Below are 54,379 nucleotides of genomic sequence, written 5' to 3' on the forward strand. Positions count from 1 at the left end.
ACATCTGGGGTAAAGACTCCCTAGCGAAACCGGCGACGTTGAGCACCATGGTGGTGGTGCGCTCACTGGCACCCAGGACCACTGCCGCATCACGGACCGCAGCTTTGCGTGCCTCAGCACGACCGATCGCTGTCTCACCAACACACTCCGCTGAGCGCCGGTCAAGGTAATCCACCAGGTGCCGGATCTTCACAGCCTCAGCACGCCGAGCCGCCACTTGGGCCTCCCACGCAGACACCAACTCAGGCACCTGCACCAAGTGCCGCAACGACACCGGAACCGGCGCTGAAACCGGTGCCTGAAAGTGAGCATCCAACTGACCTTCCATACCCACAATTTTATCCGCCACCACAGACACGACCCCGACCCGTCGAGACCCTGTGAGCGGCCACCGGTGTTGGCTCAAGCCGTGATCATTGAGCAGCCCCACGTTCGGAGATACAGTGAGGTTCATCGCAGAGTGATTTCACAAGCACCGGATGGCGGGGGATGGGTATGGCCTTCACCAGTAAGGGGCAGCCCCGCCGCAGACGGCACTTGTCTCGTTTCGCTCATGCGGTCCGTCCAGGGGTCTTTGTCATCGCCCTCATCCTGGTGATCGCCCTTCCAGCCGTTGCTGTGTCATTTACACCGTTCGCTCCGGCCGTGACGTTCGTTGTGGCTGGTGCTGTGCCGGGGTTCATCGCATCGATGTACGGAATCCGTCTCGGTCTGTACACGGTGGCAGCGACTGGCATGTTTATTGCTCTGTCCGAGCTGGCTGGCCCTTGGCCTTGGGCCAGTTCACTGTTGATGGCTGCCGCAGGTCTGGTACTCGGATGGTGTGCGATGAAAGGGTGGACAGCGATCGCAGTTCAGGCATGTATCTGGTGCTCGCTGACTCTCATAGCACCGCCTTTGGTATTGACTGGCGTCGATTGGGCTTCTGGCCAGCTTGGCCAAGTGGCGATCCCGGTCTCCATGGTGCTCGTGGGCGGCCTGTGGGCGGTGGCCATTGGGGCGTTACTGAAGTCGCATCTGCCCACTCTTTCGGCGAAACCGCTGGGCAGAAACGTGGCAATGCACTACGGGCTGGCGCTTTCCGTTCTGCTGGGTGTGGCGGCATTTGTGGCCTCAACCTGGTTCGCCGAAGCCACGGGCGGGTGGCTACTGCTCACGATCCTGGTGATCGTACGCCCTGGACTATCTGACACGCGAAGCCGGGTGGTGAGTCGCTCCGTAGGTACTGTGACCGGTGGTGCCATCGCGGCAGTGGTGGGGACCGCCATCGCGTCTCAGCAGATACTTATAACAGCTGTCGCAGTCGCCGCGCTTGTGATCGCACTCGTGCTCCTGGTCCGAAAGGCGAACTACGCGGTCTACGCTTTCGCGCTCACAATTGCTGTGGTGCTCTTTAATGTGGATGGCTCCGATGTGTTGACTGCCGATATCCAGCGAGTTGGCTTCACGCTGGCCGGCGCGCTGCTTGTCGCTGTTCTGGCAGCCCTCCACGAGCTAGTCGTACGATCAGGATTGAAGAAGCCACTCAGTTCATGACGGCAATGTAGAGGTTCAGTGTGGAGGCGTAGAGCGTCCACGCCAAATAGGGCAGCAGGAGCGCCCCAGCTATCGGCGAGATGGGCCAGAATCGCCAAATGGTCACAGAGATGGCCACGATGAGCACAATGATCAGCACCATGGCCGCCCACAATGCGGCAGTGCCGATGAGCGGATAGCCACCGAAGAACAGCGGTGACCAAATGCTGTTGAGCACCAACTGAACCACGAAGACTGTGAGCGCTGGCCTGGCGTTGACAGTGTGGCGTTTGCGCCAGACCAACCAGGCAGCGATACCCATGCTGATGTAGAGAACCGTCCAGACTGGTCCGAAAACGGAATCCGGGGGTGTCCATGCGGCCTTGTCTGCCTCTGCGTACCACCCGTCAGTCTCTTCGGCAGTCAGCAGACTCCCGATGAATCCGGCGGCTTGGGGAATTCCGACGAAGAGCACAAGCGCCACAACCTGCTTGAACGTGGAGTCCTGTTTAGTTGCTATTCGATCCTGCTGCGTCAAGGTAGTTTTCCTTTCAGTACCCAACTGGTGGTCCCGACCCTACACTGGGGCTATGAGCTCAACAGCCTCCGAACAGCGCAAAGCCCTGGCCAGCGCCCTGCGCGCAGTGGCACCCGATGCACCTACCCTGTGTGAAGGGTGGGCAGCTGAAGATCTCGCCGTACATATTGTGATTCGGGATTCACGCCCGGACCTGCTGGTGGGGCAGGGGCTCCCGGTTGTGGGCGCCAAAGCGAGGAACGCCATCGCGAGTCTGAAAGCCGAGGGGTACGAATACCTTGTTGATCGGGTGTCGATTGGCCCGCCCTCGTACTTCCCGCAGACCATTGAGCCAGTCAATGACGCTATGAACAGCGCCGAGTTCTACATCCACACTGAGGATGTCCTTCGCGCCCAGCATGATTTCGATCCCCATCAACGCCGCGACGTGTCGGAAGAACTGCGCAAGCGACTGTGGAAGCAGTCATCGATGAGCTTCTTTCCCATGGCCGCGCGCAAACAAAACCGCCGAATCTCCTTCTTCAGCCCTGGATACGGTGCGACGACGCGGGGACCAGCAACTGCCCCACTCGTGATGGTTCACGGGGCACCTGAAGAACTCACACTTTGGGCAGCTGGCCGAGCAGACAAGGCCGAGGTAGATATCACCGAGGCGTGAGCGAGTCCTCGGCTTCGATCCCTGAAGAAGCGTCCCGACATGGTGAAAGTCAATCGCCCGTTAGACACTGCCCCAAGAAGCTTTGATTGCATAACTAGGACCTGATTTTTGTCACCCGAGGCGCTATCATCCGGGCAGGAAGTTTAAATTGAATATTTAAACCCGGATATATGCACCATTGTGCATGTTTCGTGGTAGGGAGCGACCTGATTCAAAGATGACAAGTGAAACTAACGTGACCACGACTGCGCAGAGTTGACGGCGAACCAAAAGACATATTTCGAGCCCGTCTGGATCCCACGTGATCTTCAGCCACACCGTTAGCTCTGGTGGTGCACAGACTCAGTTATCTCTCGCAGCTGCTGTCACTGACACTTCGGCAACAGGTTTGGCGTGAGGTTGACTCGGCTTTCATAAAGAGTCCTGGTGGGTCTGTACGTCAGAATAAAATCCTAATCCGTACTGTTAATAAATATTAATTTCTACGGTTCAACGTAAGAATAAGTATGTGGTGTTTTAGTAGATATGAGTTCAGTAATTAAAATAAGTAAAGATCGAGCTGATGAGGTGTCGTTTCGGTTGGCGCTTCCCAGCCCCAAGGTGCTTGCACAAGGCCATAACATGTGGCTCGGAGGCTCGGCACGGTTCTCTGATGTCCTGCCGAAGGATTCCCCGCTTCCAAGCGAGTGCATCACTATTTCCTTAGAGCATCTTGCACCTGAGTCCAGGACAAACTCCCGTAAATCGGACCAAGTGCTCATCACGATTTCTGCGGCACGCCCTCTTTCAAGGAGTCACATCAAGGCCCTTGCTTTAGCGGTTATTGAACTTGCTTTGATCTGCGGATCACCGCCTGCACGGATCCAAGAAACAAGCATTTCATGCACCGCCGTTCAGGGAGAAAACTCCAGCATCAACTCCTGGGAACAAGCGGCGTTGCCCGGGCTGGGCGAAGCGAGTGTGTGGCATGGGTATGAGGGTGCTCCCGCAATTTCCAGTCAGTTTCATGAACTTCTTCAACCATGGTTCGGCTTCCGGCGGCAATTTCCGTCAGCTCGCCGCCTGATCGGCGACACGGCCTTCAGCGGGCATATGAGCGCGGAGGGACGCGCTCTGATCCTGCTCAGAGCGATCGAGGTGATGTTCAACGTTACGCACGGTGTTTCTGCTCCTGATCGGAAAGGTGCCACGCTGCGGCGCAAACTGTCCGTGATGGCGCAGCGTGCCCAGCATTTTTCAGTCAACCAGAGTGATGTTGGTGTGGTTCCGCGCGTGGCAGACCTTGCAGAAGGACCTGCGATCGACCGGATACTAGACCTTCACGACGAGCTGGTGTCGAGCAGCGGGTCGATGCGACTAAAGCGAGGCAAACTTGAAATGATCTCCCTGCACCTGTGTGAAATCCTCCGACACTGTGCATTTGGTGAACTCTTCGTGCTCCAAACGCAGCGAAGTTCAGAAGAAATCTGAGGTGCTTAGGCTCGCTGGACCTTGCCCGCGGTAGCTATTCAGAGCGCTAGAGGAGCTTTCGCCACGTGGGGTGACGGAGCCGATGGTCTCGGGTCAGGCCTGCGTGCTTCACTTCAGCGCGGAGTTTCGGCGTCACCCAGGTGGCGTCGGAGGCATCTTTAGTGGGAACGTCGTCGATCGGCGGAGTTTTGCGGGTTACTTTCTCGAGCTTGCCACGCAGCTCGGAGAGGTCGGCATCGCTGAAACCAGTACCGACGCGGCCGGCGTAGATGAGGTGACCGTCCTCGTTCTCCACTGCCAGAAGCAGTGAGCCGAAGGTCCGTGCCCGACCACCCTTTCCCTGGCGCCAGCCTATGATGACGACGTCGGCGTGGTTGTCGTGTTTGAGCTTAATCCAGTCATCAGAGCGCTTGCCCGGCTTGTACGTGCTGTGAGCACGCTTGGCGAGAACGCCTTCTAGCTTGAGTTCCTCGCTCACCTCCATGGCATTGTTGAGCTTCACGCCGAGATTATCGGGAACTTGGACCTGCTTTCCAGACTTCACGAACTTACGGAGAATTTCGCGACGCTCGGTGTAGGGGAGGTCAGTGAGGTCACCGTGTTCCGCGGTGTGAAGGATGTCGAAGACCATGTAATGTACTGGGATCCGAGCAGCGGCCCGTTCGATCTCGCGGTTCTTGGTCAGCCTCCCTCGTCGCTGGAGCAGTCCAAAGTCGGGTCTGTGTGAAGAGTTCAGAGCCACGACCTCTCCGTCGAGGACTGTGCCATCGGGAACCAGATCGGCCAGTTCGGACAGTTCCGGGAAGACAGTCGTGTAGTCCTTGCCATTGCGACTGCGAAGCCCCACCGCACTGCTCTGCTCACCCGCGTTGTGCACTGCCGAGAGGATTCGGTAACCATCCCATTTGGCTTCGAAGACCCAGTCATCGCCATGTAGGTCCTTCGGCTCTCCCACAGTGGCCAACATGGGGGAGGGCAACGGGTCAGGCATCGGTGAAGGCTCGGCCTGCTGCTTTGCGGACTGCTTCGGCTGGTCCTTCATCAGTCGGATCAGCCAGTCCTTGCCCTTCTTGTCCGTCTGCACCAGCGCGTAGCGGCGGGGCTTTCCGCCGAGGCCGCCGTCAGGCTGACCGTGGAGGACGAAGACCACTTTCTTCTTCTCCCATTTTTCGATCTCCACGGTGCCCGAATCCCAGATGGAGACTTCGCCGCCGCCGTACTCGTTTTTCGGGATAGTGCCTTCGAACTCCGCGTACTCCAACGGGTGGTCCTCGGTCATGACCGCCAGGCGCTGATCCCCCTGAGACAGCGGCGGCCCCTTCGGCACCGCCCAGGAGACGAGCACGCCGTCGCGCTCCAGCCGGGTGTCGTAGTGCAGCGCGGTGGCGTGATGCTCCTGAATCACGAAGATCGGATCGTCGTCGCGGGCGGCAGGGGAGGCCTCAGGCACCGGCTCAGGGGTCTTGGTGGCGTCGCGCATGGACCGGTACTTGGTCAGCGCGTCCTCAATGTCTTTGGTCTTCTCCTGAGCCTTCTTCGACTCAGGCTTCGCCACTGCGGGGCAGTCGGCGTCGTCGTGCTCGGTATAGCGTGCGAAGTCCGCCAGTGGGTCGATGCCATCGGCCAGGCGCTCCATCACCTCGCGGAAGGTCAGCTGGCCGAGCTCGGGGTCGTCCAGCTCCTCCCAGGTGCGCGGGGCCGCCACCCAGGGCTGGGGCCTGCCGCGCAGCGAATAGGGCGCGACCGTGGTCTTGTTGGCACTGTTCTGCGACCAGTCGATGAACACCTTGCCGCGCCGGGCGGTCTTCTTCATCTGGCTGACCACTTCCTTGGGGTGATCGGCCTCCAGTGAGCGCGCCAGTTCCTTGGCCACCTCCGAGACCTGATCCGAGGTGTAGCTTCCGTCCAGCGCCGCATAGAGGTGGATGCCCTTGGATCCGGAGGTCACCGGCACACTGGGCAGGCCCGTATCGTCGAGGATCTCACGGCACCAGTGGGCCACCTGCGCGCAGTCGGTCACATCGGTGCCCGGGCCGGGGTCCAGATCCAGCACCAGCCGGTCGGGGTTGCGGCGCTCAGCCACCGGCGGCTCGCCGTCCTGATCCTGGGGGATGAACGGGGCGACGTCGGCGTCGAAGCGCCACTGCGGCACGTGCAGTTCCAAGGCGGCGACTTGGCCGAACCAGGCGAGCACCGCTTCATCTTCGGCCAGCGGGTAGACGTTGACGTGGTCGGAATGCTGCATTCCCAGTCGCGGCACCCACGCAGGAGCGGAGTCTTCCAAGTTCTTCCGGAAGAAGGCGTCCTTCGGCTTGTCGGCGGTTCCGGGGCCGTCCGGCCAGCGCTTGCGGGTCACTGCGCGTCGGCGCACATGCGGCAGCATCGCGGTGGCCACGGTCTGGAAGTACTCGATGACCTCCGCTTTGGTGGTCCCGGATTCCGGGTAGAGGACCTTGTCGAGGTTGGTGAGCTTCAGCTTCCGGCCCGCCACGGTCACGGTCTGCTGCTTCGGTGCCATGGTCCCATTGTTGGGGGATGTGTCTGAGAGTTTGCTGGACTCGGCGGTAGCTGACGCCTGCGGGCACGATTCACCGGAGAATGGTCTTATGATCGGTATTCTCCGCAACCCCACCTACGCGAAGCTCTTCAGCGCGCAGGTCATCGCTCTGCTCGGCACTGGGATTCTCACCGTGGCGCTGGGCCTGCTCGCCTTCGACATCGCCGGCGGCGACGCCGGGATCGTCCTGGGTGTCGCCATGAGCATCAAAATGATCGCCTATGTCGCGGTCGCTCCGGTGGCCGCGGCGCTGCTGGTCAGGATTCCGCGCAAACCGGTGCTCATCGGCGCCGATCTGGTCCGCGCAGGAGTGGCGCTCTCCCTGCCGTTCGTCACTGAGGCGTGGCAGATCTACATTCTGATCTTCCTGCTGCAGTCTGCCTCGGCGACCTTCACGCCGACGTTCCAGGCGGTCATCCCCTCGGTCCTTCCTGATGAGGACGACTACACCCGGGCGCTCTCGCTGTCCCGCCTGGCCTACGACCTGGAATCCCTGCTCAGCCCCATGATCGCGGCCGCCCTGCTGACTGTGATCAGCTACCAGAACCTGTTCGTGGGCACCGTGGTCGGCTTCCTCGTCTCAGCGGTGCTGGTGAGCGTCTCTCGCTTCCCCGGGGTCGAGGTATCGCCGCCAACCCCGTTCTTGGAGCGGCTGACCCGGGGCGTACGAGTCTTTTGGTCCAGCGCTGAGCTGCGGGGTCTGATGGGACTGAACCTGGTGGTGGCGGCCACCACCGCGATGGTGATCGTGAACACCGTGGTCCTGGTTCAGGGTGACCTCGGCCGGCCAGAAACGGATGTGGCGCTGATGCTCGGTGCCTACGGGGGTGGGTCCATGTTGGTGGCCCTGCTCACCCCGATGCTTCTGAAGTCGTTGCCGGACCGGCTGGTCATGCTCACCGGCGGTGTGGCGCTGCCGGTTCTGCTGCTGGCGGCCCCAGGGCTCATGACCTGGGACCAGGGCACCCTACAGTGGGCCGCGCTGCTGGCCATCTGGGTGCTGTTGGGAGCGGCGACCTCAGCTGTGCTGACCCCCTCGGCACGGCTGCTGCGCCGGGGCAGCACCGAGCAGAACCGACCAGCGGTGTTCGCAGCTCAGTTCTCCCTCTCCCACGCGTGCTTCCTGATCACCTATCCTCTCGCCGGAATCCTTGGTGCGGCTATTGGGATGCCAGCAGTCTCGCTGGTGCTGGTGGTCGTCGCGGCCCTCGGTGTGGTCGTCACCGTCGTCTGCTGGAGGCGCCCGTTGGCTGCCGGCCGATACAGTGAGGTGACGTGAGGGGAGGCAAGGCGCGTGACAATCGTCAGGACTGAAGAGTTCACCCACGCCCTGGAGGTGCTCCATGGCGGGAAGAACCTCTTCCTCACCGGTAAGGCCGGCACCGGCAAGTCCACGCTGATCCGCCAGTTCATGTCCGAGACGCAGCGCAGCGTCGTCGTCACCGCTCCCACCGGCATTGCGGCACTCAATGTGGACGGGTACACCATCCACCGGCTGTTCAGCCTGCACCCGAATACGACCATTAGCGACATCCGCGGGGGACGCTACTACCCGGGTCGCTTCGCGGAGACGCTACGGAACCTGCAGACGCTCATCATTGATGAGGCATCCATGGTGCGGGCGGACCTGTTCGATCAGATTGTCGCGGCGCTGGAGAGGTTCGGACCACGTCCGGGGCGGGCCTACGGGGGAGTGCAGCTTGTGCTGGTGGGGGACCTGCTGCAGCTGCCGCCGGTGGTGCCCGAATACGACCAGCAGATCTTCGAAACCACCTATGACACCCCCTACTTCTTCTCCGCGGCGCAGTATCTGGAGGAGGACTTTCCGACTGTCGCGCTGACTCAGGTGTTCCGGCAGCAGGGTGACCAGCGGCTCACCTCCATCCTCAACGCCTCCCGTGAAGGTGTGCTGTTGAACTCTGCCCGGGAGGAGCTCAACACCCGTGTGGACCCAGACTTTGAGCCTGCCGAGGGTGAGTTCTGGCTGACCCTGGCCACCACCAATAGGATCGCCAATGCCCGCAATCGCCAGCGGTTGGAGAGGCTCGACGCCGCCGAACACCGCAGTTACGCGCAGCTCACCGGTGACACCGAGGGTTTCGAACCACCTACGGCCAGCGAGCTGGTGTTCAAAGTGGGAGCGCAGATCATGCTGCTCACCAACGACCCGCTGGACCGGTGGGTCAACGGCACCCTGGGCAAGGTGGCCGCCGTCGGCCGGACTGACAGCGGTGAGATGAGCGTGCAGGTGGAGGTCCGCGACGGCGGCATGGTGACGGTGACGCCGGCCCGGTGGGAGGTCACCCAGCCCGTGGCTGACGCCGGAGGGATGACTCATCGGGTGGTGGGGTCCTTCACCCAGCTGCCGTTCAAGCTTGCCTGGGCCATCACCATCCACAAATCTCAGGGCCAAACCCTGGACCGGCTCATTGTGGACCTCCGGGGTGGGACGTTCGCACCGGGACAGCTCTACGTGGCGCTCAGCCGGGCCACCTCATGGGAGGGCCTGGTCCTCACCCGCCCGGTGCTGCCCAAGGACATGAAGACCGACCGGCGGATCCTGAGGTTCCTGCGCCGGACCACTGCGGAGGGCACCGCGCACCGGTTCTGTGCTGTGGCGGCGCTGACAGTCGGGCACGAGGGGATGCGCGACCGGCCCCGGCCAGTGGAGATCGCGGTCGCGTTCGAGGACGGCACGGCGATCAGCACCCTGGTGAACCCGCAGCGTGACCTGGCCGATGCGCGAACTGCCTATGGAGTCTCCGCGGCGGACGTTCTCCTGGCGCCGACGCTGGCCGAGGCGTGGGGACTGATCGGTCACGCAGTAGCGGGGTGCACACCGGTGGGGCCGGGTATCGACCGTACGCTTGGGCTGCTGGACTTCGAGCTGAAGCGTTTGGGGCATGTGGTCCCGTTGGCTTTCGGGATCGAGGTCGGTGGTGCGTCACCCCGGGATTTTGCTTCAGCGCTCGACGCCGCCCGTGCCGCCCTGGACAGTTTTGATTCAGGCCGTGCGGACGTGCTGTCCGCAACGGCGTTCGACGAGCCTGATGCTGAGCAGGGGGGCGAGGGTTATCTGCTGACTCGGGATGCTGCGACGCCGAGTCCGACCTTTGAACATCTGCCCGGTCTGGCGGCGCTGCTGGACCTCTCCCGCGCCGTCGGCGCCGTTCTGGTGGGACCGGAGTCTGCGGCCGCTCCTCAGGTGGGAGATGATGAATGGCACGAGGCTGCACGCCCTCTGCTGGCAGATCAGCTGCGCACCGCGGTTGAGAGAGTCCGTGTGCCGGCGGTATTTGGGGCGCGGCTCCGGGGCGTTGAACAGGTGCTGGGTGAGCAGATCCTGCCGGAGCAGGACGACGCACATGTGCCAGTCGGGGAGGTCTTTCGTGCAGGAACACGAGTGTGCTTCACCGGCACCACCATGGGGCCCGATGGCCGGGAGTGGTCCCGGGAGGCAATGCATGCTCTGGCTGAGCAGCGGGGACTCCTGCCGGCGAACAACGTGACCAAGACTAAGTGCGATGTATTGGTGGTGGCGGAGCTTGGCACGCAGTCGCGTAAGGCTCAGAACGCCCACAACTGGGGAAAGCCCGTCATCGAGGCCCATGAATTTTTCCGCTGGGCCGAGGTTTCTTGAAGCAAACGGACTCGTGACAGAGGCATCCGGCGAATCTAGTGTCCGTACCTGGAGCTAGAGTGATACACGACACATACCTCTACGGAAGGATGAGACGTGAACTCACAACAGCACCAAGCGGTTCTCGCTGCATTGGACGAAATTGACGAGTCGGACTTCCAGGACGGCCGCGTGGGCTGGCCGGGTGAAATCTCCACAGCACTGGTGGATGCCGTCTTCTCAATACGGGCTCGGTACGAGTCACCGACGCCTGGTAAAGGCGTCCTGGGCCGGGTCGAGTCCTTCAGAAGAACACATGAGGATCGGCGTGACGACTTGAAGGCACTCGTGGAGTTGGGTGAGTCCGAAATTACCGGCATCATGGGGGCCACACAGACGGGCGGAAGAGCGAAAAGTGTGGCAGTGATTGAAGCCGCTCAGGCGCTGTCGAACATCGGGTTGAATCAGGCTGCCCATGTGACCGACAGCAACGTGGACGACGCAAAGCGCGCGTACACAGATGTCCATGGACTCGGCTGGATAACGTTCGAGTACTTCCTCATGCTCTTGGGCAAGCCAGGTATCAAGGCTGACACTATGGTCCGGCGTTTCGTCAACGACGCTCTGGGCGCCGAAAACTTAGACAAGGTCGACGCCAGAACGGCCCATGGTCTGCTCACTGAGATATTCAAGAAGTACAACAAAGACCACTGGAAGGGTCTCTCGACGCTGGATCACGCTATCTGGCGCTATCAGCGTCGTCGCTGATCCGTAGACTGCATACGCCTGTTCTCACTTCTCAGGGGTTGCGGGCCTCGGCTCCGGTGAGGAACCCGCGGAGCACATTGGTGAAGACCTCGGCCTTTTCGGCGTGGACCCAGTGACCGGCGTTATTGATGGTGGTCAGGGTGGCGCGCGGAAACAGTTCCCGCATGGTGGAGCCGTACTCATCTTTGATGTAGTCGGACTTTTCGCCGGCAATCCAGAGGACCGGGCCCTCGTACGTCGTGTCTTCGAAGTCGGGGAACCCGGCGATGGTCGGAAGGGACTCGCGCAGCAGCTTCAGGTTGACCTTCCACCGGAATCCATCACTGGTGCGGGCAAGACTCTGGAGCAGGAAGCCGCGCACCATGTTCTCTGGGATCGGGTCCAGCAGCTGCTTATCGGCCTCACCTCGGGAATTGAGCTCCTCAAGGTCCAGCGCAGCGAGGCTGTCCAGAAGGTGTTCGAACTCTTCCATGGATTCACGCTTCACCGGGGAAATGTCCACCACGACGAGCCGGCTGACCAGCTCGGGGTGGCGCAGGGCCAGCACCATGGCCACCTTTCCTCCCATGGAGTGGCCCACCAAGTTGATCGGGCCGTCACTGGCCACCGTGCTGCGCAGGTGCTCAGCCACCACGTCGGCCTGGCTCACATAGTCGAAGTCCTCCGTCCAGTCCGAAGCACCGTGATTCGGCAGGTCCACCAGGAGTGATTGGAATTCGGACTGCAGGCCTTTGGCGATCTGCGTAAAGTTCCGGCCCTGGCCGAACAGTCCAGGCAGGAATGCGACGATCTCCCCAGAGTCTCCGACAGTCTGAGTGTTGATCGAAAGTGAGTCCTCGGCCATAAAAAGTCTCCTGTTCGGCGTCGAGCAACGGCACCTGTCAGGATACGCACCCCGAGGGCTTCCCGCGGAACCGCGGTCGAAACATCTCGACAGTGCGGTATACCTCAGGCTTCACCAAGGCCCTGATGATTAGATGTCCACCTGAGGTGTACCGACCGAACTCGTGAGGACAGGTGATCAACCCCATGCGCGCCATTTGGACTGGAGAAGTGAGCTTCGGGCTGGTGTCCGTGCCGGTGAAGCTCTACTCGGCGACCAAGAGTCATGATGTGAGCCTGCACCAGGTGCATGACGCCGACGGCGGCCGCATCCGCTACCAGCGCCGGTGTGAAGTCTGCGATAAGGCCGTTGACTACAAGAACATCGACCGGGCCTTCGAGGACGGCGAGAAGTCGGTGGTCATCACCAAAGATGAGCTCGACGACCTGCCGGCCGATGAGTCCAAAGAGATCGCAGTGGAGCAGTTCGTCCCCGCCGATCAGATCGACTCCATGGTGATGGACAAGTCCTACTATCTGGAACCGGCCGGCAAGAACGCCAAAGCCTATGTGCTCCTGCGGCGCACCCTGGACGCTGCGGACCGTTCAGCAGTAGTGACCTTCACTCTGCGGTCCAAGACGCGTCTCGGTGTGCTGCGAGTCCGCGGTGACGTGATCGTGCTCCAGGGCCTTCGCTGGGCCGATGAGCTGCGCGAACCGGAGTTCGACATTCCCGCCTCGAAAGTGTCCAAGAAGGAGCAGGACATGGCCTCCTCACTCGTGGAGTCCTACAGCGAGGACTTCGAACCTGAGCGATTCACCGATGAGTATCAGGAGCAGCTGCAGACGCTGATCGACGAGAAGCTCGAATCCGGAGAGGAGATTGACACGGATGCGACCTTCGGGGAGACGGAGGATGACGACGACGGAGACGGCAATGTGGTGGATCTTATGGAAGCTCTGAAGAAGTCCGTCGACGATCGCCGAAAGACCTCTGGCAAGAAGTCAGGCGGCACAAAGAAGTCCGCGTGAGCGGCGTCGCGCCCACAGTCCGCTAGGCCGGAGAGAGGCCTCGCGGGTGGTGATCCCAGCAGGCTTCAGCGTCACGGAGCCGCCCGGAACCGCTGCGGACCGCATACAGGGCCAGGATCCCGATGATCGCCGATGGATTGTGCAGGTGTCCGCTAAGTGCCGCCTCCACCGCGTCGGCAAGATCGACCCACGCGAACTCCATCTCAGCCTCTTCAGCCTCGCGGACGTGACGTTCAGCGTGCGGCAGTTCGGTGAGCCCTTCAGCCAGATACACACGAATGGCTTCATTCTGCGCGCCAGGGGTGGTGTAGAAGTCCACCAGCGTGTGCCAACTGGCCGCGGTGAGATCAGTCTCTTCCGCCAGTTCCCGCTGGGCCGCCGTGAGCATCGGCTCACCTTCGACGTCTAGAAGCCCGGCTGGGATCTCCCACAGGTCCATGCGCACCGGGTGACGGTACTGTTTGATCAGCAGGACGCGATCCTCGGCGTCTACTGCCACCACGGCGACCGCCCCCGGGTGGGTGATGAATACCCGAGTGAGCTCCTCGCCCGACTCACCGAAGCGGAACCGCTCCTCGGCCACATTGAAGACCGGAGTGCTCAGCAGAACTCCCGATAAGGTGACCGGATGTTCCGCAGGCGAATCGCTCAGGTTCATGCGCTCAGCTTACGGGCTTTCGCAGGTCGACGCCGCGTGCGCACCGTGTGGCATTCAGCGTGTTTTCAGCGCAAGCCCTGTGACTGGGCAGAGTCCTTGCCTACGTTGTGGGCCTGACCGATGTGCGCCCGTGCACGACCGACTGACGGAGATGAACCGCAATGTCTGGACCAAGCACTACGACGTCGGTGTTGCCCCTGGTGAGCACTGCTGCGCTGGTGGCTTTCCTGGCCGCCTGCACTTCTGATGATGAGCCGCAGATCGAGACCATTGACCCCAACGATCTCGAGACTGAGGCGCCCGAGCAGGAGGAGACGCTGGTCGGCGACCCAGAAGCCGAAGGAGACGGCGTGTGTGCTCTGCTGAGTCCGGACGACATCGAAGCGGTGACGGGGGAGCCGGTGAGCGCCGGTGCGTCCGCCGGAGAGAGCAGCGAGATCGAATCATGCATGTGGTCCCACCCGGAGGCTGACCACCGGGGAGCCCATGTTCTGAGCATCAGCAGCGGCGAACTTCCCGGCGAGGAACTGTTCGAAAGTATCACCAGCGGTGAGCCCACCGATGTGACGAACACCGATGAGGCTGCGTTCGATCCAGAGAGTCAGAGCCTGTGGCTGCGCTCCGGCGAGACCGTTCTCCAGCTGTACCTCAACGGCGTGGAATCCAGTGAAGAGGAGTTCGTCGAGCTGGCGGAGATCATGGTGGACAACCTCTGACACCTCTGCGGACCGCACGAGGCACCCCGGCACGGTGCTGGACCATGGAATAGGCTGTGGGCAGACCCATCAACACCGCCTAGGGAGTATGAATGATCCGCATTGTGCTGGTCCGGCACGGAGAGACCGACTGGAACAAGACCCACCGGCTGCAGGGCCGTTCGGACATTCCGCTGGCCGAATCAGGGGTTCAGCAGGCGCGGATCACCGGCGGTTTTGTCAGGGCTCAGCACCCTCAGCAGGCGTATGTGTCCTCCCTCGTCCGCACTCATCAGACCTTCGCGCAGTTCGGACTGGATCTGGAGCCCGCGGTCAGGTCCGATCTTGCTGAGCAGAACCTCGGCGAATGGGAAGGTGGTTACGCCGCTGAGATCAGAGACCAGTTCCCGGATCAGTTCGAAGGTTGGCGTGCAGGACGCTTCACCCCGGCTGATGGTGAGTCGTACCACGAGCTGGTCACCCGCATGCGCGGCGCCTTCTTCGACATTGTGCGGACAACAGCTGCCGTCCAGCCCACTCCCTCGACGGATCTGAGCTTCGATGTGCGCACCGCCGTGGCTGTGTCCCATGGGGCAGCCCTGCGGGTGCTCTTCGAGGGTCTGAAGCTCATCGACCGCCACCAGTTCATTCCGCTGACCCCCGCAGCGGTCAGTGTGATCGACATTCCCCTGCACCGTGGCCCCGTCTCATCCTCACTGCCCAAGGGGGGACTGGGGGATGAGAGGGACGACGACGCCGAAGCGGCCCTGATCAGCAGCCTCACCGATGAGCAGATCACAGACCTGTGCCGTCTGCGGCTGATCAACCTCTCACCCGAGCTGCTCAACCCTGCGGCCACCGAATCCGTAGCGATCGGCTGAGTGCCCGTGTCGCCTGACGTTCCACCCCAGGGTCTTCGGGGGCGCATTCTTGGAGGCGGCACCGAGCCGGATCCGCGCTTCACCTTGGCCAATGAGCGCACGTTCCTGTCCTGGATCCGCACCTCACTGGCGCTGCTCGCCGGAGGGGTGGCGGTCGAGGCGCTGACCCAGCAGGTCTTTGAACCCCAGGTGCGCACGGCGTTGGCAGCGGTGCTCCTGGTGTTGGGCGCCCTGTTAGCTGCAGGAGCGTTTACCAGGTGGCTGAGGATCGAACGCAGCCTGAGACATAAGCGCCCGCTGCCGCTGCCGCTGATTGCCCCGCTGCTTGGAGTGGGTGCGGCCATGATCTCCGTGGTGCTGATCATCGCTCTTGTGCAGGGCTAACTGATGGCCGCCGCAGCTCTAACCCACCAGGACCCCGGGGTGCAGCCAGAACGGACGCTGCTGTCCTGGACAAGGACCGCGCTGCTGCTGCTGGTCGTCGCGGGCTTTATGCTGCGTTGGGCGCCCTATCACGGTGTTGCGGTGCTCGGGCTTTTCTGCGGTGCGGGGCTCGTTGCTGCCGGTATCTCCCTGAGTCAGCGGCGTCGGCTCGGGGCCGCAGTGAAGGGAATCAACCAGGAACACTATCCGCCTGCGCTGGCCACGGTGGCAGCGCTGGCGATGGCCGTCATCGGGCTTGGATTGGCTGCTCTGGTGATGCTCGCAGTGACCTGAGTAAGGGCGCCCGAAGAGGCCGCGGCGTCGTCGTGATCGCTTTTATGCCCCTCGGCGCGGTAAGTTAGACCACCGTGGCACTGACTATTGGCATCGTGGGACTCCCCAATGTGGGCAAGTCGACCCTTTTTAACGCACTGACCCGGCAGACAATCCTGGCGGCGAACTATCCGTTCGCGACCATTGAACCCAATGTGGGTGTGGTGAACCTACCGGATGAGCGGCTGGATAAGCTGGCCGAGATCTTCGGCTCAGCCAAGATCCTGCCGGCGACGGTGTCTTTCGTGGACATCGCAGGCATCGTCAAGGGGGCGTCTGAAGGCGAAGGATTGGGCAACCAGTTCCTGGCCAATATTCGTGAAGCCCACGCGATCGCCCAGGTGGTGCGTGTGTTCGAGGACGAGAATGTGGTCCATGTTGACGGCAAGGTAGATCCCACCAGTGACATGGAGACCATCAACACTGAACTGATTCTGGCGGATATGCAGACCCTGGAGAACGCGATCCCCAAGCTGGAGAAGCAGGTCTCCGGGAAGAAGGCTGAGAAAGCCACCCTGGATGCCTATTTGGAAGCGCAGAAGGTGCTTGAGGACGGCCGGACGGTGTTCTCTGAGGCGAAGTCTTTGGATATGGACCAGCTGCGCGGACTGAATCTGCTCACCGCAAAGCCGCAAATCTTTGTGTTCAATGCCGACGACGGTGTGCTGGGCTCTGCGGAGAAGCAGGCGGAACTGGCAGAGCTGGTGGCGCCGGCTGATGCGGTGTTCCTGGATGCCAAGCTCGAGGCCGACCTTGTGGAGCTGTCCGCAGAGGAAGCCCGCGAGATGCTGGAGATGAACGGCCAGGATGAGTCAGGTTTGGACCAGCTGGCCAGGGTCGGTTTCCGCACCCTGGGGCTGCAGACGTATCTGACTGCCGGGCCAAAAGAGTCACGGGCGTGGACCATCAATAAGGGTGATACCGCGCCTGAGGCAGCCGGGGTGATCCATACTGACTTTCAGCGGGGATTCATCAAGGCGGAGATCGTCAGCTTCGAGGACCTGGTGGCCGCAGGTTCCATGAATGATGCTAAGTCCGCGGGTAAGGTCCGCCTCGAGGGCAAGGAATACATCATGAAGGACGGCGACGTCGTGGACTTCAAGTTCAACGTGTAGCATCAGCCCCTGAGCACAGCACGACCAGTGTCTCACTTCCAGCCTCAGGCGAGAGACGTGATTTCATAGGTATGACCTGCCTCGCGCAGCCGCTCAACGAGAAGGTTACCGAGGGCGGTCGCCGGGGTCAGCGATCCTGTGGCGGGCGGCAGACGGTCGCCGTCCAGGGCAAGTGAGAGGGCTGTCTCCCCGGCCATCACGGCGGTCGCGGCGTAACCCGGATCGCCGGGTCCGGCTGCGATGGCCCGATAGCGCTGGCCGCTCTCCGTGGAAGCAGTCACCTGGGAATGGAACCAGCCTGAGCGCCGCGCGGCCTCGCTCGGGCCTGCACCGGGCGACGGAAGGACACGGCCCAGTAATTTCCTCGTTAAGGGTAGAGCCAGTGCGGCTCCGAACAGCCGCAGGCCAAGCGCCGTCGCCCCGGCGGTGACGGCACCGACCGGCCCTCGCCCCATACCCATCACTTCGCCGTACCGCAGAGACCTACCGTAGGCCCAACCCTGCAGGGCATTGCTGCGACGTACGATCCGCGTATTCACAGACGCCATGATGAAGGGCGCGGCCCACGGGCCGTCATCCGAACGGCCGACCCAACCCAGATCTGGAGGCTGCTGGGTCGCGGGCTCCGCCGTCCGATCTGGACTGAGGGAGTAGGGATCGCCCGCAAGCGATCGCAGCACAGGGTCCGTCCGGATACCGTCGAGCTGCCCACGCATGGACTCGATGGTGCCGCCGCTGAAACCGCCCTTCGCCCTGGCCACGAGCTGCACTTCGGTCAGTCCGCCCGCGCCATCAGCCTGCGCGGCCTGGTGCAGAAGAAGCACCGCGAGGTCCGAGGGGACGGAATCGTATCCGCACGCATGGACGATCCGTGCACCTGTAGTCCTCGCAAGGGCATCCCAACGGTCTATCGCTTCACGGACAAAGGACACCTCTCCCGTCAGGTCCCCGTAGTGGGTGCCGGCGCGGGCACACGCCTCGACAACCGGCAGCCCATATTTCGCGTAGGGGCCCACCGTGGTGAAGAGAACTCTGGTGCCCGTGGCCATGGCTGCGAGCGAGTCAGGGCGCTGCGTATCGGCCTCAATGATGGCCCAGTCATGAGCGGCGACGGGCAGTCTGGACCGTACGGCTTCGAGCTTGACCCTCGACCTCCCCGCGAGTCCCACTCGCAGGTCCGGTGGAGCGTGGTGCGCAAGGTATCCGGCAATGAGCTCCCCGACAAAGCCGGTCGCACCAAAGAGGACGAGGTCGTGGTCGCGCGTTGGGGACTCCATGCCGGCAGTCTTCCACAGCAGGGGCCGGACCGGCACCGGGTAGTGCGTGCACATGGTCGACTTCAAGTTCAACGTCTAGCTCAACCAGTTTCGAGACGACCCCTGCTCAACGAACCGACTCGTTCTGCTTTAACTGCCGGACGTGATCTACGCTTTACCTATGACGAATCTTCAGGGTGCGGTTGTTCTGGTAGTCGGCGCTTCTGGCGGACTCGGCTCGCGAATCGCCGATCAGTTGGAGAGTAAGGGTGCAATTGTTGCCCGGTCCTCGAGGTCGGCCGGGCACGACCTACGTGAACCCTCTGTGATTCGCCAGGTGCTAGAAGCCACGAATTCGGAGCACGGACGTCTCGACGGCCTTGTGGTTGCGTCCGGGGTCGTCGCCTTCGGACCTGCTTCCGAGCTTGAAGCAGCGACGGTCGATGAACTGTTCGCCGTGAACACGACCAGCGCGATTCAGCTCATCAGTCAGAGCCAGCCCTACCTCGCGACCTCGGCAGAGGACGGCCGTGAGCCCTTCGTGGTGACGCTGAGCGGCGTCGTCGCTGAGACACCTGTCGCTGGAGTGGCAGCATATTCGGCGTCGAAAGCCGGGCTCGCTGCCTTCGTTGTCGCAGCGGCGCGCGAATACCGTCGCGCAGGCATCCGACTCGTGGACGCCCGTCCTGGCCACACCGGCACATCACTGTCGGAGCACCCGATCGCTGGTTCAGCGCCGCGTTTCGGAGAGCCGCTGGATCCGGATCACGTTGCGGCACGGATCGTCACTGCGATCGTCGATGGAGAGAAGGACCTCCCCAGCACGGCCTTCTGAATACCCGTGGCAGTGACCATCTCAGAAGAGTGGCCAGGGAACAGCTGACGTATCAGGGGCGGGAGTAGGAAAGCGCTCTGCCAAGCGCAACGTAGTGCAGCGAGCAGCGAGCGATTCGATTTCCTCTGTGCTGAGCAGTTCCTCAAGGTCTCGCCCCAGGTCACCGTTGAGTCCTTCGCTGAGACGATCAATGCCGTCGAGCTCACCGGGGGTCAGAGCCTCGTCTAGCCACCCCCAAAGGACCGTGCGCAGCTTGTAGTCACTGTGGAAAGTCAGCCCATGGTCCACGCCGTGCCGGTGACCATCCGGCATGGCCAAAATGTGGTCGCCTTTGCGGTCGGCGTTGTTCGCGACGATGTCGAACAAGGTCATGCGTCGAAGCGGTGGTGAATCTTCATGGATGAGGGTGACCATCCGTCCGTTTTGGTCCCGTCCCTCGAGAACGTGTTTCCAGCCCGCTTCCGGCACCTGATCCGATGCGACGAGGTCCACAGCGTTCTGTTTGGGGTCCTGCTCCTGCCAGAGCTGCACCATTCCTTCGCCCAAAGGACCATCGCGCAGCCAGGTGCGCGGAACGACGCCCCAGCCCAAGGTTTCTGAGACCAGGTAGGCGGCCATCTCCCGGTGCGCCAAGCTTCCGTCGGGAAAGTCCCATAGCGGAGTTTCGCCGGCTATCGGCTTGTAGACCACGGCCACATCTCCGATGTTCCCCACAAACGTTGCGTTAGAAGCTGTCCTGATGCGGCCGGTGAGAGTCAGCTCGGCGGCCGCGAGGTCCGTCGCCGACATCAGTCCTCGGGAAAGGCGCAGGTGTGCCCGTCTGCGTCCATCGGATAACCGCACAGTGTGCACGCCGGGCGCCCAGCGCCCACCACCTCGCGAGTGCGCTTGGCGAATGCACGGGCGGTACCTACAGGCATTCGCAGCACCAGCATTTCTGTCTCCTCGGGGCTGTCTGCATCATGCGATTCGTCGTCGTCGTCGTCATCGTCGGCGTCCGAGATGGGGTATGCCTCTACCACGACCTGGGCCACAGTTGGGTCCCAGCCAAGGCTCATGGCACCGGTGCGGAAATGCTCCGCAACGTCATCGAGCCCGTCATTGTCGACCAGCTCAATGGGAGTATTTGTGGGAACGCTGAAGGGGTTCCCTTTGACGGTGATGAGCTGGTCGAGGATTTCGTCGATCTTCTCCGCGAGCAGAGCTGACTGCTGCTTCTCGAGCGCAATGCTCACCACCCGTTGTCCTGAGCGCACCTGTAAGTAGAACGTACGCGACCCTGGAGGGCCAATGGTGCCAATGACAGCCCGATCAGGCCAGTCAAACTCGTGAACACGTGTAGGCATATACATATTCTAGGCGCAGGTGGGTCACTGCGCTTTGTGCCCTGCGCCGCCACCCACAGGGGCATCACCTGATTGGATGCCTTTCGACAGCCACGAAAGATCACCTGCATCGGTGTTGGTCGCGTGGACGCTGGGCCTGCCAGGGCCGTAGCGCACGATCGATACGGACGCGGGGCCCACGTTGATGCGTTGGAACAGGTCAAGGTGCATGCCGAGCGCGTCGGCGAGTATCGACTTGATGATGTCTCCGTGACTGACGGCGACCCACACGGCTTCAGGCCCATGCTCGGCCTCGAAAGCGGCGTCGTGCCGGCGAATCGCGGCCACCGCTCGGGATTGCATCGCGGCCATAGATTCGCCCTCAGGGAAGACGACGGCCGATGGTTGCGACTGCACTAGCGGCCACAAGTCCTCAGTCGCTAGATCGGTGAGCTTACGGCCCTGCCACTGGCCGTAGTCGCATTCGGTGAGGTCGGCATCCACTGGGGTGAACGGCTTACCCGGCTGACGATCGAGGATCTGCTGGGCGGTCTGCTGACAACGCTCCAGGGGGCTAGACACCACCGCAACCAGCGGAACGGCCGCAAGTCGGTCTCCAGTGAGAGCTGCTTGGTCACGTCCGATCTCATCCAGGCTGACACCGACGGTCCTGCCGGCCAGCACCCCAGTAGCGTTTGCGGTGGTGCGGCCGTGCCGCACGAGAATAACTGTCGCCATGAAGCAAGCTTAACGACCCTCCGTCCTCAGGTATTATGTGGGCAGTGGTCTAAGCCACCGACTGCGCTTCCACGTGACTATCGCGTGAATCATTGCGGAGAGCCCTGGATAATGAAGGGCATGTCCGGATGGGGTGCGGCGCACTGATGCGCCAACTTCATTCCGCAGATCCTGAGCATCTGCTGACGAAAGGACATGTAATGTCGTCAAAGGACGAGAAAAATCTGACGCAGGTCATCGAAAAGATCTCTAAAATGAACGAACCGCAACGGTCGGTCATGCATCGCGTTCACAAGATCATCGTTACTGCGGATCCCACTCTGAAGCCGCGAATCTGGTACGGGATGCCCGCCTATGCGCGGTCGGCGAGCACCCCCGCACTTGTCACCCTGCGCAACGACGAACGTATGAACCTCTCGATCACCGAGAAGCCAGCCTTCAGGCCTGCTGGTGGAGTAGACGGAGGGCTGATGCCCAGTGCGTGGTACTTCGAAAACGTGGATGATGTCACCGAGAAACGCATCGCTGAGATCATTCGTTCGGTGGCCGATTAAGCGCTCTACGACTAGCCTCCTCTGCGAGTCTGGTCGAGCTCTTCTCATCTCTGCGATCGGCAGGGATACTTGAGTGAACGATTCCTGCCACTGGAGTTATCACGATGCCCATGCCTGCGCACCACGCCATCAGTTATGTCGAGCTTGGAGTCACCGACCTCGTCTCAACTCGTGCCTTCTATGAAGCCGCTTTCGGATGGGAGTTCAACGACTACGGCCCGGCGTACAGCGGGATCAAAGCACCTGACGGAGAAGGCGAGATCGGCGGCCTGAACCCTGCATTTACGTCTAGCGGAGATGGTCCGCTCGTGTTGCTCTTCTCCGAGGACCTGGATGCGAGTGTTGAAGCCGTGCGGGGCGCGGGCGGAGTGATCGTGGAAGGACCCTACACGTTCCCTGGCGGACGACGCTTCGAGTTCACAGACCCGAGCGGGAACCGGTTGGGCGTCTTCGCTGCTGCCTAACGCCGCTCGGTGGGTCTGCGTTCAGCAGGTGCCAGCGGCGAAGTACCACTGATCGAGAGGACGGCGGACTATGGGGACACTGAGCTACACCGCAACCATCTCGCTGGACGGATTCGTTGCCGACGAAGATGGAGACTTCCAGTGGGCAGCTCCCTACGAAGACGTGTTCGCTTTCCACGTTGACCGTATGAAGGAAGTCTCGACGGAGATTCTCGGGCGCAACACGTACTTACTGATGAAGTACTGGGAATCTGAACCCGACGACGGCTCCTGGAGTGATGCAGAGCATGAGTTCGCACGGCGCTGGCTAGAGCTGGAGAGGGTGGTGGTTTCCTCCACATTGACGCCTGAGGACCTGGGAGCAAAGCGGATCCGGTTGGTGCGCGACCTCAGCCTGACTCAACTCGAGCAAATCGTGGAGCAGGCATCGGGAGAAGTCGAGATCTTCGGCCCGACGACGGCGAGTGCAGCGATCAGAGCCGGGCTGGTGAATGATTTCCGGTTCTTCACCGTCCCACTGGTCACAGGCGGCGGCCTGAGAGCTCTGCCTGAGGGCGCACACCTGGACTTGCACCTGGTCGAGCACCGCATCTTCACAAACGGGACCGTTTACCACCGTTACCAACCGCACTGAGACTGGTGCCGAGAGAGCATTAGCGCCCCGATGACATGCTTGCTGCGCAGGACGAACCACTCGCTCCGTTGTACCTGGTCTTGGATAGTGGATATAGCTACTTCTCCCGGTCGCCACTGGTAGGGAGTCCAAGCCCTGCCTCATCAGACCATGAGAGGTTGCTATCTTTTTACTTCCGGAAGGTCGGTGGCTCGGCACCAGGAGGGTGCCCTGGAATATCCACCGAAGATGTCGCAATGACTGTGAACTTGCTTGTGGAGTCGCTCGCTAAACATATCTGCAACCGGCCTAAGAATGAGCGCATTCTCATTGGGATCGATGGAGTTGATGGCAGCGGAAAATCGACGTTTGCAGAAAGACTTCACCGGAGTGTTCACCCGTCGCGTCCGGTGCTCTTGATCCATCTCGACGATTTTCATAACCCTCGCCACGTCCGGCACGCTCGCGGGCAGCGTTCGCCAATGGGGTTTTGGTTGGACTCCTACAACTACGAGATATTCGAGCAGAGTGTTATTGCCCCACTCAGTCCGGCGGGCGATGGTCATGTGCTGGGCGGGACATACGACGTCGAGACAGAACAACCGCTGAAGCCTCGGTGGATTGTGGCTCCAGACAATGCGGTCGTCATCGTCGAGGGTATTTTCCTGCACCGTGACGAGCTGTCATCAGTATGGGAAGTATCTGTGTTTCTCGACGTTCCTTTCGCAGAGACAGCCCTTCGCATGGCTCAGCGGGACGGTACCCCATCCGATCCTTCACATCCTCGGATGGTCCGGTATGTCGACGGCCAGCTACTCTACTTTGCGGCGGCAAAACCCTGGGAACGAGCTACCTGGGTTATCGACAACGCTGATGTGGCTGCCCCTCGAATCATCGCGCCCCACAGTTCATTCGCCGCCCAAGTTTGTCAGCAGTGAGCCCACCACCTACGGGGCTTCTACGAGGTCGTCGTGCTCACCAGCGAGCCAGCGGTTGAAAGCTGCAAAAAGACCCGGGTGGAACTCTCTGCCGCCAGTTCTGCCTGAACGGTTCCGACGCCGCGCTCCGGGAAGCTCTCAGCGGCCGTTCGAGTCAGGCGAGCATGTTTGAGATGCTCACGCTCGTTGCTCTAGCTGCTGGCGGCTCTGGTCCCGACTGTTGGAGTCTCACGGTGTGACAGTCGCAAGGGGGTGCCAAGTCAGTGAGAGATGAAGGCCCCAGCACTGAGGTCAGCCCATCAGGCGCTGCGGCGCCCCAAACACCGTTGTCACGGCAGGTGCGTAGAGCACTGAGTCGGGGGAGCGGTCGGTGATACCGGCGAAACCGGCGGCAGCCAGCAGCCCGTCTTCGAGGTGTACGAGCTCTGCGTGCTGAAGCGGCCACGGTTCGTGATGGTTGCGGCAGTAGATGGTGCGGCCGCGGTGGCTTTCGTGAAAACCCCACCGAGCGGTGAGAAACGTAGCGAGCGGGTCCGTGGCCAGTGTCAAGTTCGCGGTCGTATCCTCGCTGGGCCTGACAATGAAGTGGGAAGCTGCATCAGCCTGGCCGTGGCGCCTGGTGAGGTACGCGACATCGCCGCCGCGCTTCTCCAGCTTCATGGAGGCCCACTGATACCTCAGGCTGAAGGCCGCCCGGGCCATCAGCACCGGGATCAGATGGGAAGCTTCAAGACTGCGGAAAACGACGCCGCGCCGGCCCTTCTCATCAATGGAGTACAGACGAACATTGACCTCGGGAAAGTTACCCAGCCAGGGGATGCTGGGGCTGCCGAAGAATGAGCTCTTGGACATCTGAAAACCAATGAGCCCCACCCAGGAACTACCATCCATCACGTCAGGCGAGCACCCTGCGGGCATGAATGGGGTGACGAGGCTGGGGTCAACCCTCCAATGCAGGAACGCGACCTCGCTCCAGCGTTGCTGAAGGATTGGTGAGCTGCCCAGCGCCGGAGCCTCATTTAGTGCCAGCTCGCTCGCGTCCGTCGCACCTTGAGCCGGTGGTCGCTTGGAAAAGTGCTTGGGCAGAATCTTCACGCGACCGCTCTCCAGTTCTCAAGTAGCTCACAGCTATGTTCTTCCAGCATAGGTGCCTAAGGCTGTTTCCATACCGGCAGTCACCTGACGCTAAGGCTCACGGCACATCATGGTGACATGAGGCGTAAAGGCAAGACCGGCGGTATCGATCAGGCGATGGCAACCATTCATCGCGCCGACTTCCTGCCTGAAGAGGTGCGGCACCTGGCTGGCGTAGACGAGGCTCTGCCTATTGGATTCGCTCAGACGAACTCGCAACCGCGCACAGTAAAGGCCATGCTTCGCCTACTCGAGGTGCACCCCGGACACAAGGTCCTTGACGTGGGCGCGGGGTCAGGGTGGTCTACCGGTCTGCTTGGCCACATCGTGGGAGAGCGCGGCCGCGTGATGGGCGTGGAGTTACTTCCCGAACTCGTGAGACGGGCCAACGCCGTGTTGGACGCCTATGACATGCCGTGGATCGAGGTAAGGCAAGGAAATCAGGGGAATCTGGGACTGCGTGAAGAAGCGCCCTTCGACCGTATTCTTGTCTCCGCCGAAGCCGACTACCTACCCGAGTCGCTCATGGAGCAAATGCGTCAGAACGGAATCATGGTGATACCCGTTCGCGGTGAGTTACTGCGTGTGGAGAAGCGCCCGGACGACGTCGTAGTCACCAGACACGGCCCTTTCAGCTTTGTCCCGCTGCTGTAAAGAGCTAATCCACACGCGGACGGCGGCGGTTCTGTTTGACCTCGGAGCGCTGGTTTTTTCTTTCAAGCCGGCGGCCGTGTGACCCTCGGGTGCGGCGGGTCGGGCGCCGGGGGACTGGTGGAACAACAGCCTCGCGCAAAAGCTCAGCCAAGCGATCACGTGCCGCGGTGCGGTTTCGCCGCTGGGACCGGTGCTCAGCAGCGTTGACAGTCAGGACCGTGCCAGATAAACGTGTAGAGAGCCGGACGAGGACAAGTCTTCGCTGTTCGTCCGTCAGTGCCGATGTTGTGGCGATGTCAAGACTCAGCTGGACACGAGAATCCGTGGTGTTGACACCCTGACCGCCGGGTCCCGATGCGTGCGAGAACTGCTCGCGCAGCTCACCCGCGGGCACGGTCAGGCCCCGTGGTGCGCCTGGCCCTGGGGATACGTACAAACTGTCCACGCCTTGTAGTCTGCCCTAACCGGAAGGAACCACGCAGGCATCACGGCCAGTTTCGAGGAGGGTGACATTGTGCACGCAAGCTTGTCGCAGCAGGACCCAGCGCGCCGTGAACCGCTCATCGGTCCAGTTGACGCACCCGACTTGCACGTGATGAGTTGGAACATTCGGCGGCGGGTGCGACGGCCACAACTGCGTCCTTCAGACCGCTGGTCCACGCGCGCCACACGCCTCCAAGCACTCCTCGAAGCGGAAAGACCCACACTCCTCGGTGTGCAGGAGGCGCTCGCTGACCAAGCGTTCTTCGTTCAGGAGGTGCTGGGTGAGAGCTATGAGTTCATTGGCCACGGACGCGGCGCTCACGGGCTCGGCGAGGGCAACCCCATCTTCTACGACTCCGAGCGGCTCGCACTGCTCGACTGGCAGCAGACCGCACTGTCCACTGCGCCTCATCAGCCTGGTTCCCGCTCATGGGGCAGCATCTATCCCAGAGTCATGGTGGCGTGCACCTTTGAGGACCGGGTCACAGGATCGCAGTTTCTGCACCTCAACACCCATTTCGACCATCTCTCCGCATACGCGCGCCTGATGGCGGCACGAACGGTGCGCAGAACAGTTGAGGCCACCCCATTGCCCGTTGTGTTGACGGGAGATCTCAACACTGGGGCAGCCAGCAGACCGCTCGCTGAGCTGCAAGCAGGCGGCTCCCTCACTGACACATGGGTGATGGCCGAGCAGCGCCTCAGCGAAGAGTGGGACACCTTAGCCAACTACAAGCCACCCAAGGCGACGGGTCGGCGCATCGACTGGATCCTGGCGTCGTCGTCCCTGAAAGTCCTCAGCGCAGCGGTCAACGGACGCCGCTATGCCGGTGGCTGGGCCTCCGATCACCTCCCAGTGCAGGCGGTGCTGCGCCTGGGGTAAAGCGTCGTCGTTGAGCACCTCGTACCGCGGATAAGCTGTCCGGGTGGATGAACTGAATACGCTCAGCTGGGTGCTGCTGGGCTTGGGCGCGCTGGTGGTGGGACTGTCCAAGACGGCGCTGCCGGGTGCCGGCACTCTCGCCGTCGTCCTGTTCGCCACAGCCCTTCCAGCGCGAGAATCCACTGCGGGTCTGCTCGTTCTGCTGATCGTGGGTGACCTTTTCGCCGTCTGGATGTACCGGCATACGGTGGATTGGGCGATTCTGCGTCGGCTCATCTGGCCCGTTCTGGCAGGTATCGCGGTCGGCTCAGTATTCCTTGGCCTGGCCTCAGATGATGCAGTGCGCCGCGTCATCGGCGCGATTCTCCTGACACTTCTGGCTTTCACCCTCTGGCGCCGACGGCGGGGCAGCACTATGAAGCCCGGACGACTTGCCGGTTATGGCTTCGGGTGGCTAGGAGGCTTCACCACCATGGTCGCCAATGCGGGTGGGCCAGTGATGAGCCTCTATCTGTTGGGCATGCGCCTAGATGTGAAGACGTTTCTGGGCACCGCGGCGTACTTCTTCTTCGCCATCAACCTTTTCAAAGTTCCTTTCCAGATTGGACTGGGACTGCTGGATCTTCAGATGCTGAGCATCGTCGCCGTGCTGGTTCCGCTGGTTGTGGTGGCGGCCTTCGCCGGCCGGTGGCTAGCTTCCCGCATACCTCAACGGGCCTTCGAAGCGCTGGTGTTGGTCCTCACGGCTGTGGGAGCGCTTAACCTGTTGATTTAGAGCGTCCGACCTCGCTCAATACGCAGACACAGTCAGAATTCTCGGATGTAACACAGCATGCGGTAATCGGTTTCAGGCTCGACGTTGATAAAACCGTGCCGCTCGTAGAAACGCCGCGTGTCCGTATCGATCTCATCGACGTTGATATGCATTTCATGGCCTCCGCGCCTACGGACCTCGCCGATGGCGCCTACCAAAAGGGCAGTACCGACGCCGCGGTCTCGCAGCACGGGCTTGACGTACAGTTCATCGAGCACGGCTAAAGGACCGTCATGGTAGATGGTGGGTCGCAGCGTGATCAGCGCGTACCCATTGGGGTCGCCACGCTCACCAGCAAGAAGAACGAATCCGGAAGAACCGGCCAGGATACTGCGGAATCGTGGAGTCAACTCCTCCAATTCCGGACACAGTGAGTCAAACTCGGCGTTGAAGTCGATCTGCATTCGTGCCGTGATTTCAGCGTCTTCCAACGATGCCATAAAAACCTTTGGTTCATTCATAAAATCATGATAACCATCGCAACAACGCTGCTGTTAGGTCGCGGCGAACGCCACATCCATACGGTTCTTGGACGATCGTTCCCTGAACTGCTGATCTAATATGAAGACGATCCCAACAGCTGGAAGGTGTGAGTCTTTGACGTCTGAAGCAACGGCCCAGAGCGTTCTGGTGGAGTTCATCCTTCGGAAATTCGATGAGCTGGTGGACCTGATTTCCCAGCTGGACGACGACGCAGCAAACACGACCACGCAGCAACGGGGCAGCAATTCAGTGGTACAGCTCCTGGTGCACTGCTGTGGGATGATGCGCCGCTGGTCAGCCAGCGTCAATTTGGGAATTGCCGTGCCCCGCAATCGCGATGCTGAGTTCACAGCGCACATGCCGGTCACTGATGTGTTGGGGCTTGCGGCGCGGACACGTGCGGCGTTCCTTCACGATGCCGAACAGACGGATCTGGCGGCCACCCCCGTTGAGGTTCCACCGGGGCGGGAAGACTTCTGGACTGTGAACTGTGAAGGTGTACTGCTTCATGTCTTCGAGGAGCTATCCCAGCACTTGGGACAGGCCGAGATCACCCGCGATGTGGTTGTTCGCTCTGGCGTCACTGGCCCGCAGCTTGGTTGAGAGCGCGCAGTAGGTAGCGGAAGGTCTTCTCTCCCTGCCCGCTGAGTTTCACGACAGTCCGTCCATACCGGTTCCGCCGTTCCTTCCTCACAATGACCAGTCCGCGTTCTTCCAGGTCTCGGATGACCTTGGACATATCTGGGGTTGAGAGTCCGGTGGACTCTTGGAGTGCTGGATAATCTGCCTTTTCGACTTGGATGAGGTGGGCCAAGGTGACGAAACGCTTGGGCGCAAGGAGGTGGGCGTCCAGATCTTGGTAGCTCAATGTGGCTCTATCGGCGCAGGAGAATCCACAGATACAACCCAAGCCAGGCGGCGGGAGCAAGTCCAGCGAATATCAGTGACTCAGGAAACGGGATAGTGTCCCCGCGCGTGATTCCCCTCCAGATGGGCAAGGAGAGCCACACAGCGAAGAGGGAGGGGACCAGTACGGCTCTCAATCGAGGCTCGTTCACTTGCGCCTGCCGGTGAGCTAACCATGTGAATGCCCCAATGCTGGATGTCACACCAGGAATGATGGCCCACCAGGGATTACCAGCGAGCGCAACGAGACCTGAAGCCATCGCAAAGATGGCTGTTGTCCCGACCCATATGTGGTCGGATGCGCCCAGCCGGCGCCTGGGTCGACGTGGCATGGAACCAAGCAACTCCCGTGCATGTCCAGCGGTGAGGTCCGGTCCCTTCGTGGTTGCCGGAGGCCCTTGTTCGGGTTCTGTCATGTAACCACCATGACAACTAGTTGCAAAGTGTGCAAGTAGTATTTTGAGTAGCGAACGTTCTTGAGCCGGGCCGCACCGCAGTAGCCGATCTGGTCCGCTGAGGACGGCGACGCCTGGGGGCTCGTAGAGTATGCCCATGACAGATTCTGGACCGCAGCCCACCCGGTGGGTCACCGAGACCAAGAACGGCCATTCCCAGTGGTACATCAACCGCTTTCGCAATCTGGCGGCCCAGGGTCAGGATCTCGTTGGCGAGGCGCGGCTTGTCGACGCGATGGTGCCGCGTCAGGCACGGATCCTCGATGCCGGGTGCGGAACTGGCCGGCTCTCGGGTGAGCTTCATGCCCGTGGGCACACCGTCTTCGGGGTCGACGCTGACCCGGAGCTCATCGCCGCCGCTGAGGAGGACCACCCGGGGCCCACCTATACTGTGGCCGACCTGGCCGGGTTGGAACTGCCCGATGAAGGAGCCGATAAAGGCTTTGACGCCGCGTTGCTGGCCGGAAATGTGATGATTTTTCTAGCACCCGGTACAGAGATCCAGGTGCTGCGCCGGGTGAAGGAATGCGTGCGGCCCGATGGTTTCATCATTATCGGATTTCACACCGACCGGCACCTGACCTTAGCCAACTTTGACCATTACGTCGCTGAATCCGGTTTGTACCTGGAGCACAGGTTTGCGACCTGGGATATCAAAGCGTGGCACGACGACGCCGATTTCGCTGTCTCGGTCCTGCGGCGAAGTAACGGGCCTGACGCAGCCTCGGCATAACCCTCAGCGCCAGAATGACAGCACCGGGTACGGTCGAGGCCAGGGCCAGCACGCCATAGCCCACGGAGACCCTGATGCCGTCAGCGGATGAGAGCCCACTTAGCGTGAAACTCCAGGCGGAGGCCATCTCGCGGATACCCCAGCCTCCTACCCCCACGGGCACCGACATGCCCGCAAGAGCCACTGCCGCTGAACTCGGGAGCACCGCCAGCGGGGCATCAGGGTCAAGCACCGCCACCGAGAGCATGAAGAGTGTCGCGAAACAGGCCCAGCCGAGGACCGAAAGCAGGATGATCTGCAGGACCCCGGCTGCCGGCACACGGCGCAGCCACCGGCTAGCAATGACAGCTGCAATCAGCGCAGCCAACAAACAGCCTGCCGCTGCTAGAGGGGCAAGAGGTAGCAGTACGACGCCTCCAGCGGTAAACACCACCGACGTTCCGACGAGGCGCTCAGCAGCCATGGACGCGAAACCGCTGGCCAGGGCGCGACGGCGCGAAGTCACTGAGGCGTCTGTGCTGTCATCGGCAGCGCGCAATGCGTCGCCCGCCAAACCCCCGGGGAGCACACTGTTGAGAAAAGCTGCCTGCCAACATCGGGCAATAGCCGCGCCGAGCCCGACCTCGATTCTGTGATGCCGGGCGACGATCCTCCACCGAAGCGCTTGTACGACCACCCCAGCACCTCCGAGGGCGCCGGCTGCGGCGAAAGACCACCAGGGGAGTCCACGCATGGCGGAAGTGAAATTCTCCGGACCCCACAGCATGCCAATGGCCAGCAGAATGGCGCCCGTGATGAGGATTTGTGTGGTGCCCACCGCGATAGTCCGCCAGGGCAAGCGTGCTGCCTGCCCTGCGCGAGTCTGCGCAGGGTTGTTCACCCGTCAGCCTGTCGACTCAGCTGCCCGAGCCTCGGGAATGCAGACCACATCCTGATGTCCCACTCGGACAGTGAGCTGTCCCTGTTCAAGCTGCACGAGACGCCGCTGCACCCACTGCTGGGCCGCATCGGCCAAGTGCGGGTTCTGCTCTACGGCAGCATCGGCTCGGTCAGTGAGGTACCGCTCCACAAACTCGGGCTGCGAAGCGTCGAGCACCCAGTCGGTCTGCACCACTTCAACATTGGCGCCATGGTCGCGCAGCAGGCCCGCTACCGTTTCTGCTGCGTCGGGCCCTAAGAGGTCCTCGCGGCGCTGGTGGGCGTCGAACGCGGCGGCAATCTGATGATCTACGGGGTCCTCCGGAGTGAGGGACACCTCCCCGGTCACGGTGAGGCTCAGTAATGCTGCGGCTTGGGTTGAAGCAACCGTCTCAGCGATCAGTGCAGCTTCGCTCGGGGAGAGCAGATCCAGCAGCGCTGCGCAGGTTACGAGAGTGGGTGCTTCTGATGCGATCAGGTCGGGAAGCTGATTGACTGTACCGACCATGCGGATCGTGCTCTTGACCTGCTCAGTGTCCGTCGCCGTGCTCACATCCAGCAGCGACGCATCGTGGTCAACCAGAATCCACTGCTGGGGCGCTGTCAGTCGGGGCGCCAACCAGGCCTGATTCGACCCCGTACCGGCTCCGAGGTCGATGATCACAGCAGCCTGATTGGCGGTGAGACCGTCGCGCAACCAGGAGCTGATGCGCTCAATCACCGGTGCAGCGTTGTGCCGCGCCCTGTGGTCGGCCGCACGTCTGAGCCCCAACCAATCGGCGGCTACCGGGCGTGTGACCACCGGAGTGCTGTGTGAAGAATTTTCGCTGTCTCGCTCCATGGTCGGAGTCTATCCCGGTCAACTGCAGCGTTGCTGCGCCATTGTCTTCGCAGGTCATCCTGGGTCAGCCACCGCCTCAGGGTGGCCGTCCACGCTGTGCGATCCGCAGGATCAACCGCCGTGCCCGGCAAAGCCGACGGAGCAACCCGGTGCACAAGGTGATGAGCTGCCGCCAGGGCTTCCTCCGCGCCTGTGCCGGCGCCCACCACAACCGGGACTCCGCGGGCGATGGCCTCCGTGACCACCATTCCGTAGGTCTCTGCCAGGGAGGGCAGCAGCAACAGGTCAGTGCTGTTCCACGTGCGTTCCAGTGACTCTCCGGTCAGTGGGCCTGCCAGGTCAACGACTCCCGGGAACCTGCGCGCGGCCGCCGCTACAGCGTCTGCGTACCGCGGATCCGGTCCGGTTGGCCCCGCGATTGTCAGTTTCCACGCCAGGCACTCCAAGGGTGCCAGTGCTTCCAGGAGCAGCAGCGGGTTCTTCCGCGGAGAGATGGACCCCAGGAACAGCATGTGCGGTGGTCGGGAGCCGTGGGCCAGCGGCGCTGCATCACAGCCCGGTGCCGCCACCGTCGTGGGAAGCCTTCCGTACCGAGCGGTCACATCTTTGCGCGCCCACTGGCTTGTGCACACTACCTGTGTCGCATGCTGGAGAGCGCGGCGCTCACTTGTTTCCGCCGCCCGCCGCTGATCCTCACTGATACCCGTCTCGGCAGGAAGCGGCAGGTGCATCAGCACTGATATCTCAACGCCCGCGGCTCGCGCCTGGGCGAGTTCATCAGGTGCCGCCGAGGCGATGATTCCGTCCACCAGCACCGACTCATACCGGAGCAAACAGCGGGCCAGTGCGTCTCTGGCCTGCTCGTCCGGGTAAGGCCAAGCGCCACCTAGAGCTTCCTCAGTGACCGCCAGGCCCTGCTCTTGCCACACCTGAAGAACACGTCTGTTGTAGTTCAGGCCACCGCTGGGGCCCGGCAGATCAGCTGGAACCACGAAACTGCGGTCAGATTCTCGAGTCCTCATCAGGCCTCCCAGTGCCCGTGCGGTGTGGAGCCTGCTGAGCGGCCCACCCGCTCCAAGAGCAGGATGTCGCGACCGAAGGAGAGCACCAGCGCAGCCAGGGCTGTCGCGGCCAAAGCTCCCGCCACGGGGATAGGCACCACAGGACCCAAGCCCACCACAACGGCGGTCGCCTGGCATGCCGCCACGACTCTGCGGAACCCGCTGTAGGGCAAGCGCCGGCGCCAGGATCGTCTGAACAGTGAGCCGGCCACAAACAGGTACCGCATCAGGCCGATCAACAGGACCCACCAGCCCACGGTCATGGCCAGAAGAGCAGACAGCACAAGGAGCGCTGCGGCGTCGGCCTCACCATCCAACCGTGCGCCTGCCGCCGTGCCCCGGCCAGCGTGTCGAGCCACCCAACCGTCCACTGCGTCGAGCACCGCCGCCAATGAGGCCAAGATGAGCACTGTCCACGTCCTGACCGGCAGAGCTCCCACCGCGGTTAGCACCAGCGCACCAGTCAGCATCCCGATCAGCGCTACCCGCAGCAGCGTCACTCGGTCTGCGGGAGTGATCATCGGCGGACGCCGGCGCATCACCGACACTGCGGCAATGACGGGGATAACGGACGACGACGCCACACTCACCACACCCGCCCAAAGGCTGGGGGAGTACAGCGCAGTCAGCACGTATGCTCCGGCGACTGCGCAGATGACTGTGAGCACAGAATCGACCCGGCCCGTCGGGGCTCCGCCCTGCTCACCTGAAGCAGGCACCACAGGCCGACCGGTCATTAGTCGGGAAGTCTGTCGAGGGGGGAACCCAGGGCCAACAGCGCCGTGAACACCACGGCGACACTGCCCAGGAGAACCACGCAGCTGAACACCGGATGCCTCACCACGGCACGGAACAGGTTGTCGTGCCACTTATGATCACGTGGGTCTTCCGTGGCGTTGCGCCTCCAGGCACCGGAGAGCCTCCCTGTCCGGGTCAGCCACACGTCCGCGGGAATCGTCGCATACGGAATGATCGCGCTGATGATCGCCACAGACGCCGGCCAACGTCCCATCCGCTGGTTCTTCGCCACCAGAACGGCGGTGACCGCATAGGCGAGGAACACGAACCCGTGGATGCCGCCTCCGATGGTCACCGCGATATCCAGGCCAGCCGTGGCGCGCAACGCCATTCCGCCCAGCAGCAGAGTCCACGACACAGCCTCAGCAATAGCCATGACACGGAAAAGCAGATGCGGACTCATCAGGGTAGAACTCCTTCTGGGCGGGCTGATCAGGCAGGATCTCGGTGATCCAGTGGCGACATATCAGTCTACCGGCCGCCCCTTCCGCCGTAGACTGACCCCCACACCACTGCAAGGGAGCACTATGGATACCGACGTCATTGTGATCGGAGCAGGCCTCGCCGGTCTGCAGTGCGCTCGACGGCTGCAACGCAGCGGCCACAGCGTGACCGTTCTGGAAGCCAAGGACGGCGTCGGAGGTCGCGTCCGAACTGACCTCATAGATGGCTTCCGCTGCGACAGGGGTTTCCAGGTGCTCAACCCGGCCTACCCCGCAGTCCGCGACTGGATCAACGTCTCTGCCCTCCGGCTGCAGAAATTCGGCGTGGGAGCGGTGGTCAACACAGATGAAGGAAAGTCCACAGTGGCCCATCCGCTGCGCCACCCCGACCGGGCATTCGAGACACTGCGGAGCAAGCACGTTCCGGCCTCCGATGTGCTCGCACTCATCCGGTGGATCGGCCCTGCACTGCTGCGGGAACCCCTCACAGGGCAAGTCGCTACCCAAGATCAGACGCTGAGCGCCTCCCTGGATAGGGCAGGGCTGACCGGCAGGCTGCGCCGCGACGTGCTGGACACCTTCCTTGCTGGTGTCCTAGCGGACAGCTCCGGCGGAAAATCGGCGAGCTATGTCCGGCAACTGGTGCGCTGGTTCGCACTCGGAGTGCCTGGGCTTCCCCAGTCCGGCATGCAAGCGCTGCCCGAGCAGATGTCCCGCTCATTGGCTGAGCCCGTCAGGCTCAATAATCCCGCTCGGAAGCTGAAGGAAACAGCGGGCGGCGTCGAAGTCACTACAGAAAACGAAGTCCTCAGCTCTCGTCTGGTCGTGGTGGCGGTGGGCCCGCAGCATGTTGCTGAACTCACCGACCAGCCGTCCCCAAAAACCCATGGACTGACCACCTGGTGGTTCCACGCTCCAGAACCGCTGGAAGCTGGTAAGTTCCTCATGCTCGACGCCGCCGGAGACAGTGGAGGCCCCGCTGGGCCCATCTGGAACACGGCGGAGGTCTCCGCGGTAGCGCCTTCCTACGCTCCGGCAGGGGCGCACCTGGTGCAGGCCACCACGCTGCTAGACCGGCCCGATGGCCTCGCGGAGGAGAGTGCCGTAAAGCGTGACTTGGCGCGGCTATACCGAACCTCGACCACCGACTGGAAGCTCATCACCCACCATGTGGTTCCCCATACGCTGCCGGCACAACCGCCCCCGCTGATAGAGCGAGGTGAGCAGCGAATTGGGGACCACACACTCCTGGCCGGAGACCACCGGGACACCGGCTCCATTCAAGGAGCTCTGGTCTCCGGTGACCGCGCAGCCCGCTCCGCTGCTGAGCTCCTCGCCCGAGGCTGATGGGATGGCCCAGGGACCTGCGGTGCGGCTCATCCTGCCGCATCAGCTTTTCAAGGAACACTTGCAGGAACCGAAAACAACGGTCTGTGTCCTCATCGAACATGACCTACTGTTCCGCCAATACGCCTTCCACTCCCATAAGCTGGTGCTGCACCGAGCCTCCATGGACCGGTTTGCTCGCCGGCTGCGCGGCGCCGGCTACCAGGTGGAGCAGCTCCGCTCAGAGGCTGACAAAAGCTCCCATGATCAACTCGCGGACCTCATCAGAGAGATCAATCCAGCTGAGGTGAGCTGCTTCGACGTCGTTGATGACTGGCTCCAGCAGGACCTACTGGCTGCGCTCGCTCATGGCGGCTACCGCATGAAACCCAGCGACTTCCTGGAGACACCGAACTTCATCACCACTGGTGAGCAGATCGATGAGTGGTTCGCCCACCATGACTTCCGTATGTACGAGTTCTACACATGGCAACGGCGCAGACTCAACATTCTGCTCGACGAGGACGGACAACCTCAAGGGGGAAAGTGGTCCTTCGATGCGGAGAATCGCAAGAAGCTTCCCCGCGGGTACGCACCGCCGACGCTGGAGCGGTTCGCTCAACATCCGGTGCACCACCAGGAGGGAACCCTGGATCTGGACTCTGGTGCGGACCGAGGAAAGCCGGTGCAGAACGACGCCGCCGCCGACGTCGCCCGTGCTGTCGAGTGGGTCAGGACCGAATTTCCTGAAGCGCCCGGCGATCCGGAGCTGTTCGCCTGGCCAACCACCGCCGAGGAAGCAGACCAGCACCTGCGGGAATTCGTACGAGACCGGCTCAACGACTTCGGTCCCTATGAGGATGCGATTTCCGCCCAGTTCCCCTTCATCAACCATGGGTTACTCACCAGCTCCATGAACATCGGGCTCCTGGACCCACGTGAAGTCGTCCAGGCAGTTCTGGGCGGCGCAGATGAGAACACGCCCTTGGCTTCAGTAGAAGGGTTCATCCGGCAGGTCATCGGCTGGCGCGAGTACATGAGAGCCACCTACCGGACCCGGGGCCGGCAGATGCGCACTGCCAACCACCTCAACCACCACAACAGCCTCGGCGAAGGCTGGTGGGACGCAACCACCGGATTGGACCCTGTGGATCTGGTGATCACACGGGTGCTCGCCACCGGCTACGCCCACCACATTGAACGGCTCATGGTCCTCGGCAACGCGATGTCGCTGCTTCGCATTGACCCTGACGCTGTCTACGAGTGGTTCATGGAGATGTTCATTGACGCCTACGACTGGGTCATGGTGCCCAATGTGTACGCAATGAGCCAGTTCGCCGCCGGAGAGGAGATCACCACAAAGCCTTACGTCTCTGGGAGTAACTACCTCAAGAAGATGTCAGATCTTCCACCGGGGGATTGGACCGCACAGTGGGACGCCCTGTACTGGACTTTCGTACAAGATCACCGCGAGGTCTTCGAGGCCAACTTTCGGTCCCGGATGATGGTGTCCATGCTGGAGAAAATGGACCCCGAAAAGCGTGAGCTGCACCACGATTGCGCTCGCAGACTACTCAGCGGCAATTCCAGCAACAAGTTGGTCCAGCAGCGCCGCAATAAGCAACACGAAGCATAAAAATTAGCTACTCTATCTATTTATGCCCCAGTTCATCACCACCGCAGCCCCGCAAGCATCCGCGGGCTACGCCAATGATGCCTGGGAAGGGGCCGCCATTGGCTGGTCCGGACGCGAACCCTAGCGCCGCTTTCTTCAGCACCTAATCGCCGTACTTTCTCACGTTTCAGCTCGTTGTGTGAGCGCTCTCTGCGCTCCGGCATCATTCGGGAATGCGCATACCCAGACCACGCTTGAAGGGGACCCACCGCTATGACTGATCAGAACGAACCACCGAGTCGCAGGACTGTAGGGACTGAGGCTCGACGCGCTGGACGCCGCGCCGGCGAAGCCTTCGAAACCCTGGACTATCGGCGCCCGAAGTACCCGCACAACATTCACCCGGCGCTCGTCCCAGGTATCGGGATTGACGAGCAGCGCCGCCGGTACGGAATCGATAAGATCGTGTTCTTCGTGGCTGGGGCGCTGACCGTGGCCTTCGTGCTCTGGGGTGTGATTAACCCGGCCCAGGTGGGCACTGTTGCAGACTCTGCCTTCACCTGGGTCACCTACAACATCTCCTGGCTGTTCATCATCACCGCCGCGGTGATCCTGATCGCCATGCTGAGCCTGGCGCTCTCACGCTACGGAAGGATCCCGCTCGGCACCGATGGTGAAAAGCCAGAATTCTCCACTTTCGCGTGGATATCCATGCTCTTCGCCGCTGGTCTTGGCATCGGCGTGCTGTTCTTCGGCCCATCGGAGCCGCTGACGTACTTCACCTCACCGCCGCCGATGACCAACGAAGCAGAATCCACGGAGGCGATGCACTACTCGCTGGGGCAGACGTTCTACCATTGGGGCTTCCACGCATGGGCCATCTACGCACTTGTCGGAGGGGCAGTGGCATACGCCGCCTACCGTCGTGGACGAGTGCTGGGTCGTTTGCGAAACTCAATGACTAGCTTCTGACCGGGGCCTTTATGTCGCTCTGACATCCAGGGGTTTTCCAGTTCCCATGCTCTCGCTGCCAAAATCCCATGGCCTTCCCAGAGGTCCCTCGTAACACTTTCCTGAGCGTCTCAGTGTCCGAGAGTGTGCTGTGCATGGCCCGGTGTCGAGCAGGAGTGGCCTGCGACCGGGAGGAGGCGATCCACAGGAGCGCTCATGCCTGAGCACAAGACCACAGGAGAAACAGCCCAGCAGATCACCCCGGAGGATACCGGCCGGTGGTTGATCACCAGCCAGGGAACTCAGCACATCTGGGATCTCGACAAGATGACCTATATGCGTATGCCGTCTGCGGCGTCGAAATCTGGGTCCCGTGTCTATGACAACATGCCTATGCAGATCACCCGGGTGGTGTGGTGGACAGAAGTCGGTGATCGTGCATATCTGTGGTTCGATGATCTGGAGCATCCGAGGTTCTTCGAGCGCTACCGGATGAGTTCTGTGATCCGGAAGATCGAGCGTCTGTCCGACAAGGACGGTGAACAGGCATGATCGCTTACACCCTTACTGATCATGAATGCGCGACCGTCCAGCAGGGGTTGGAGTATCTAAGCCGCTACTCTCTGGATGCCCAGGATCGTCACACTGCGAAGTTGCTCGTCGAGTTGTTTTCTCAGTCGGACCGGATCAGTTTCCGGATCGGCGTGCTGAAGGAGTTCGACCCTGGGCCGCGGGTTGATCAGATCGGGGTCTTGTTGACCGCGATCGGTTCAGATTTCGATGCCGGTTGGGGGCATTTCTCCCAGGGACACCACGTACGTGTGCCGGTGACTATGGCTCATATTGCCGAGTTGGCGTTCCCGATCATCGATCAGTTGGAGATTCACTTCGGCCATATTTGGTGGGACCAGATCGAGCAGCTGGTGATCCGTCAAACGTACCCCACCCCAGAGGGGTGCCCGAACGTTGAAGAGGTATGGGATGTACTGAGCGGGATGGGCTTCTCCGGCGACCCGCTGGAGGTGCCCAGCCGTGGATGACCCCAGGAAGCAGGTCCAGAGGATCACCCGGGAAGATACTGGTCGCTGGTGGATCACCACCGTCGGGTCTTCGCACCTGCTGGATCTCGATGAGATGACCTTTGTGCGGATGACCCGCTGCGATGGAACATCCGGGACGATGCGGTGGGACGGGCAGAAACGTGACCTGCTGGAGATTTCGATACTCCCTGTTGTCGGGAGAAGCTTCGCCGTGGTACTGCATAACCCAGAGCTGGACGCCCCAGAGGGCAAGCTCGGAGTGACCGTCCGCCGGTCATCACAGATCCAGACCATCGAATATCTCGGCAACCGAGGCACCGATGAGTGAGCCCAAATGCCCGCCCTGGTGCGCTTCCCTGCATGACGATGAGCTGGCCGCTGACCGGCGTCACCAGTCCGGGGTTCGCCCCGTGGCAGTGGTCAAGCGGATCCCCGGTGACGCGCCTGCGGCCGAGGAGATGCACCTGGTGCTCTTCCACTTCCAGGATGAGCCGGAACCCTGGGTCGGCATCGATCAGCTCCAGATCACCCCAGAGTCCGCCAGGCGCCTGGTGCGGGAGCTGTCGGCCCTGCTCTATCAGGTCGAAGGCGAGAGGAGCCCGCAGTGACAGTCATTCTGGATGAGACCGAGCAGCTTGCTGATCTGGATGCGAAGGTGCCATGCGAATGTCCTCTGCCGGGGCACGGAGACGGGTGCGAAGAAGAGGCGGAGTTCTCGGTGGTTCTGCCGTGTGGGCACTGCCACGAGCTGCTGTGCCGACCATGCACTGACATGTGCGTCGAAAGCATCGAGGCCGGGTGCCCCGACTGCGGCGGCCCATTGTCCTGCCGGGTGTGCAAGGCCGTCATCGAACGGCTGGTGGTGCGCCCCATATGACACTGACGGTGGAAGAACGACTCACTGTCGATGAGCTTGCTATCCCTTGTGACTATCCGGAGTGGCGAGAGAAGCTCTGGGTGGAGTATCCGTCAGCCGATGAATGCGATCGGCCTGCCGAGTTCGTCGTCAGCCACCACTACTGCATCAATCCCAACCAGGCCGGCACTGCTGAGAGCGTGGTACTGGTTTGCAAAGGCCATTTGGAGACCATGATCGCCGTCCGAGACGAGGCATTCCGAATCGCCTGGACCAGGGGAGCCGAAGGCATGATGTGTGAGAGCTGCGGGGGGCGGAGCCGACGATCCACGAGGGATATTCAGGTACTGGCCGTTAAGGTGATTTGCTGGGCCTGGGGCGTGGGCCCCAACTAACGGTAACAACCACATGAGCAGTGCCCCAGATCTGATGATCGAGCTGGGGCGCTGCTCATACCCAGGGAGTATGCCAGCGGGATTGTGTCACTCCTGTTGAGTAGGGTCGAAAGCCCAGTAGTTGCCATTTCCTCGATCGCTGAGGACGAGCTGAACGTGGATGTGGAGTGATATGTCATCCATTAGCCATGAGCTGTTCGAGCACATTGCGGCGCTGGAGTTCTGGTGGGAGTGCACTGATCCGCGCACAGTACAGACCGTCGCGCAGTGGGAGGCGCTGACGGAGAGTGCTAAGAACTTCTACCGGAAGAAGGCGCTCGACGAACTGGCGGCCGCTGGGATCGACGTGGATTTTACGCATCGCTGAGCCTGCCTGGGGCCTTTTCTCGACCGTCGCGACTAGGCTTTCTCGGGAATCACTCACCATCATCAGAGGGAAGATGATGGCGAAGACTCCCCGCGGGCCTCTTTTCGGGGTCAGGCTGTTCACCGTGAAGCCGACGCGAAAGATGACCCACCCCTTAGTTGGCTTTGACGAGCAGAGCCTCTACGATCCTAACGAAACGATGCGCGACGACATCGTCCGCATCGCCCGTGAATCCATAGATAGGTCCTATTTCGGGCGCCTCCTCCAGCCTCGAACTACAGAGGATGATGAGCAGGGTGAAGAGCCGGCGGATGCATCCACACCGGCCTTCAAGACGAAGTGATGAGACTTGGTGTCCACGATGTCCCGAGATCACACACCTATCTACCTGGACTCGCTCTACCACCAAGCGCTACGCGCAACAAGAACGCCCCCTGTCTCATCGGCGGCAAATGCTTGAAGACCACACGGTCCCGCGCATCGGGGAGATCAAGTGTGCCGAGCTCACCGTCGGACAGCTCAACGAAGCCAACTCAGACATCGTCAAGCCTGACGGAACACAGAAGGCCCTCGCGGTCAACACCCGCAGCGCACTCGTCCAAATCTGCACCGTCGCCGTAGATCACGAACTACTGCCCTACAACATGGGCCGAGAAAACCGAGTTCTCCCTTACAGCCCGGAGTCTCCCCACTCGCTGACTGCCGAAGAGATTCACTCCCTCCGCATTGCCTTCGGCGATTCCGGGACGAGGTGGGCAGTTCCAAGGTGCCGATCCTCCAGGTTCTCGACCACTTGCTGGCAACCGGCTGCCGGATCGGAGAAATGAGGAAAACTCTACGCTTCCACTACCATCGGGGCTCGGCGATCCAGGCTATGCGCCGCTATGAGGTCAACAACGAAATCTGGGGCAAAGGATTCAAGAGCCACAGCCTGCATAAGACTGCAATTACATCAGTCGAACGTGATCAGGGACTCACCGCCGCCTCCCAGCAGGGCGGACACTCCAACGAGATCACGACCAAGAAGTTCTACGTGGCCCCGAGCACCCCGACCATCGACTACACCGACAGCTTGCAGAAGCTATCGACATGGACACCCGGGTGCTCGCCGACCCAGAGAAGCAAGTTCAGCCCCAATCTAACCCTTGATGGAACCCTCGTCATCGCGGTGCTGAACAAGATTGCCGACCAGCACTGCGACGGGTTCGAACTCGACGGCTATGAGTCCTCCGAGAGCATAGCGATCTTCAAGCGCGAGTCCACCACCCGGGGGTTATGGCGGTCCATGTCGAACAGAACCGCGTCGTAGACGGCATCGAGAGGATGGGCTCCGTGGTGTGATCCCTTGGTCATCGGAGCGCATCGGGTGGGAACGCGGGGTCCCCGCCCCAGGTCCAATCGCGGATCTCGGGCATGTCTTCGCCGTGCTCGCGGATGTAGCTGCGGTGCCGGATCAGGGCGTTGCGCAGCTGTTCCCGGGCGTGGGCGGAGACATCGCGCAGACGGGGCACCCGGTCGATGACGTCGATGGCGAGGTGGTAGCGGTCGATTTCGTTGAGGACACACATGTCGAACGGGGTAGTGGTGGTGCCCTCCTCCTGGTAGCCGTGGACGTGCAGGTTGCCATGGCCCTTTCGCCGGTAGGTCAGCCGGTGGATGAGCGCCGGGTAGCCGTGGTAGGCGAATACGACCGGGACGTTCGTGGTGAACAGGGCGTCGAAGTCCTGGTCGGAGAGCCCGTGCGGATGCGCCCGGTCGTCCTGCAGGCGCATCAGATCGACGACGTTGACCACCCGGATGCGCAGGTCCGGGAAGTGGCCTCTCAGGATTGTCACCGCGGCGAGGGTCTCCAGGGTCGGCACGTCGCCGGCGCAGGCCATGACCACATCGGGTTCCTGCCCGCCGTCGCTGCTGGCCCAGTCCCAGATGCCGATGCCCTTGGTGCAGTGCTCGATGGCCTGCTCCATGTCCAGGAACTGCAGCTGGGGCTGCTTGCCGGCGACGACGACGTTGACGTACTGGCGTCTGCGCAGGCAGTGATCTGCCACCGACAGCAGGGTGTTGGCATCCGGCGGCAGGTACACCCGGATCACGTCGGACTTCTTGTTCACCACATGGTCGATGAAGCCAGGGTCCTGGTGGGAGAACCCGTTGTGGTCCTGCCGCCAGACATGCGAGGTGAGCAGGTAGTTCAGGGACGCGATCGGGCGGCGCCAGGGGATGCCGTTGGTGGTGGACAGCCACTTCGCGTGCTGGTTGAACATCGAGTCGACGATGTGGATGAACGCCTCGTAGCAGGAGAAGAGCCCGTGCCGGCCGGTGAGCAGGTAGCCCTCCAGCCAGCCCTGGACGGTGTGCTCGGAGAGGATCTCCATCACCCGCCCGTCCGGTGCCAGGTGATCGTCTCCGTCCAGGGTGGCCGCGTTCCAGGCGCGGCCGGTGACCTCGAGCACGGCGTCGAGCCGATTGGAGTTGTTCTCGTCCGGCGAGAACACCCGGAAGTCATCCATGTTGGCGGCCATCACGTCGCGCAGCAGGGTGCCGAGGACGCGGGTGGATTCCCCGGTAGCGGTGCCGGCGGTGTCCACGGGCACGGCGTAGTCGCGGAAATCGGGCATCCGCAGATCCTTCAGTAGACCTCCACCGTTGCTGTGCGGGTTGGCGCTCATCCGGCGGGTGCCGGCCGGATGCAATGTGATCACTGATTCAACCGGGGCGCCGGTGCGGTCGAAGAGCTCCTCGGGACGGTAGCTGCGCATCCACTGTTCGAGGATGGCGAGGTGGTCGTCGTTCTCCCTGGCCTGGGCGAAGGGCACCTGATGGGCGCGCCAGGTCCCCTCGACCTGCTTCCCGTCTACTTCCTCCGGTCCGGTCCACCCCTTCGGAGAGCGCAGGACGATCATCGGCCAGCGCGGCCGCTGCGTGTCTCCGGCGCGCACCCGGCTCTTGATCTGGCCGATCCTGTCGAGGCACGCGTCCAGGGCGCGGGCGAAGTCCTGGTGCATCCGCGCCGGGTCCTCGCCCTCGACGTAGTACGGGGTGTGCCCGTAGCCGCGCAGCAGATGGTCGAGCTCCTCCGGGCTGATCCGCGCCAGCACCGTGGGGTTGGCGATCTTGTACCCGTTCAGGTGCAGGATCGGCAGCACCGTCCCGTCCCGGGCAGGGTTGACGAACTTGTTGGACTGCCAGCTCGCCGCCAGCGGCCCGGTCTCCGCCTCCCCGTCGCCGACCACCGCGGCGACGATCAGGTCCGGGTTGTCGAACGCCGCCCCATAGGCGTGCGAGAGGGCGTAGCCTAGCTCACCGCCCTCGTGGATCGACCCGGGGGTCTCAGGTGCGACGTGGCTGGGGATACCGCCGGGGAAGGAGAACTGCCGGAACAGGCGCCGCATCCCGTCGGCATCCTGGGTGATCTCCGGGTAGGCCTCCGTGTAGGTGCCCTCCAGCCATGCCGCCGCGACCGGACCGGGGCCACCATGACCCGGACCCATGACGTAGATGGTGTCCAGATCGCGCTCCATGATCGCCCGGTTCAGATGGGCGTAGACGAAGTTCAGCCCCGGAGTGGTGCCCCAATGCCCGAGCAGCCTGGGCTTGATGTGCTCTGGCAGCAACGGCTCCCGCAACAGCGGGTTGTCCAGCAGGTAGATCTGGCCCACCGAGAGGTAATTCGCCGCTCGCCACCAGGCGTGGATGCGCTCGAGCTGGTCGGCGTTGAGCACCGCATCGTCGGCACCGATCGTAGCAGAGTGGGGGTTCATCGGTTCATCGCTTTCTCTGCTGGGGATCTGCGTTGGACGAGGGATCTGCGTTGGATCGAGCGGTTGCCGGCGACGGCTGCCGGGCGCCGCTGGGCACGGATGAATCGCCCTCTCAGTGTTGAGGAGTTCTGTTCGCGGGGTTCTCGCCAGTTGGCTGGGGCTGGTTGTTTCAGCATAGAACACCTCCTTAAACTCTGCCGGTGAGATGTCGGTGAGGTAGCTGTGCATATTGAGTGAGAGACCGGAAGCGATCGAGCATCCGCGTGAACGCGCTGTGCGGAAGCTCAGGCGCGTTGAACGTCAGCGATTCACGACGGCAATGGACTGCCGTGCGATCTCACGTTCCTCGTTGGTGGGAACGACGAGTACGGCCACGCGAGAGCTGCCCGCGGAGATTACACGCGGTTCGGTTCCAGGCGCCTGGTTCAGTCCCGGGTCGATCTGGATGCCGAGATCCTCGAGACCGGCCAGCGTTGCAGCGCGTGTCGCAGCGGAGTTCTCGCCGACGCCGGCGGTGAACACAACAGCGTCGGCACCGCCCAGCTGGGCGAGATACGCGCCGAGATAATGACGCACTCGGTGGTGGTAGATCTCGAGAGCCGCTGCTGCCCTGTCGTCTCCGGTGACCGCAGCGGACTGAATCTCCCGCATGTCCCCACTGCCTGTGAGCCCCTGCAGGCCGCTTTCGCGGGTGAGCATCGTTTCCAGTTCGTCCCACCCGGCTCCACCTTGGCCCAGACGCAGGATGACCCCAGGGTCGAGGTCCCCGGCGCGGTTACCCATCACGAGGCCCTCAAGCGGTGTCATCCCCATTGACGTCTCTACGGAGCGGCCGGCGGACATCGCGCATGCGGATGCTCCGTTGCCGAGGTGGAAGAGAATGAGCCGTAGCTCAGAGAGCGGACGCCCAAGCAACTCGGCGGCGCGGGCAGAGACGTACTGGTAGGAGATGCCATGGAAGCCATAACGGCGGATGCCGTGCCGCTCGATGACCTTGGAGGGAAGCGCGTACCCCGACGAAGCCGGCGGGAGCGTCTGGTGGAAGGCGGTGTCGAAGACGGCGACAGCGGGGGTGCCCGGAAACGCCACGCGGGTGGCGTGGATTCCAGCGAGGTTGACTGGATTGTGCAGGGGCGCGAGAGCGGAGAGCTCGTCGATCTGTTTCTCTACGTCATCCGTGACGAGGGTGGCCTCGGTGAACCGCGTGCCGCCATGTACCACCCGGTGACCGATGATCGAGATGTTCTCGTGCTCGAGGGTGGCGAGGATCGAACCCACCGCCTCCGCGTGGCCGGATCCCGCCGTGCCGAGTCGCTCCACAGCGCCACCGCGGATCTCCTCACCGGAGCTCCCCTCGATGAGCTTCCACTTGACCGAGGATGAACCCGCATTGATCACCAGAACGACGCTCATGCCCTGCGCTTCACCAGCCTCGCCGTTGCCATAGTCGTCGGAGTCTAGCACCGGGTCTGGAGCGCGCTTCTCGACGCGGTCACATCGGTGTGCTTTCATAGTGTGAAGACCTGGTTCTGCCGTGGAACGACTGCTTGCCATGCGAGGTCACGGTCTATCCGGGCGCGGAATGTGTCCGCGGCCTGGGGCTCACCGTGGACGATGAAGACTTTCTCCGGTGCCTGGCGGAATCCTGAGAGCCACCTCATCAGTTCAGCGGCGTCTGCATGTGCTGATAGTCCGGGAAGGTTCGCCACTTCTGCCTTGATAGGTATCCAGTCGCCATGGATCTTGAGGTCATGGGCGCCCTCGAGGAGGGCGCGTCCGCGTGTTCCTGCGGCTTGGAATCCCGCCAGCAGGATGGTGTTCGGCTCATCAGGCCCGAACGCTTTGAGGTGGTGCAGGATTCTGCCGCCGGTCGCCATACCACTGGCAGAGATGACGATTTTTGGCTCGCTGTTACGTGAAATGCGTTTCGACTCTTCGGGATCGCGGGTGTAGGTGGCGATGTTGCACACTGCCTCGCAGGTCTGGGGGTCCAGGCGGTGGTCGTGCGGATGAGCATGCAGGAGATCGCTGGCGTTGATGGCCATCGGACTGTCGAGGTAAATCGGGACAGCGGGCAGTCGACCTGATCGGCGCAGACTCCACAGGTGGTACAGAAGGGTCTGCGCGCGCCCGACGGCAAAGGAGGGGATGAGCACGGTTCCGCCTCGTCGTATTGTGCGTTCCACGACATCGGCCAAGGTCTCTGCGGTGTGGGAGGCATCATGAAGACGGTCGCCGTAGGTCGACTCGATCACCACATAGTCTGCCTCGCGGACCGGGGCGGGATCGATCATCACCGGGTCGCCGTATCTGCCCAGATCCCCTGAGAACACGATCCGCCGATCACCCCAGTGAATATCGACAGTGGCTGCCCCCAGGATGTGTCCTGCGCGACGGAACTGGACCGTGGCGCCTTTGGGCGTCTGGAGCGGTTCGTTGAACGGGTAGGTGATGAAGGCGTCGAGGGCACGCTGTGCATCCCGTGAGTCGTAGAGCGGAAGCGCCGGTGAGTGCTTGGACTTCTTGATGCGGTTCAGGAACGCGGCCTCCTGCTCTTGGAGCCAGGCGCTGTCTGTGAGGATCAGCTCAGCGACGTCTCGTGTTGCTTCGGTGCAGATGATCGGACCTGTGAATCCTTCGCGGATCAGCCTGGGCAGATACCCGGTGTGGTCGAGGTGGGCATGGGTGAGGATCACCGCATCGATGCTGGGTGCTTCGACCGGCAGCGGTTTCCAGTTGAGTTCACGTAGGTTCTTCTGGCCCTGGAAGAGCCCGCAATCTATCAGGATCCGGCTGCCGTCATGTTCCAGGAGGTGTTTGGAGCCGGTGACCGTTCCTGCCCCGCCGAGGGAGGTGAGCGTCAATCCTGCCATAGGGGTCTCCTTACGAGTTTGCTGTTGTTATTCGAGACGGTCGAGGATGTATTGGGTTCTCTGCTCCGGGGCAAGGACCGGAACCGCTTCGACTGGCACCGGCAGTGACGAATAGACCTCGGTCAGCAGCTCGTGGATACGCTGCTGCGCCTGGGTGTCCTCGGTGCGCGCATAGTCGGCGGCTAGCGGAAGAAGGTCGAGGATGAAGGTCTTTCTATACGGTACGTGGGGAAGAGCCTGAAGCAGCCGCGAGTCCGGTTCCAGGTCAAGGAAGCGGTAGTACGCGAGGGAATCAGGCAGAGCGCGGTCCAGGAACACCGTCTCCTGTGGATCCAGTTCGGCTTCCTGCTCCAGCTGCATCTGGAGGACTCCGCGCTGGAAGTCCATCTGCTTGGCCCGGATCTCAGCCACTGTCTGTCCAGTCGTGGCGTGCTGAAGATCGATGTAGTGGCGCGCGTGTTCGATCGTGGTCGAGTAGCCCAGCCCGCTGAGCATATTCACTGTCGTGGTCTTTCCTGAGCTGGGGCCGCCGGTGATCACATACCAGTTGTTCATGCTCTCCTTTCAAAGAGGTGTGGTTTATCGTCCGCGTTTGATCATCAGGACTACCGCGAGAGTCAGAGCCAGCACGAACATGGCGGCGATGAACCACACGAAGTCTGAGCTGATGGCGATATTGCTGTACAAGAAGCGTCCGAACGCGACCAGAATCCCGGCGGCCGTGCCGAGGTAGAGCCACAGTATCCGGGCCGAGAGCAGATAGATGCCGATTCCCAGCAGAACGATGCCGAACCCGGTGATGAACCTACCCCATGTGGGGAAGACAACGCCCAGCCACTCCAGGAAGGCTGGTGGCAGGGTGGTGGTGTCGATGCCGGAGAACCGGATGTCTTCGGGCAGCAGCGGGGGTCGCAGCACCATGAAGTACAGGCCAGTACCTAGGGTGAAGACGCTGAGAACAATTGTGACTGCACCACTGAGAAGATCCTTGTTGACAGTCTGTGAGGTTGGCATCGCATGGTCCTGACGTTGTTGCTCATAGGGTTGAGGGTTTTTCTCAGCGTCCACCAGCTGCAGACAGGCCAGTTGAGGCACAACGGCATCTGACACCGCTCTTCTAGTGTTGTCCTGAGTGGGAGCTGCCTTTGTCCTTCGGGCCGGCCTTGCCGCCGTGGCCCCCATGGCCTTTGTGCATGAACAGGTGCATCAGCATCATGGCGATGATGCCGAGGTACGGCAGAGCAGCCAGCACATGGGGCCAGTGGTCCACGAGGAGGTAAATAATAATGCCGGAGACCGCCAATGCCACAACGGCCCAGGCATATAGCGGCGTGCCCCCTGTGCGCTGCGGGGTTCTTTCCTCTTCGTGCTGGTGGTGCTGGTGTTCATCGTGGTTGAAATCAGGTGCGCTCACGAGGCCACCCCCGAATCTCTGAGAAAGTCCTGGCGCATACCGAGGGTCTCATCGGTGATTGTCATCGACGCCCCGGCCTGCCGGACACTGCCGGTGAGGGCGCGGATGGCGTCGATGGTCTCCGGAACCACGATGGCCTCATTGCAGACCTGATAGGTGAGAAATGCCTCGTTGCCACTGACCGTGACCAGGTCCTCCCAAATGGCGACTTCCCACATGTCGCCGCGGGGCCGGCCGAGGTCCCGCATCAGCTCAACGGTCGAGTTGAGAGCGGTCAGCCCGTCGGACATGCGGATGAATGCGATGCGTGAATCCCCCCGGAGAGCCTCAAGAACCTCTTCGGTGCTCGCCTCACGGGTCAGCTGCAGTGTCCAATAATGGTTATGCGTCTGGGTGTGGGAGCCTTTTGCGGCAATGGTGATGACATCCAAGTCCGGCAGCACGGTCTGCGCGTCGGGTCCTTGGTGCGAAGGAATCTTCTGCTCGGGGACCACAGTATTCATGATCCCGCCCAGATGGGACTCCCAGGGGTCTGTGGCGCGCCGAAAGAGCACCCCGCGTGCCCGCAACAGCAGGTCGGCGTCGTCGAGGGCTCCCAGGACTCGGACGATACTGGTCGTGTTGCACGAGACGACCCGGGTGCTTTCCCGGTCGAGTGCGCTTTCGTAGTTCGCACTAGCGACGAAGGAGTGACCAGTGGTTTCGTGCGCTTCACCGCCCTGCAGGACGATCTTGAGTCCAGCGGAGCGGTATCGTTCAATATTCTTGGCAGCGACATGTTTCGGGGTGGAGTCCACAACGACGTCCGAACCATCCAGGAGCTCACCGAAGGAACCCTGCACTGGGATCCCCTGGGCGACCATCTCCGGCTGGGCCTGCTCAGTGGCTGCGTAGATCGGTATGCGCCCGGCTGCTGAGGCTATACGCCAGTCGCTGGTGATATCAGCGGCCCCGGTGAGTTCCATATCGGGTTGCAGAAGCACAGCATCCGCTACCCTTTTGCCGATGACGCCGTAACCATTGACCGCTACACGTATCTTGTTCATTGCTGTACCTCATTCATCTTCGGTCATCGGCTGTCGACCTGCTCGTTTCCCCGACGTTGCCATGAACGTGCTTTTCAAGAACATGGGACTTCGTCGAAGAACGAGCGGCCGGCGTTGCATTGTGCACCTGAACTCATCCGAGCTACCCAGAGTGGTGTTGCATGACTTTTACTGCCGGGAATCCTGGACTTTTCGGTGCAATTGTCATTAAACCGGAACATCACCCGATGGTCAGACACCATCTGCCGATCTTCAGAGAATCTTCATCAAAACTCCATTACGCCCAAGGGTCATCCGCTCTTGACGCTGCGCGGCTGGCCCTCGACGTTCGAGCAGATGACCTGCCTCCCCAACAGGCTGAACACCCCGAGCATTCGAGGACCGTCGTCGCTCCCTGACTGCCGAGTCTGAGTTCTCATCCCCGCCGGCCGCGCCCGGATGGGTTCTCGCTCGGATCGATGAGGCCATGCACACCATGATGACCCAGTACCTCGGACACACCCGATACCTGGTCCGTGGCACGGACCACAGACTCGGGGTCGCATTGCACCTGAGAGCGAGGTACCCCGATCACGATGCTGGTGCGCACATCGGAGGTTCTCACCTGCCTTTGCCCGCTGTCGCAGACCCGTCGGAAGGCTTGAGGGATTAGGAGCAGGCGTTCATTGCCTCCTCACGTCGCTGGACTGGCGCTATGGTGAGCGGCAGTCGGTAGAGGTGTCCAGCAGGCAGCACGGGCGGTCAGTGAGTCACCAAGCCGTGCGCGCGGAACTGTTCCCGCACCCGCTCGGTGAGCTCCGGCGCCGGCGGTGAGGTGTCCCCCAAAGCATACGGCCGGCCTAGCGTCGCCCACTTGTCCCGGCCCATCTGGTGGAAGGGCAGCACCTCCACCCGGGTCACCGTGGACAGGGTCGCAGCATAGGCGGCGACCGGCTCGACATTCTCCGCGGCGTCGGTCAGCTCCGGTACCAGCACGAACCTGATCCACAGCTCCACTCCGGCAGCCACGACTCGCCGTCCGAAATCCAGGGTGGGGCCAAGCGCCCGGCCGGTGACGCGGGTGTAGGTCGACTCGATCCCGGACTTCACATCCAGCAGGACCAGGTCAGTGTTCGCGAGCATCTCCTCGGTGCAGGCGGTGCCCAGGAACCCGGAGGTATCGATCGCTGTGTGCACACCCATCGCCTGCGCACCTGCCAGAATCCGGGCCGCGAACACCGGCTGCATGAGCACCTCACCGCCGGAGAGCGTCAGCCCGCCGCCGGTGGCCGCTAACACAGGGCGGTAGCGGCGTACCAGCGCGAGCAGATCCTCGGCGCTGACGGCCTGCCCATCGCGCATCCGCAAGGTGTCGGGGTTCTGGCAGTACAAGCAGCGCAGCGGGCATCCGGCCAGGAACACCACCAGCCGGGTGCCCGGTCCGTCGACTGCGGTGGACAGCTCCCAGGAGTGGATCGATCCCAGCTCGCCGACCCGCATCGCCTCGAGCCGCTTCTCGCGCGGCAGTGTCGTCTCCGCGAGCCCCGCCAACCCTGTCCCCGCTAACCGGTGCTCGGGTGCGTCGAATCCCTCGATCGCCAGGGCCGACTGGTCAGTGACCGGCAGGGCGGACAGTGTGCTCATGGCGGGCCCCAAGAGGATGAGTGGAAGGTGCGGGAGAGCACGTCGAGCTGCTGCTCTCGGGTAAGCTTGACGAAGTTCACAGCGTACCCAGAGACCCGGACGGTCAGGTTGGGGTAGCTCTCGGGGTCGGCCATCGCGTCCTCCAACGTGGCCCGGTTCAGAACGTTGATGTTCGCGTGGAACAGCCCCGACCCGAAGCCGGCGTCTAAGATCCCGACAAGGTTGCGCACTCGCTCCCTCTCGGTGTGCCCCAGGCTCGAGGGCATGATGGTGTTGGTCAGGGAGATCCCGTCCAAGGCGTCGGCATAGTCGAGTTTGGCTACAGACAGCATCGAGGCGACCATACCGTGGGTGTCCATCCCGTTCTCCGGGTTCGCGCCGGGGGAGAACGGTGTTCCCTTGCGGTGGCCGGACGGGAACGATCCAGTCGCCCTGCCGTAGACGACGTTGGAGGTGATCGTGAGCACCGACTGGGTGGGGACGGCATTCCGGTACCGCGGAAGTGCCCGGATCCTGTCCATGACAGTGGAGACCACGAGTTGGGCGATCTCATCGGCGCGGTCGTCGTCGTTGCCGTAGACCGGGAATGTTCCCTCGGTCGTGAAGTCCACCACCAATCCGGTGTCATCGCGCACGGGGGTGACGGTGGCGTATTTGATGGCCGAGAGGCTGTCGGCCACGATCGACAACCCCGCGATACCGCAACCCAGGGTCCGGACGATCTCGCTGTCGTGCAGGGCCATCTCGATGGCCTCGTAAGCGTATTTGTCGTGACTGTAGTGGATGATGTTCAGCGCCTCGACGTAGGTCTGGGCCACCCAGGTGAGCATGGCGTCAAACGCCGCCCAAACCTGTTCGTAGTCGAGCGGCTCATCACTGCAGATCGGGTCGAAGCCCTCCACCACCTGTGACCCGGTCATCTCATCGCGCCCGCCGTTGATCGCATACAGCAACGTCTTGGCGATGTTCATCCGTGCTCCGAAGAACTGCATCTGCTTGCCGGTCCGCATGGGTGAAACGCAGCAGGCGATCGCGGCGTCGTCGCCCCAGTGGTCCCGGACGTGCTCATCGGACACGTACTGGATTGAGGAGGTCTGCACACTGATCGCGGCGCACAGGTCCTTGAACGTCTCTGGGAGCGCCTCGTCCCACAGGATGGTGATGTTCGGCTCCGGAGCGGGACCCAGATTACGCAGGCTCTGCAACAGCCGCAGCGAAGTACGGGTGACCATCGTGCGCCCGTCTGCACCCAGGCCGGCATCGGTCCACGTCGCCCAGTAGGGGTCCCCGGAGAAGATCTGGTCGTAGGCCTTCGTGCGCAGGAATCGCACGATGCGCAGTTTTATCACCAGTGCGTCGATGAGTTCCTGCGCCTGGGTCTCGGTGAGCGCACCCGCGGCCAGGTCACGGGCGATGTAGACGTCGAGGAAGGCCGACAACCGCCCGATACTCATCGCCGCACCGTCCTGGGACTTTATCGCCGCCAGGTAGGCCAGGTAGGTCCATTGCACGGCTTCGCGCGCATCAGCGGCGGGCCGGGCGATGTCGAATCCGTACCGGGCACCCATCCGGATCAGTGCTCGCAGAGCCTTGATCTGCTCGGAGTGCTCCTCCCGGTAGCGTGCCCAGTCCTCGGAGAAGTCCTGACCGGCGACAGCGTCCTTCATCCGCTCCTTGTCGACGATGAGGGCATCGACTCCGTAGAGGGCGACCCGCCGGTAGTCGCCGATGATCCGGCCGCGTCCGTAGGCGTCCGGCAGGCCAGTGATCAGGTGCGCCGAGCGCGCGGCTGTGACTCGTGGGGTATAGATGTCGAAGACCGCATCGTTGTGCGTCTTGCGGTAGGTGGTGAAGATCTCCTTGATCCGGGGGTCGTGTTCATGACCGGCTTCGCTGATCGCGGTCTCCACCATTCGCCACCCGCCGTTGGGCATCATGGCGCGTTTGAGGGGAACATCGGTCTGCAAGCCCACGACGACGTCGTCATCTTCGCTGATGTAACCCACGCCGAAGGCATCGATGTCTGCAGGCGTAGTGGTGTCCACGTCATAGACTCGCAGTCTGCGCTCGTGGGCCAGGTACTGGCGCTCGAGTGTATTCCACAGCCGCGTGGTCTTGTCCGTCGGGCCACAGAGGAACTGTGCGTCGCCCTCATAAGGGCTGTAGTTGCACACGATAAAGTCGTGCACATCGACGGTGGCCATCCATGACCCAGGGATGAACCCGCGCCATGGATCCTCTGAGGGTGGTATCAGGCCTGCCGGCGCCGAGGTCGTGGTCGTCATGGCACCCTCCTAGGTCGTTTCCGATAGTGACTACTAGACAGCGATTGCCAGTCAACCGGAAACTCGCCCTATGGTGGGACACCTTCTGCCGATCTTCAGAGAATCTTCATCAAAACTCCATTACGCCCAAGGGTTACCGAGTTCAGCGGTTAGTGGTCAACACACCGGATGGGCCAAGCTTGACCGGTACGGTGTAGATTTTTGAGGTTCTCAACAGGATGGCGCAGGACGAGGGGAAGAATACGACGTCGGAATCTCTATGCGTTGAAGTTCCCGGTCGGATTCTGTGCCTCGACGATCCCGCTTCCCTTGTGGTTGCATGGTCCCGCCGTCCGCGACGCAGAGTGACAAACCGTCACTCTCAGTGACGGTTTGTCGGTGTGATTGACGCATGGTCGTCAAGTGTGAACTGCC

Annotated in this window: 65 protein-coding genes; 36 read left to right on the top strand and 29 right to left on the bottom strand. The window is 62.0% G+C overall.

Annotated features, from left to right (window positions below):
* A partial coding sequence (locus FEF26_RS04035) for a hypothetical protein (protein ID WP_138252264.1) occupies window positions 1–454 on the bottom strand: 454 nt, incomplete at its 3' end.
* Window positions 455–495: 41 nt separating this feature from the next.
* Between FEF26_RS04035 and FEF26_RS04040 the strand changes: the two genes are divergently transcribed.
* Window positions 496–1,536: an FUSC family protein gene (locus tag FEF26_RS04040; RefSeq protein WP_166432908.1), complete on the top strand. Its 1,041-nt coding sequence runs from the start codon at window positions 496–498 to the stop codon at window positions 1,534–1,536.
* Here FEF26_RS04040 and FEF26_RS04045 read toward each other — a convergent pair.
* On the bottom strand, window positions 1,526–2,053 hold the full coding sequence (locus FEF26_RS04045; protein WP_138252266.1) for a TspO/MBR family protein: 528 nt from the start codon (window positions 2,051–2,053) through the stop codon (window positions 1,526–1,528). The two genes, FEF26_RS04040 and FEF26_RS04045, sit on opposite strands and share 11 nt — an antisense overlap.
* A 52-nt stretch (window positions 2,054–2,105) precedes the next feature.
* Here FEF26_RS04045 and FEF26_RS04050 point away from each other — a divergent pair, with 52 nt between their 5' ends.
* Window positions 2,106–2,711: a TIGR03085 family metal-binding protein gene (locus FEF26_RS04050; protein ID WP_166432909.1), complete on the top strand. Its 606-nt coding sequence runs from the start codon at window positions 2,106–2,108 to the stop codon at window positions 2,709–2,711.
* A gap of 525 nt (window positions 2,712–3,236) precedes the next feature.
* Window positions 3,237–4,181 carry a hypothetical protein gene (locus FEF26_RS04055; RefSeq protein ID WP_138252268.1) on the top strand — a complete coding sequence of 315 codons (945 nt, stop codon included), beginning with the start codon at window positions 3,237–3,239 and terminating at the stop codon, window positions 4,179–4,181.
* Between the two features lie 46 nt (window positions 4,182–4,227).
* Here the strand turns inward: FEF26_RS04055 and FEF26_RS04060 are convergent, their stop codons facing one another.
* The gene (locus FEF26_RS04060) at window positions 4,228–6,699 is read right to left on the bottom strand and encodes an ATP-dependent DNA ligase (protein WP_138252269.1); all 2,472 of its coding nucleotides are present in this window, start codon (window positions 6,697–6,699) and stop codon (window positions 4,228–4,230) included.
* An 88-nt stretch (window positions 6,700–6,787) separates the two neighbouring features.
* Between FEF26_RS04060 and FEF26_RS04065 the strand changes: the two genes are divergently transcribed.
* From FEF26_RS04065 to FEF26_RS04075, 3 genes are all read left to right on the top strand, one after another.
* Entirely contained in the window at window positions 6,788–8,017 is a 1,230-nt protein-coding gene (locus FEF26_RS04065) for an MFS transporter (protein ID WP_138252270.1), read from the top strand.
* A gap of 15 nt (window positions 8,018–8,032) precedes the next feature.
* On the top strand, window positions 8,033–10,378 hold the full coding sequence (locus FEF26_RS04070) for an AAA family ATPase (protein ID WP_208012837.1): 2,346 nt from the start codon (window positions 8,033–8,035) through the stop codon (window positions 10,376–10,378).
* A 96-nt stretch (window positions 10,379–10,474) separates the two neighbouring features.
* Window positions 10,475–11,125, top strand: a complete 651-nt coding sequence (locus FEF26_RS04075; protein ID WP_138252271.1) for a hypothetical protein — start codon at window positions 10,475–10,477, stop codon at window positions 11,123–11,125.
* Window positions 11,126–11,156: 31 nt separating this feature from the next.
* Here the strand turns inward: FEF26_RS04075 and FEF26_RS04080 are convergent, their stop codons facing one another.
* On the bottom strand, window positions 11,157–11,969 hold the full coding sequence (locus FEF26_RS04080) for an alpha/beta fold hydrolase (RefSeq protein ID WP_138252272.1): 813 nt from the start codon (window positions 11,967–11,969) through the stop codon (window positions 11,157–11,159).
* A 185-nt stretch (window positions 11,970–12,154) separates the two neighbouring features.
* On the opposite strand from FEF26_RS04080, the gene ku reads away from it, so the two are divergent.
* Window positions 12,155–12,979 carry a non-homologous end joining protein Ku gene (gene ku / locus FEF26_RS04085; protein ID WP_138252273.1) on the top strand — a complete coding sequence of 275 codons (825 nt, stop codon included), beginning with the start codon at window positions 12,155–12,157 and terminating at the stop codon, window positions 12,977–12,979.
* A gap of 22 nt (window positions 12,980–13,001) precedes the next feature.
* Here the strand turns inward: ku and FEF26_RS04090 are convergent, their stop codons facing one another.
* Window positions 13,002–13,637 carry an NUDIX domain-containing protein gene (locus FEF26_RS04090; RefSeq protein ID WP_138252274.1) on the bottom strand — a complete coding sequence of 212 codons (636 nt, stop codon included), beginning with the start codon at window positions 13,635–13,637 and terminating at the stop codon, window positions 13,002–13,004.
* Window positions 13,638–13,798: 161 nt separating this feature from the next.
* Between FEF26_RS04090 and FEF26_RS04095 the strand changes: the two genes are divergently transcribed.
* The 5 genes from FEF26_RS04095 to ychF all read left to right on the top strand — a co-directional run bounded on the left by FEF26_RS04095 (window position 13,799) and on the right by ychF (window position 17,084).
* Complete coding sequence (locus FEF26_RS04095) at window positions 13,799–14,353, top strand: hypothetical protein (protein WP_138252275.1); 555 nt, start codon at window positions 13,799–13,801, stop codon at window positions 14,351–14,353.
* A gap of 92 nt (window positions 14,354–14,445) precedes the next feature.
* Window positions 14,446–15,213, top strand: a complete 768-nt coding sequence (locus FEF26_RS04100) for a histidine phosphatase family protein (protein ID WP_138252276.1) — start codon at window positions 14,446–14,448, stop codon at window positions 15,211–15,213.
* A gap of 6 nt (window positions 15,214–15,219) precedes the next feature.
* Window positions 15,220–15,597, top strand: coding sequence for a YidH family protein (locus FEF26_RS04105; protein WP_243730405.1), 378 nt, complete (start codon window positions 15,220–15,222; stop codon window positions 15,595–15,597).
* A gap of 3 nt (window positions 15,598–15,600) precedes the next feature.
* Complete coding sequence (locus FEF26_RS04110; RefSeq protein WP_138252278.1) at window positions 15,601–15,930, top strand: DUF202 domain-containing protein; 330 nt, start codon at window positions 15,601–15,603, stop codon at window positions 15,928–15,930.
* 74 nt (window positions 15,931–16,004) lie between these two features.
* Complete coding sequence (gene ychF, locus FEF26_RS04115; protein ID WP_138252279.1) at window positions 16,005–17,084, top strand: redox-regulated ATPase YchF; 1,080 nt, start codon at window positions 16,005–16,007, stop codon at window positions 17,082–17,084.
* Window positions 17,085–17,128: 44 nt separating this feature from the next.
* Here ychF and FEF26_RS04120 read toward each other — a convergent pair whose 3' ends face one another.
* Window positions 17,129–18,361 (bottom strand): saccharopine dehydrogenase family protein, encoded by a 1,233-nt coding sequence (locus tag FEF26_RS04120; RefSeq protein WP_138252280.1) that lies wholly within the window; start codon window positions 18,359–18,361, stop codon window positions 17,129–17,131.
* A gap of 160 nt (window positions 18,362–18,521) precedes the next feature.
* Here FEF26_RS04120 and FEF26_RS04125 point away from each other — a divergent pair, with 160 nt between their 5' ends.
* Complete coding sequence (locus tag FEF26_RS04125) at window positions 18,522–19,175, top strand: SDR family NAD(P)-dependent oxidoreductase (RefSeq protein WP_138252281.1); 654 nt, start codon at window positions 18,522–18,524, stop codon at window positions 19,173–19,175.
* Between the two features lie 21 nt (window positions 19,176–19,196).
* Here FEF26_RS04125 and FEF26_RS04130 read toward each other — a convergent pair whose 3' ends face one another.
* From FEF26_RS04130 to FEF26_RS04140, 3 genes are read right to left on the bottom strand one after another with little or no spacing between them, the layout of a single operon-like run.
* Window positions 19,197–19,964 carry an SCO1664 family protein gene (locus tag FEF26_RS04130; protein WP_138252282.1) on the bottom strand — a complete coding sequence of 256 codons (768 nt, stop codon included), beginning with the start codon at window positions 19,962–19,964 and terminating at the stop codon, window positions 19,197–19,199.
* Window positions 19,964–20,521: a DUF3090 domain-containing protein gene (locus FEF26_RS04135; protein WP_138252283.1), complete on the bottom strand. Its 558-nt coding sequence runs from the start codon at window positions 20,519–20,521 to the stop codon at window positions 19,964–19,966. Before FEF26_RS04135 ends, FEF26_RS04130 begins: the two co-directional genes overlap by 1 nt.
* Window positions 20,522–20,545: 24 nt before the next feature.
* Entirely contained in the window at window positions 20,546–21,238 is a 693-nt protein-coding gene (locus FEF26_RS04140; protein ID WP_138252284.1) for a histidine phosphatase family protein, read from the bottom strand.
* A gap of 200 nt (window positions 21,239–21,438) precedes the next feature.
* Between FEF26_RS04140 and FEF26_RS04145 the strand changes: the two genes are divergently transcribed.
* From FEF26_RS04145 to FEF26_RS04160, 4 genes are all read left to right on the top strand, one after another.
* A complete protein-coding gene (locus FEF26_RS04145) occupies window positions 21,439–21,792 on the top strand; it encodes a DUF1801 domain-containing protein (protein ID WP_138252285.1) in 354 nt (117 codons plus the stop codon).
* 110 nt (window positions 21,793–21,902) lie between these two features.
* Complete coding sequence (locus FEF26_RS04150; RefSeq protein WP_243730406.1) at window positions 21,903–22,256, top strand: VOC family protein; 354 nt, start codon at window positions 21,903–21,905, stop codon at window positions 22,254–22,256.
* 70 nt (window positions 22,257–22,326) lie between these two features.
* The gene (locus FEF26_RS04155; RefSeq protein WP_138252287.1) at window positions 22,327–22,890 is read left to right on the top strand and encodes a dihydrofolate reductase family protein; all 564 of its coding nucleotides are present in this window, start codon (window positions 22,327–22,329) and stop codon (window positions 22,888–22,890) included.
* A 461-nt stretch (window positions 22,891–23,351) separates the two neighbouring features.
* On the top strand, window positions 23,352–23,807 hold the full coding sequence (locus FEF26_RS04160) for a nucleoside/nucleotide kinase family protein (protein WP_208012838.1): 456 nt from the start codon (window positions 23,352–23,354) through the stop codon (window positions 23,805–23,807).
* Between the two features lie 291 nt (window positions 23,808–24,098).
* On the opposite strand, the gene FEF26_RS04165 is transcribed toward FEF26_RS04160, so the two are convergent.
* Window positions 24,099–24,836, bottom strand: a complete 738-nt coding sequence (locus FEF26_RS04165; protein ID WP_138252358.1) for a YqjF family protein — start codon at window positions 24,834–24,836, stop codon at window positions 24,099–24,101.
* A gap of 183 nt (window positions 24,837–25,019) precedes the next feature.
* Here FEF26_RS04165 and FEF26_RS04170 point away from each other — a divergent pair, with 183 nt between their 5' ends.
* Window positions 25,020–25,595: a protein-L-isoaspartate O-methyltransferase family protein gene (locus tag FEF26_RS04170; protein WP_138252289.1), complete on the top strand. Its 576-nt coding sequence runs from the start codon at window positions 25,020–25,022 to the stop codon at window positions 25,593–25,595.
* A 4-nt stretch (window positions 25,596–25,599) separates the two neighbouring features.
* Here the strand turns inward: FEF26_RS04170 and arfB are convergent, their stop codons facing one another.
* Window positions 25,600–26,040: an alternative ribosome rescue aminoacyl-tRNA hydrolase ArfB gene (arfB, locus tag FEF26_RS04175; RefSeq protein ID WP_138252290.1), complete on the bottom strand. Its 441-nt coding sequence runs from the start codon at window positions 26,038–26,040 to the stop codon at window positions 25,600–25,602.
* A 150-nt stretch (window positions 26,041–26,190) separates the two neighbouring features.
* On the opposite strand from arfB, the gene FEF26_RS04180 reads away from it, so the two are divergent.
* Both FEF26_RS04180 and FEF26_RS04185 read left to right on the top strand, forming a co-directional pair.
* Window positions 26,191–26,961: an endonuclease/exonuclease/phosphatase family protein gene (locus FEF26_RS04180; protein ID WP_138252359.1), complete on the top strand. Its 771-nt coding sequence runs from the start codon at window positions 26,191–26,193 to the stop codon at window positions 26,959–26,961.
* A gap of 43 nt (window positions 26,962–27,004) precedes the next feature.
* Window positions 27,005–27,736 carry a sulfite exporter TauE/SafE family protein gene (locus FEF26_RS04185; RefSeq protein WP_138252291.1) on the top strand — a complete coding sequence of 244 codons (732 nt, stop codon included), beginning with the start codon at window positions 27,005–27,007 and terminating at the stop codon, window positions 27,734–27,736.
* Window positions 27,737–27,768: 32 nt separating this feature from the next.
* On the opposite strand, the gene FEF26_RS04190 is transcribed toward FEF26_RS04185, so the two are convergent.
* Entirely contained in the window at window positions 27,769–28,236 is a 468-nt protein-coding gene (locus FEF26_RS04190) for a GNAT family N-acetyltransferase (protein WP_138252292.1), read from the bottom strand.
* A gap of 136 nt (window positions 28,237–28,372) precedes the next feature.
* On the opposite strand from FEF26_RS04190, the gene FEF26_RS04195 reads away from it, so the two are divergent.
* Entirely contained in the window at window positions 28,373–28,861 is a 489-nt protein-coding gene (locus FEF26_RS04195) for a mycothiol transferase (RefSeq protein WP_243730407.1), read from the top strand.
* On the opposite strand, the gene FEF26_RS04200 is transcribed toward FEF26_RS04195, so the two are convergent.
* Both FEF26_RS04200 and FEF26_RS04205 read right to left on the bottom strand, forming a co-directional pair.
* Window positions 28,839–29,126, bottom strand: coding sequence for a transcriptional regulator (locus FEF26_RS04200; protein ID WP_138252294.1), 288 nt, complete (start codon window positions 29,124–29,126; stop codon window positions 28,839–28,841). The genes FEF26_RS04195 and FEF26_RS04200 overlap by 23 nt on opposite strands.
* A 7-nt stretch (window positions 29,127–29,133) precedes the next feature.
* Window positions 29,134–29,580 (bottom strand): hypothetical protein, encoded by a 447-nt coding sequence (locus tag FEF26_RS04205; RefSeq protein WP_138252295.1) that lies wholly within the window; start codon window positions 29,578–29,580, stop codon window positions 29,134–29,136.
* A 136-nt stretch (window positions 29,581–29,716) separates the two neighbouring features.
* Here FEF26_RS04205 and FEF26_RS04210 point away from each other — a divergent pair, with 136 nt between their 5' ends.
* Entirely contained in the window at window positions 29,717–30,352 is a 636-nt protein-coding gene (locus tag FEF26_RS04210; protein WP_138252296.1) for a class I SAM-dependent methyltransferase, read from the top strand.
* Here FEF26_RS04210 and FEF26_RS04215 read toward each other — a convergent pair.
* The 5 genes from FEF26_RS04215 to FEF26_RS04235 form a co-directional block, all read right to left on the bottom strand.
* Window positions 30,273–31,169: a lysylphosphatidylglycerol synthase domain-containing protein gene (locus FEF26_RS04215; RefSeq protein WP_166432910.1), complete on the bottom strand. Its 897-nt coding sequence runs from the start codon at window positions 31,167–31,169 to the stop codon at window positions 30,273–30,275. The two genes, FEF26_RS04210 and FEF26_RS04215, sit on opposite strands and share 80 nt — an antisense overlap.
* 66 nt (window positions 31,170–31,235) lie before the next feature.
* On the bottom strand, window positions 31,236–32,111 hold the full coding sequence (locus tag FEF26_RS04220) for an SAM-dependent methyltransferase (RefSeq protein ID WP_138252298.1): 876 nt from the start codon (window positions 32,109–32,111) through the stop codon (window positions 31,236–31,238).
* Window positions 32,054–33,133 carry a glycosyltransferase family 4 protein gene (locus FEF26_RS04225; RefSeq protein ID WP_166432911.1) on the bottom strand — a complete coding sequence of 360 codons (1,080 nt, stop codon included), beginning with the start codon at window positions 33,131–33,133 and terminating at the stop codon, window positions 32,054–32,056. Before FEF26_RS04225 ends, FEF26_RS04220 begins: the two co-directional genes overlap by 58 nt.
* The gene (locus FEF26_RS04230; RefSeq protein ID WP_138252300.1) at window positions 33,133–33,909 is read right to left on the bottom strand and encodes a CDP-alcohol phosphatidyltransferase family protein; all 777 of its coding nucleotides are present in this window, start codon (window positions 33,907–33,909) and stop codon (window positions 33,133–33,135) included. The genes FEF26_RS04225 and FEF26_RS04230 overlap by 1 nt, the downstream gene beginning before the upstream one ends.
* Complete coding sequence (locus FEF26_RS04235; protein ID WP_138252301.1) at window positions 33,909–34,373, bottom strand: DUF3817 domain-containing protein; 465 nt, start codon at window positions 34,371–34,373, stop codon at window positions 33,909–33,911. The genes FEF26_RS04230 and FEF26_RS04235 overlap by 1 nt, the downstream gene beginning before the upstream one ends.
* Window positions 34,374–34,497: 124 nt before the next feature.
* Here FEF26_RS04235 and FEF26_RS04240 point away from each other — a divergent pair, with 124 nt between their 5' ends.
* The 13 genes from FEF26_RS04240 (at window position 34,498) to FEF26_RS04300 (ending at window position 42,272) form a co-directional block, all read left to right on the top strand.
* The gene (locus FEF26_RS04240; RefSeq protein WP_138252302.1) at window positions 34,498–35,760 is read left to right on the top strand and encodes a flavin monoamine oxidase family protein; all 1,263 of its coding nucleotides are present in this window, start codon (window positions 34,498–34,500) and stop codon (window positions 35,758–35,760) included.
* Complete coding sequence (locus tag FEF26_RS04245) at window positions 35,714–37,375, top strand: cryptochrome/photolyase family protein (RefSeq protein ID WP_243730408.1); 1,662 nt, start codon at window positions 35,714–35,716, stop codon at window positions 37,373–37,375. The genes FEF26_RS04240 and FEF26_RS04245 overlap by 47 nt, the downstream gene beginning before the upstream one ends.
* 252 nt (window positions 37,376–37,627) lie before the next feature.
* Window positions 37,628–38,326 carry a BCCT family transporter gene (locus FEF26_RS04250; RefSeq protein ID WP_138252303.1) on the top strand — a complete coding sequence of 233 codons (699 nt, stop codon included), beginning with the start codon at window positions 37,628–37,630 and terminating at the stop codon, window positions 38,324–38,326.
* 195 nt (window positions 38,327–38,521) lie between these two features.
* Window positions 38,522–38,857, top strand: coding sequence for a hypothetical protein (locus tag FEF26_RS04255; RefSeq protein WP_138252304.1), 336 nt, complete (start codon window positions 38,522–38,524; stop codon window positions 38,855–38,857).
* Window positions 38,854–39,345, top strand: coding sequence for a hypothetical protein (locus tag FEF26_RS04260; protein WP_138252305.1), 492 nt, complete (start codon window positions 38,854–38,856; stop codon window positions 39,343–39,345). The genes FEF26_RS04255 and FEF26_RS04260 overlap by 4 nt, the downstream gene beginning before the upstream one ends.
* A complete protein-coding gene (locus FEF26_RS04265) occupies window positions 39,338–39,673 on the top strand; it encodes a hypothetical protein (RefSeq protein WP_138252306.1) in 336 nt (111 codons plus the stop codon). The genes FEF26_RS04260 and FEF26_RS04265 overlap by 8 nt, the downstream gene beginning before the upstream one ends.
* Window positions 39,666–39,953 carry a DUF6907 domain-containing protein gene (locus FEF26_RS04270; RefSeq protein WP_138252307.1) on the top strand — a complete coding sequence of 96 codons (288 nt, stop codon included), beginning with the start codon at window positions 39,666–39,668 and terminating at the stop codon, window positions 39,951–39,953. The genes FEF26_RS04265 and FEF26_RS04270 overlap by 8 nt, the downstream gene beginning before the upstream one ends.
* Complete coding sequence (locus tag FEF26_RS04275; RefSeq protein ID WP_138252308.1) at window positions 39,950–40,222, top strand: hypothetical protein; 273 nt, start codon at window positions 39,950–39,952, stop codon at window positions 40,220–40,222. The genes FEF26_RS04270 and FEF26_RS04275 overlap by 4 nt, the downstream gene beginning before the upstream one ends.
* Window positions 40,219–40,596 carry a hypothetical protein gene (locus FEF26_RS04280; RefSeq protein WP_138252309.1) on the top strand — a complete coding sequence of 126 codons (378 nt, stop codon included), beginning with the start codon at window positions 40,219–40,221 and terminating at the stop codon, window positions 40,594–40,596. Before FEF26_RS04275 ends, FEF26_RS04280 begins: the two co-directional genes overlap by 4 nt.
* Before the next feature lie 172 nt (window positions 40,597–40,768).
* Window positions 40,769–40,963, top strand: a complete 195-nt coding sequence (locus FEF26_RS04285; RefSeq protein WP_138252310.1) for a hypothetical protein — start codon at window positions 40,769–40,771, stop codon at window positions 40,961–40,963.
* A gap of 124 nt (window positions 40,964–41,087) precedes the next feature.
* Window positions 41,088–41,306 (top strand): hypothetical protein, encoded by a 219-nt coding sequence (locus FEF26_RS04290; RefSeq protein WP_138252311.1) that lies wholly within the window; start codon window positions 41,088–41,090, stop codon window positions 41,304–41,306.
* 109 nt (window positions 41,307–41,415) lie between these two features.
* Window positions 41,416–41,790: a hypothetical protein gene (locus tag FEF26_RS04295; RefSeq protein WP_138252312.1), complete on the top strand. Its 375-nt coding sequence runs from the start codon at window positions 41,416–41,418 to the stop codon at window positions 41,788–41,790.
* Window positions 41,787–42,272, top strand: a complete 486-nt coding sequence (locus tag FEF26_RS04300; RefSeq protein WP_138252313.1) for a hypothetical protein — start codon at window positions 41,787–41,789, stop codon at window positions 42,270–42,272. Before FEF26_RS04295 ends, FEF26_RS04300 begins: the two co-directional genes overlap by 4 nt.
* A gap of 40 nt (window positions 42,273–42,312) precedes the next feature.
* On the opposite strand, the gene FEF26_RS04305 is transcribed toward FEF26_RS04300, so the two are convergent.
* The 8 genes from FEF26_RS04305 to FEF26_RS04340 all read right to left on the bottom strand — a co-directional run bounded on the left by FEF26_RS04305 (window position 42,313) and on the right by FEF26_RS04340 (window position 50,057).
* Window positions 42,313–44,724 carry a phosphoketolase family protein gene (locus tag FEF26_RS04305; RefSeq protein WP_138252314.1) on the bottom strand — a complete coding sequence of 804 codons (2,412 nt, stop codon included), beginning with the start codon at window positions 44,722–44,724 and terminating at the stop codon, window positions 42,313–42,315.
* Window positions 44,721–44,900, bottom strand: a complete 180-nt coding sequence (locus FEF26_RS04310) for a hypothetical protein (protein ID WP_138252315.1) — start codon at window positions 44,898–44,900, stop codon at window positions 44,721–44,723. Before FEF26_RS04310 ends, FEF26_RS04305 begins: the two co-directional genes overlap by 4 nt.
* A gap of 124 nt (window positions 44,901–45,024) precedes the next feature.
* Window positions 45,025–46,137, bottom strand: a complete 1,113-nt coding sequence (locus FEF26_RS04315) for an acetate/propionate family kinase (RefSeq protein ID WP_138252361.1) — start codon at window positions 46,135–46,137, stop codon at window positions 45,025–45,027.
* Between the two features lie 95 nt (window positions 46,138–46,232).
* Window positions 46,233–47,597, bottom strand: coding sequence for an MBL fold metallo-hydrolase RNA specificity domain-containing protein (locus tag FEF26_RS04320; RefSeq protein WP_138252316.1), 1,365 nt, complete (start codon window positions 47,595–47,597; stop codon window positions 46,233–46,235).
* 27 nt (window positions 47,598–47,624) lie between these two features.
* On the bottom strand, window positions 47,625–48,152 hold the full coding sequence (locus FEF26_RS04325) for an AAA family ATPase (RefSeq protein ID WP_138252317.1): 528 nt from the start codon (window positions 48,150–48,152) through the stop codon (window positions 47,625–47,627).
* A 24-nt stretch (window positions 48,153–48,176) separates the two neighbouring features.
* The gene (locus FEF26_RS04330; protein ID WP_138252318.1) at window positions 48,177–48,611 is read right to left on the bottom strand and encodes a hypothetical protein; all 435 of its coding nucleotides are present in this window, start codon (window positions 48,609–48,611) and stop codon (window positions 48,177–48,179) included.
* Window positions 48,612–48,714: 103 nt separating this feature from the next.
* Window positions 48,715–49,011, bottom strand: coding sequence for a DUF2933 domain-containing protein (locus FEF26_RS15885; protein WP_208012839.1), 297 nt, complete (start codon window positions 49,009–49,011; stop codon window positions 48,715–48,717).
* Window positions 49,008–50,057: a type II glyceraldehyde-3-phosphate dehydrogenase gene (locus FEF26_RS04340; RefSeq protein ID WP_138252319.1), complete on the bottom strand. Its 1,050-nt coding sequence runs from the start codon at window positions 50,055–50,057 to the stop codon at window positions 49,008–49,010. The genes FEF26_RS15885 and FEF26_RS04340 overlap by 4 nt, the downstream gene beginning before the upstream one ends.
* 161 nt (window positions 50,058–50,218) lie before the next feature.
* Between FEF26_RS04340 and FEF26_RS04345 the strand changes: the two genes are divergently transcribed.
* Window positions 50,219–50,455, top strand: coding sequence for a hypothetical protein (locus tag FEF26_RS04345; protein ID WP_138252320.1), 237 nt, complete (start codon window positions 50,219–50,221; stop codon window positions 50,453–50,455).
* A gap of 343 nt (window positions 50,456–50,798) precedes the next feature.
* Here FEF26_RS04345 and pflA read toward each other — a convergent pair whose 3' ends face one another.
* Together pflA and pflB are read right to left on the bottom strand one after the other, a co-directional pair.
* Window positions 50,799–51,680, bottom strand: a complete 882-nt coding sequence (gene pflA / locus FEF26_RS04350; RefSeq protein ID WP_138252321.1) for a pyruvate formate-lyase-activating protein — start codon at window positions 51,678–51,680, stop codon at window positions 50,799–50,801.
* On the bottom strand, window positions 51,677–53,965 hold the full coding sequence (gene pflB / locus FEF26_RS04355) for a formate C-acetyltransferase (RefSeq protein ID WP_138252322.1): 2,289 nt from the start codon (window positions 53,963–53,965) through the stop codon (window positions 51,677–51,679). The genes pflA and pflB overlap by 4 nt, the downstream gene beginning before the upstream one ends.
* Between the last annotated feature and the right edge of the window lie 414 nt (window positions 53,966–54,379).

The organism is Nesterenkonia salmonea (assembly GCF_005771525.1).
GTDB classification, from domain to species: Bacteria; Actinomycetota; Actinomycetes; order Actinomycetales; family Micrococcaceae; genus Nesterenkonia; species Nesterenkonia salmonea.

Coding starts and splice junctions, on each gene's coding strand:
- FEF26_RS04040 (WP_166432908.1), top strand. CDS start 496: ATGGCCTTCACCAGTAAGGGGCAGCCCCGCCGCAGACGGCACTTGTCT.
- FEF26_RS04050 (WP_166432909.1), top strand. CDS start 2,106: ATGAGCTCAACAGCCTCCGAACAGCGCAAAGCCCTGGCCAGCGCCCTG.
- FEF26_RS04055 (WP_138252268.1), top strand. CDS start 3,237: ATGAGTTCAGTAATTAAAATAAGTAAAGATCGAGCTGATGAGGTGTCG.
- FEF26_RS04060 (WP_138252269.1), bottom strand. CDS start 6,699: ATGGCACCGAAGCAGCAGACCGTGACCGTGGCGGGCCGGAAGCTGAAG.
- FEF26_RS04065 (WP_138252270.1), top strand. CDS start 6,788: ATGATCGGTATTCTCCGCAACCCCACCTACGCGAAGCTCTTCAGCGCG.
- FEF26_RS04080 (WP_138252272.1), bottom strand. CDS start 11,969: ATGGCCGAGGACTCACTTTCGATCAACACTCAGACTGTCGGAGACTCT.
- ku (WP_138252273.1), top strand. CDS start 12,155: ATGCGCGCCATTTGGACTGGAGAAGTGAGCTTCGGGCTGGTGTCCGTG.
- FEF26_RS04090 (WP_138252274.1), bottom strand. CDS start 13,637: ATGAACCTGAGCGATTCGCCTGCGGAACATCCGGTCACCTTATCGGGA.
- FEF26_RS04095 (WP_138252275.1), top strand. CDS start 13,799: ATGTCTGGACCAAGCACTACGACGTCGGTGTTGCCCCTGGTGAGCACT.
- FEF26_RS04100 (WP_138252276.1), top strand. CDS start 14,446: ATGATCCGCATTGTGCTGGTCCGGCACGGAGAGACCGACTGGAACAAG.
- FEF26_RS04110 (WP_138252278.1), top strand. CDS start 15,601: ATGGCCGCCGCAGCTCTAACCCACCAGGACCCCGGGGTGCAGCCAGAA.
- FEF26_RS04120 (WP_138252280.1), bottom strand. CDS start 18,361: ATGGAGTCCCCAACGCGCGACCACGACCTCGTCCTCTTTGGTGCGACC.
- FEF26_RS04125 (WP_138252281.1), top strand. CDS start 18,522: ATGACGAATCTTCAGGGTGCGGTTGTTCTGGTAGTCGGCGCTTCTGGC.
- FEF26_RS04130 (WP_138252282.1), bottom strand. CDS start 19,964: ATGTCGGCGACGGACCTCGCGGCCGCCGAGCTGACTCTCACCGGCCGC.
- FEF26_RS04135 (WP_138252283.1), bottom strand. CDS start 20,521: ATGCCTACACGTGTTCACGAGTTTGACTGGCCTGATCGGGCTGTCATT.
- FEF26_RS04140 (WP_138252284.1), bottom strand. CDS start 21,238: ATGGCGACAGTTATTCTCGTGCGGCACGGCCGCACCACCGCAAACGCT.
- FEF26_RS04145 (WP_138252285.1), top strand. CDS start 21,439: ATGTCGTCAAAGGACGAGAAAAATCTGACGCAGGTCATCGAAAAGATC.
- FEF26_RS04150 (WP_243730406.1), top strand. CDS start 21,903: ATGCCTGCGCACCACGCCATCAGTTATGTCGAGCTTGGAGTCACCGAC.
- FEF26_RS04155 (WP_138252287.1), top strand. CDS start 22,327: ATGGGGACACTGAGCTACACCGCAACCATCTCGCTGGACGGATTCGTT.
- FEF26_RS04160 (WP_208012838.1), top strand. CDS start 23,352: ATGGGGTTTTGGTTGGACTCCTACAACTACGAGATATTCGAGCAGAGT.
- FEF26_RS04170 (WP_138252289.1), top strand. CDS start 25,020: ATGAGGCGTAAAGGCAAGACCGGCGGTATCGATCAGGCGATGGCAACC.
- FEF26_RS04180 (WP_138252359.1), top strand. CDS start 26,191: ATGAGTTGGAACATTCGGCGGCGGGTGCGACGGCCACAACTGCGTCCT.
- FEF26_RS04190 (WP_138252292.1), bottom strand. CDS start 28,236: ATGAATGAACCAAAGGTTTTTATGGCATCGTTGGAAGACGCTGAAATC.
- FEF26_RS04205 (WP_138252295.1), bottom strand. CDS start 29,580: ATGACAGAACCCGAACAAGGGCCTCCGGCAACCACGAAGGGACCGGAC.
- FEF26_RS04210 (WP_138252296.1), top strand. CDS start 29,717: ATGACAGATTCTGGACCGCAGCCCACCCGGTGGGTCACCGAGACCAAG.
- FEF26_RS04220 (WP_138252298.1), bottom strand. CDS start 32,111: ATGGAGCGAGACAGCGAAAATTCTTCACACAGCACTCCGGTGGTCACA.
- FEF26_RS04225 (WP_166432911.1), bottom strand. CDS start 33,133: ATGAGGACTCGAGAATCTGACCGCAGTTTCGTGGTTCCAGCTGATCTG.
- FEF26_RS04230 (WP_138252300.1), bottom strand. CDS start 33,909: ATGACCGGTCGGCCTGTGGTGCCTGCTTCAGGTGAGCAGGGCGGAGCC.
- FEF26_RS04235 (WP_138252301.1), bottom strand. CDS start 34,373: ATGAGTCCGCATCTGCTTTTCCGTGTCATGGCTATTGCTGAGGCTGTG.
- FEF26_RS04240 (WP_138252302.1), top strand. CDS start 34,498: ATGGATACCGACGTCATTGTGATCGGAGCAGGCCTCGCCGGTCTGCAG.
- FEF26_RS04250 (WP_138252303.1), top strand. CDS start 37,628: ATGACTGATCAGAACGAACCACCGAGTCGCAGGACTGTAGGGACTGAG.
- FEF26_RS04255 (WP_138252304.1), top strand. CDS start 38,522: ATGCCTGAGCACAAGACCACAGGAGAAACAGCCCAGCAGATCACCCCG.
- FEF26_RS04260 (WP_138252305.1), top strand. CDS start 38,854: ATGATCGCTTACACCCTTACTGATCATGAATGCGCGACCGTCCAGCAG.
- FEF26_RS04270 (WP_138252307.1), top strand. CDS start 39,666: ATGAGTGAGCCCAAATGCCCGCCCTGGTGCGCTTCCCTGCATGACGAT.
- FEF26_RS04280 (WP_138252309.1), top strand. CDS start 40,219: ATGACACTGACGGTGGAAGAACGACTCACTGTCGATGAGCTTGCTATC.
- FEF26_RS04285 (WP_138252310.1), top strand. CDS start 40,769: ATGTCATCCATTAGCCATGAGCTGTTCGAGCACATTGCGGCGCTGGAG.
- FEF26_RS04295 (WP_138252312.1), top strand. CDS start 41,416: ATGCTTGAAGACCACACGGTCCCGCGCATCGGGGAGATCAAGTGTGCC.
- FEF26_RS04300 (WP_138252313.1), top strand. CDS start 41,787: ATGAGGAAAACTCTACGCTTCCACTACCATCGGGGCTCGGCGATCCAG.
- FEF26_RS04305 (WP_138252314.1), bottom strand. CDS start 44,724: ATGAACCCCCACTCTGCTACGATCGGTGCCGACGATGCGGTGCTCAAC.
- FEF26_RS04310 (WP_138252315.1), bottom strand. CDS start 44,900: ATGCTGAAACAACCAGCCCCAGCCAACTGGCGAGAACCCCGCGAACAG.
- FEF26_RS04315 (WP_138252361.1), bottom strand. CDS start 46,137: ATGAGCGTCGTTCTGGTGATCAATGCGGGTTCATCCTCGGTCAAGTGG.
- FEF26_RS04320 (WP_138252316.1), bottom strand. CDS start 47,597: ATGGCAGGATTGACGCTCACCTCCCTCGGCGGGGCAGGAACGGTCACC.
- FEF26_RS04325 (WP_138252317.1), bottom strand. CDS start 48,152: ATGAACAACTGGTATGTGATCACCGGCGGCCCCAGCTCAGGAAAGACC.
- FEF26_RS04330 (WP_138252318.1), bottom strand. CDS start 48,611: ATGCCAACCTCACAGACTGTCAACAAGGATCTTCTCAGTGGTGCAGTC.
- FEF26_RS04340 (WP_138252319.1), bottom strand. CDS start 50,057: ATGAACAAGATACGTGTAGCGGTCAATGGTTACGGCGTCATCGGCAAA.
- FEF26_RS04345 (WP_138252320.1), top strand. CDS start 50,219: ATGACTTTTACTGCCGGGAATCCTGGACTTTTCGGTGCAATTGTCATT.
- pflA (WP_138252321.1), bottom strand. CDS start 51,680: ATGAGCACACTGTCCGCCCTGCCGGTCACTGACCAGTCGGCCCTGGCG.
- pflB (WP_138252322.1), bottom strand. CDS start 53,965: ATGACGACCACGACCTCGGCGCCGGCAGGCCTGATACCACCCTCAGAG.